This is a genomic window from Streptomyces sp. NBC_00503 (assembly GCF_036346895.1).
Classification (GTDB): domain Bacteria; phylum Actinomycetota; class Actinomycetes; order Streptomycetales; family Streptomycetaceae; genus Streptomyces.
Genome location: NZ_CP107855.1, coordinates 6,923,701 through 6,981,223, shown reverse-complemented (window position 1 = coordinate 6,981,223; position 57,523 = coordinate 6,923,701). Strand labels below are relative to the sequence as shown.

Below are 57,523 nucleotides of genomic sequence, written 5' to 3'. Positions count from 1 at the left end.
CGGGGCGTGGAAGCCCTCCTCGGCGAGGCGGAGCTTGTCGAAGTGCGGGCGCTCGTCGGTGATCCAGCCCGTGTCGACCGAGGTCATCAGGATCCGGTCCGTCTGGAACATCTCCTGGCCGCTGGTCCGCGTCACCATGTTCATCGCCGCCTTGGCCGCGTTGGTGTTCGGGTGTCCCGCGCCCTTGTAGCCGCGACTGAAAACGCCCTCCATCGCCGAGACGTTCACGATGTAGGCCCGGCCGCCGTCGGTCTTGCGGGCCGCCTCGGCCATGGCCGGCCGGAGCGCACTGATCAGGATGAACGGCGAGGTGTAGTTGCACAGCTGGGTCTCGAGCAGCTCCACCGGGGAAATCTGGTCGATGGTCTGCACCCAGGTGTTGCTGTCGACTACGTCGGGCAGCAGGCCGCCCGCGTCGATGGCGGTTCCGGCGAGGTGCCGCTCCAGGCTGGCGTTGCCCGCGACCAGCGCGAGGTCCGCGACCTTCTGCGCCTCGAGCCCGCTCACGCCGATGGGCAGGGCCGCCAGGCCGTCGACCGCACCGGAGTTGAAGGCTCCGATGACGTGGTGGGCGGGGAGCTCACCGGCCGGCAGCGGGGCGCCCTCCCCGTCGACCAGCGCCGCGTACGCGGACGGCAGGCGGCGTACGGTCTGCGTCGCGTTGTTGATCAGGATGTCCAGCGGACCGGCCTCGGCCACCTGCTCGGCGAGCGCCACCGCCTGGGCCGGGTCGCGCAGGTCGATGCCCACGACCTCCAACCGGTGCATCCAGTCCGCCGAATCCTCCATCGCCTTGAAGCGGCGGATGGCGTCCTTGGGGAAACGGGTGGTGATCGTGGTGTGGGCGCCGTCCCGCAGGAGCCGCAGCGCGATGTACATGCCGATCTTGGCGCGGCCGCCGGTGAGCAGGGCACGCTTGCCGGTGAGGTCGGCGCGGGCCTCCCGCTTGTTGCGGTTCTCGGTGGCACAGGCCGGACAGAGCTGGTGGTAGAAGTAGTCGACCTCGACGTAGCGCGTCTTGCAGATGTAGCAGGAGCGCGGGCGCTGGAGTATTCCGGCGATCCGTCCGGCTTCCGTGACCGAAGTGGGCAGCAGACCCTCGGTCTCGTCGTCGATGCGCTCGGCGGAACCGGTCGCGGTCGATTCGGTGACGGCCCTGTCGTTGGCGGTCTTGGCGGCGCGGCGGTCCTGGCGGCGGCGCTGCTTGACCGTGCGGTAGAGGCCGGCGGTGGCGCGGCGCACGGTGATGGCGTCCGGGTGGTCGACATCGAGCTTGTCCAGCTCGTCGAGCACGCTGAGGCAGAGGGCCAGGCGGTCCGGGTCGATGCCGGGCCCGAAGGCGTGGCCCTGCTCCTGGCTGTCTTCGGTCACCGTCATACCCGCTGCCGTTCCTTGATCACTCGTCCGCGTCCGCCTGCTGCGGAAGTCCCCAAAAGGGCTAGTGTACGGATCCGCCCCGGCGGAGGACAAACTCATGCTCCGCCCCAGGTCACGCCCGGTACGACGGACCGGCCGCACCCCCTGCGGGGTACGGCCGGTCCGGCTTCGCTCAGGACTCCGGTTGCCTGCGCCCAGGACTCCGGTTGTCCGCGCTCAGATGTCGACCCCGTGGCCGCGCAGATACTTCAGCGGGTCGATGTCGGTCCCGTAGCCGGGGCCCGTGCGGATCTCGAAGTGCAGGTGCGGTCCGGTCGTATTGCCGGTGGAGCCGGAGCGGCCGATGCGCTGCCCGCCGGTGACCTGCTGCCCGGCTGTGACGCCGAGCGCCGAGAGGTGCGCGTACTGGGAGTACCGGCCGTCGGTGTGCCGGATGACCACCTGGTAGCCGTACGCACCCGCCCAGCCGGCCGAGACCACCTCGCCGGGGCCGGCGGCCTTGATGGAGGTGCCGGTCGCCACCGGGAAGTCGACCCCGGTGTGGTAGCCGCTGGACCAGGAGGATCCCGCCACGTGGTAGGCGGTGCCGAGGCCCGCGTCCACGGGAGCGGAGAAGCCGCCGGAGGGTGCCTGGGGCTTCTTCGCGACGGGTTCGGCCGCCGGCTTCTCGGCCGGCTTCTCCGCGGGCTTCTCGGCGGGTTTCTCGGCGGGTTTCTCGGCCGGCTTCTCGGCGGGCTTCTCGGCCGCCGGTTCCACGGGCTTGACCGGATCGGCCGTGCGCGGCGGCTTCTCCGGGTTCTGGGCCGGGGGCGCGGCCGGAGCGGCCGTGATCCGCAGGGTGAGCCGCTGCCCGGGGAAGATGAGGTCCGGATTGCCGCCCACGGTGGCCCGGTTGGTCTCGTACAGTGCCTGCCAGCCGCCCTCGACGTGCTGGTCGGTGGCGATCGCCGAGAGCGAGTCCCCGGGCGCGACGACGTACGGGTTGGGCAGGACCGAAGTCCCGGTCGGGCGGGGCGCGGTGCCCTGCGGAGCAGCTGCCTTGGTCTCCTGGAGCTGGACCTTCACCTGCTGGGTCTGGATCGCCGGGACCGCGGCCTTGGACTGCGTCCCCAGGGCGGGCGCCGGGCCGCTGCGGCTGAGTCCGGCCTGTTTTCCGCAGACCGGCCAGGCCTGCGGGCCCTGCCCCTTGAGGACCTTCTCCGCGACCGCGATCTGCTGGTCCTTGGTCGCGAGGTCGGCGCGGGCCGCGTAGGCGGTGCCCCCGAAGTCCCGCCAGGTGCTCTGGCTGAACTGGAGCCCGCCGTAGTAGCCGTTGCCGGTGTTGATGTGCCAGTTGCTGGTGGATTCGCAGGCGGCGACCTTGCTCCAGGTGTCCACGGAGGCGGCGTGTGCGGCTCCGGCGCCGATGAGAGGGAGCGCGATCCCGGCGCCACCGGCGGTGACGACGAGCGAGGCCCGGTTGATGCTGCTCGGCTGATACCGGCGGTGCCGGCCCCGTACACCCATGGGAGCCCCCATCGAAGACAGCAGGAACCGCACACCGTAACGCTACGACCGGAGCATGACAAGGTCGACAACCGGACACGTTCGAGGGGAAGTTGAGCGTGCCCCAGAAGTAGGGGGTCGATAAGGATCTCTCCCGATGTAGCGTCGGTGTTCCCGCATTCCTCCGCATATCGAATGCACTGTCGAAGCACTCAGGAGCGCACCCCATGAGCAGCAGCACGGCGCAGATCGGCGTCACCGGCCTCGCGGTGATGGGCAGCAACCTCGCCCGCAACTTCGCGCGCAACGGGTTCACCGTGGCCGTCCACAACCGCACCGCCGCCAAGACCACGGCGCTGGTACAGGAGTTCGGACACGAGGGCACCTTCGTGGCCGCCGAGTCCGCCAAGGAGTTCGTCGACGCGCTGGAGCGCCCGCGCCGTCTGATCATCATGGTGAAGGCCGGCGAGCCCACCGATGCCGTGATCCGCGAGTTCGCTCCGCTGCTGGAGCCCGGCGACGTCATCATCGACGGCGGCAACGCCCACTTCGAGGACACCCGGCGCCGGGAGAAGGAACTGCGCGAGCAGGGCCTGCACTTCGTGGGCGTCGGCATCTCGGGCGGCGAGGAGGGCGCGCTGCTCGGCCCGAGCATCATGCCCGGCGGCTCGGAGGAGTCGTACGCCTCCCTCGGCCCGCTGCTGGAGAAGATCTCCGCCAAGGCCGCCGACGGCACCCCCTGCACCTCGCACGTGGGCCCCGACGGCGCCGGCCACTTCGTCAAGATGGTGCACAACGGCATCGAGTACGCCGACATGCAGCTCATCGCCGAGGCCTACCACCTGCTCCGCGAGGTGGCCGGCTACTCCCCCGCGAAGATCGCCGAGACCTTCCGCTCCTGGAACAAGGGCCGGCTGGACTCCTACCTGATCGAGATCACCGCCGAGGTGCTCGCGCACACGGACGCCGCGACCGGTCTCCCGTACGTGGACGTGGTCGCCGACGCCGCCGAGCAGAAGGGCACCGGCCGCTGGACCGTGCAGATCGCCCTCGACCTGGGCGTTCCCGTGTCGGGCATCGCCGAGGCGGTCTTCGCCCGCGCGGTTTCGGGCCACGCGGACCTGCGCAGCGCCGCCCGCGGCCTGGCCGGCCCGAAGGCCGCGCCGCTCTCCGCGGAGGCCGCGGACGCCTTCGCCGCCCAGGTGGAGCAGGCCCTGTACGCATCGAAGATCGTCTCGTACACGCAGGGGTTCCACCAGATCCAGGCCGGCAGCGAGGAGTACGGCTGGGGCATCGACCTCGGCGCCGTGGCCTCGCTGTGGCGCGGCGGCTGCATCATCCGGGCCGCGTTCCTGGACCGGATCCGCGCCGCCTACGACGCCCGGCCGGAGCTGCCGAGCCTCCTGGCCGACGCCGGGTTCGCCGAGGAGATCGGGGCCGCGCAGGAGGACTGGCGCGAGGCGCTGGTCGCCGCGGTCCGCCAGGGCATCCCCGTACCGGCCTTCGCCGCCTCGCTCGCCTACTACGACGCCCTGCGCGCGGAGCGGCTTCCGGCGGCCCTGACCCAGGGCCAGCGCGACTTCTTCGGAGCCCACACCTACCGGCGCACCGACCGCGAAGGCTCGTACCACACCCTGTGGAGCGGCGACCGCTCCGAGGTCCGTACGGCCTGACTCCCGTCGAATCGGCTCAGCTCGGCTCGGCTCAGCTCAGCGGCTCCGGCATCGGCGCGGGCTCGGGCGGCGGCGGACCCGGATCGGGGGGCGGTACGGGTCGCGGCGGGATCGGCTCGGGGTCCGGGAACGGGCCGGGCCCCGGCAGGGGCGGCGGATCGGGAACGGGCGGCTGCGTCATGTTTCCCAGCTTCCGCCGTTCCGGCCGGGCCCGCACGACGAGAAGGGGCGCCCCTCGCGGGGGCGCCCGTTTCAGACGGCCGGCGCCCCGAGCGCGGCGGCCAGCCCGGTCCTCGGGCTGGAGAAGACCGGGGTGGTGGTCGTGGTGAGGTCCTCGGCGCCCGCCATCGACGCCTGGGCCAGGACGATGACGTCCGCGTCCGCGACCGCATCGGCCGCTGCCGCGACCAGGGCCCGGCAGCCCGCCGCGTCGCCCGCCGCGAAGCGGTCCCAGGCCCCGGCGACCACCTGGGTACGGATGGCCACGGGCCCGGTGGCCTCCTCCTCCAGCATCCCCACCGTGGGGGCCAGGGTGGATTCCACGGTGGCCAGTACGAGGATCCGCGGCCCGGTACGCACCGCCGCGGCCGCCATCGGCCGGTCGACCCGGAGCACCGCGACGCCCAGGTCCGGGGCCAGCGACTCCCCGATCGCCCCGATGGACGAGCAGGTCACCAGGACCGGCCCGGCGACGCCCTCCAGCAGCTCCCGGACGTCCGGAGCCACCGACTCGGGCCCGTGGGCTCGGGCCCGCTCCAGCAGCTCCGGGACCACGAGGTGCCGTAGGACGGCGTCCGGGTGGTGCCGGTCGCGCAGGGCGTCGAAGACCGGGACGTGCGCGGCGGAGGTGTGCAGCAGGGTCAGGGGCGCGGCCGGGGCCTTCGGGGGCGCCGTCACCACAGGTCGGAGTCCGAGTCGAGCTGCACCTTGGCCGCCGCCACGACCGCGGCCGGGGCCTCGGGGGCCTGGTCCGGGTGTTTGGCGGCCCAGCTCGCGGCGTACGGGCACAGCGGGACCACGGGAACGCCCTCGTCGGCGGCGATCCCGTAGAAGGTCCTGACCAGGTTCCCGGCGATCCCGCGCCCCTCGTGGCCCGGTTCGACGACGGTGTGGACCGCCACGAGGGCGTGGGGCGCCTGGGCGAGCACGAAGTAGGCGATGAACCCCACCACCGCCTCGCCCTCGACGGCCAGCAGCCTCCCGGACTTGCGGTCGTCCACGAACTCGATCGGCACGGCCTGCGACATGATCCCCGACTTCCCTCAGACAGCCACCGCGTGGGGGCTGCGCGCCTGATCCGTTCCCGGAACCGGTGCGGACGGATCCGCGCCCAGTTCGACGATGCGATTGTCCGCGTCCACGTGCACGACGCGCGGCTTCAACACCCGCGCCTCGGCGTCCTCCACCTGCGCGTAGCTGATGAGGATCACGAGATCGCCGGGGTGCACGAGATGCGCGGCGGCCCCGTTGATCCCGATCACCCCGGAGCCCCGCTCCCCCTCGATGACGTAGGTCTCGAGCCGGGCCCCATTGGTGATGTCCACGATGTGCACCAGTTCTCCGGGCAGCAGGTCCGCCGCGTCCAGGAGATCGGCGTCGATGGTCACGGACCCGACGTAGTGCAGGTCGGCCTGGGTGACGGTGGCCCGGTGGATCTTGGACTTGAACATGGTACGAAGCATGCGAATACTCCCGATATCTCTGCTCCCTGCCCGCTTCGCGCAGGTCAAGGGCGGTCTTCGGAGCCTACAACGATTCACTTGTCCGGTCAGCTGTCCCAGGACAAACGACCGGGGGCGGCCGCCGTGCTGGAACGGACGACCAGGCGCGGTTCGACCGAGCGCGGCTCGGGGACGGCGCCGGGGGCATCGATCTGGCGCAGCAGATGGGTCACCGCGAGGGCGCCCATGTGCTGGAAGGGCTGGGCGATGGTGGTGAGGGAGGGCGAGCAGTACTCGGCGAGCTCGATGTCGTCGAATCCGACGACGGAGATCTCGTCCGGGACGCGCCGCCCCACCTCGTGCAGGGCCCTGATCACCCCGAAGGCCATCTCGTCGCTCGCGACGAAGATGGCGGTGACGTCCGGGATCCGCGCGAGCACCAGGCCGTTGCGGTAGCCGGAGGCCGGCGACCAGTCCCCTTCCAGCGGCGGCGGGACGGCACGGCCCGCGCCTTCCAGGGCGGATCGCCAGCCTTCGCGGCGGTGGGCCGACTCGAGCCACTCCGCCGGGCCCGCGATGTGCCACACCGTGTCGTGTCCGAGGTCGAGCAGGTGCCGGGTCGCGATGCGGGCGGCTTGGACCTGGTCGATGGCGAGGACCTCGGTCGCGTCGGTGCGCGAGCCGTCGATGGTGACGGTCGGGGTGGACCGGGTGAGCTGCTCGATCCTGCTGCTGGTGTGGATGAGGGGGACCGAGAGGATGATCCCCTCGACACCCTGGTCGGCGAGCCGGGAGAGCGCGTTCTCGATGGCGGAGGTGTCCAGCGAGGCGGTGGTGGCGGCGCTGACGGCGTACCCGGCTTCGTGGGCGGCCTTCTCGATGCCCGAGGTGACGGCGGCCCTGGAGTAGAAGCTCGTCCGGAGGGTCACGACGCCGATGGTCCGGCTCCGGCCCGAAGAGAGCATCCGGGCGGCGTTGTTGCGGCGGTAGCCGAGCTGGTCGACCGCGGCCAGGACCTTCGCGCGCGTCTTCTCCTGCACGTTGGGGTGCCCGGCCAGCGCGCGCGAGACCGTCTGCGCGGACACGCCGGCCACTCGGGCGACGTCCAGCATGCCCGGGGGGCGCGCTCCGCCGCCGGTGTCACCGCTCTTCGCCATGGGATCCCTTTCTCCGGTCCGACCCCCTCGATGATATCGCTCACACAGCCGCTCACGTGCAGTTTCACCCGCTGGAACGCCGCCCGTTAACACCTATTGGCATCGATAACATTCTCTGCCATAGTTTCGGCCATCAGGACGCCTGGCGGACGACCCCGCCGGCATGCCCGCCGGACACGCGGCCCCCGTGCAGGACACCTTCACTGCCTGCAGCGGCACTCAGGAGGAGCTGTGAAGCCTAGTTTCATCCGTCCCGCGGGAGCGGCGGAGGCATCGATAACATCCCGGGGATGGGCTCCGGGTCGCGAGGCGCTTCCGATCGGGCACCTCCCGCTCCTCCCGCTCCAGCGCTTCCGGCGCGCGGGCATGGCCGCCGGAGCCGTCGAATGACCGCTCCCGCCCTCACCACCGAGTCCGTTTCCGCCCTCACCGCCGAGTCCGCCGGCACCACGCGGACCCCGCGCGCCGCCCGTGTCGCCCCCGCCCCGGTCGCCCCCGCCCCGGCAGCCCCTGCTCCGGTGGCCCCCGCTCTGGTCACGCAGCCCGTGCTGAGCTGGGCCGAGGGCGCCTTCCTGCGCCACGGGCGGCCCCACCGGATCCTGTCCGGGTCCCTGCACTACTTCCGCGTGCACCCGGAGCAGTGGGCCGACCGCCTCCGGCGGGTCGCCGCACTCGGCCTGAACACCGTGGACACCTACGTGCCGTGGAACTTCCACGAGCGCAGACGCGGTGACATCCGCTTCGACGGCTGGCGCGACCTGCCGCGGTTCCTGCGGACCGCCGAGGAGGCCGGCCTGGACGTCATCGTCCGCCCGGGCCCGTACATCTGCGCCGAATGGGACAACGGCGGTCTGCCCGCCTGGCTGACCGGACGGCCCGGCATGCGGCCCAGGAGCAGCCACCGCGAGTACCTCGACGAGGTCGGGCGCTGGTTCGACGTACTGATCCCGCTCATCGCCGACCACCAGGCGGCGCAGGACGGTCCGGTCGTGGCCGTGCAGATCGAGAACGAGTACGGCAGCTACGGCGACGACCACACCTACATGCGCTGGCTGCGCGACGCCCTGGCGGCGCGCGGAATCTCCGAGCTGCTGTTCACCGCGGACGGGCCCACGCCGCTGATGCTCGACGGCGGCAGCCTTCCCGGCGAACTGGCGGCCGCCACCTTCGGCTCGCGCCCCGACCAGGCCGCGGAGCTGCTGCGCTCGCGCCGTTCCGGCGAGCCCTTCCTCTGTGCCGAGTTCTGGAACGGCTGGTTCGACCACTGGGGCGAGAGCCACCACGTCCGGTCCTCCACGAGCGCCGCCGAGGACGTCGAGGGCATCCTGGCCCAAGACGGTTCGCTGAGCCTGTACATGGCCCACGGCGGCACCAACTTCGGTCTGTGGGCAGGCGCGAACCACGACGGCACGGCCCTCCAGCCGACCGTCACCAGCTACGACTCCGACGCCCCCGTGGCCGAACACGGCGCGCTCACGCCCAAGTTCCACGCGCTGCGCGAAAGGCTCGTCCCCCACAGCACCCGGCCCGTCCCCGAGCCGCCGGAGGACCCGCCCCTGCTGGAGCCCGCCACCCTCTCCGTGCACCGCGGATCCGCGCTGGTGGAGGCGCTGAGGTCGGTGTCCACGCCCGTGCACGCCGCCAACCCGCTGAGTTTCGAGGAACTCGGCCAGGCCTCAGGCCTCGTGCTCTACACCGCGCACCCGGTCGTCCCGCCCGGTCCCCACGAGGTGACGGTCACCGGCCTCCACGACCGCGCGCAGGTCTTCGTCGACGGCGCCCTCGTCACCGTCCTGGACCGGCCGACGGCTTCCTTCGGCGTCACCGGCACGGGCGCGGCGATCCGGCTCGAACTGCTGGTGGAGAACCAGGGACGCATCAACTACGGCCCGCTGCTCGGCCAGGGCAAGGGCATCCTGGGCGGAGTCCGCGTGGAGCGGCGGCTCGTCCACGGGTGGTCCATGCACCCGCTGCCGCTGGACGAGTGGACCGCCGAGGACCTCGCCCGCGCCGGTGCGGCCGCCGGGGCCGCCGACAGCCGGGGCATCGCCACCGCACGTCTGCACCTCGAGGAACCGGCCGACACCTTCCTGAGGCTGCCCGGCTTCGGCAAGGGGTTCGTCTGGGTCAACGACACCCTGCTCGGCCGCTATTGGGAGGTGGGCCCGCAGGCGACCCTGTACGTTCCCCGTCCGCTGCTGCGCACCGGGGACAACCTCCTGACGATCCTCGAACTCGACCGCTTCGGCCACCGCGTCGACCTCGTGGACGCGCCCGCCCTCGGGACCTGCGAGGAGTACGTGGAGACGTTCGACTGACCCTCCGGCGCCCTCCCGTGCCCCGTCCCGCACCCCAAAGACCGCGAAGGGATCCAGCACCGATGTCCACTCCCCCGGGCTCCGCGTACACCCCCCACTCCTCGCTCACCTCCCACACCTCACGCGAGATCGCCTCCCAACCGGAGTGCTGGCGCAGGGCGGCCGCCTCGGCCGGCGACCACCGAGGCCTCCTGCCGCGACCCGGTGAGCGCGTCGCCGTCATCGGCTGCGGAACGTCCTGGTTCATGGCCCTGGCCTACGCCGAACTGCGCGAGCGGGCCGGCCTGGGCGAGACGGACGCCTTCGCCGCCTCGCAGTTCCCCGTGGGCCGCCGCTACGACCGGATCCTGGCGCTGACCCGCTCGGGCACCACCACCGAGGTACTGGACCTGCTGGCCCGGCTGCACGGGCAGGCGGCGATCACCGCCGTCACCGCCGACGGGGGCACCCCGGTGGTCGATGTCGCCGACGGCATCGTCGAACTCGCCTACGCCGACGAGGAGTCAGTCGTACAGACCAGGTTCGCCACGACGGCACTCGCCCTTCTGCGGGCCCACCTGGAGAGCCAGGGCCCGCTGCCCCGGGGGGTGCGCACGATCGCGCGGGCCGCCTCGGACGCCGAGCGGGCCGTCGCCGAACCACTGCCCGAGGAGATGTGCGCGGCGGAGCAGATCACCTTCCTGGGCGACGGCTGGGCCTACGGCCTCGCGCTGGAGGCGGGGCTCAAGATGCGGGAGGCGGCCGGCGCCTGGACGGAGGCGTACCCGGCGATGGAGTACCGCCACGGACCCATCAGCATCGCGGGCCCCGGCCGCGGCACCTGGGTCTTCGGCCCGGCACCGTACGGCCTCGCCGCCGATGTCGCCCGTACCGGCGTCGCCTACCTCGCCGAATCCGGCGGTGCGGCGGGCGACCTGGACCCGCTGTCCGACCTCGTACGGGTTCAGCGTCTGGCCGTCCACTTCGCCGCCGCACGGGGCCTGGACCCGGACCGCCCCCGCGCCCTGAGCCGCTCCGTGGTGCTGGCCGGCGAGCATGGCTGAGCCTGCCGCCGGGGCCTGCGAACAGTTCCGTACCGCCGCCAGCGTGGAGACCAGCGCATGCCTCTGACCGCCACCGACGACATCATCGGCCGCGCCGCGCCGGCCCTGGCCGAGCAGGCGACGGTGCCGGTGGCCGTCCATCTGGACCACGCGGAGTCGCAGGAGCTGGTGCACGAGGCCGTCCGGCTCGGTTTCACCTCGGTGATGTTCGACGCCTCCAAGCTGCCGTACGGGCAGAACGTCGCGGCCACCCGCGACGCCGTACTGGACTTCGACCTGATCGCGCGCCTGCGCGACGCCACCGGCGTGCCCCTGGTCCTCCACGGTTCGTCGGGCGTCTCGGACGGGGACCTCGCCAAGGCCGTGGCGGCGGGGATGACGAAGGTCAACATCTCCACCCACCTCAACGGCATCTCCTCCGCGTCCGTCCGGCGGGAACTCCACCGCCTGCCCGGGGTCAGCGACTCCCGCAAGTACCTCGGCCCGGCCCGTGAGGAGGTCGCGGCCGAAGTCGCGCGCCTCCTGGGCGTCCTGGCGGGCGCCTGAGGGCCGGCTCCCCCCACACTGCTCCCGCGGCAGCGGGTCGTCCCGCCGGGCGAGGGAGCACCGGACTCGGGCCGCGTCACAGCGGCCCGGGCACAACCGCCGTCCCCAAGGACGACGGACCGTCAAAGGAGCCGCCCCGCAGGGCTCCACCGATCAGGGAGTACCCGTGATCGCTCCTCGCAGCAGACTGGTCCGCGCACTCGCCGCCGCCGCGCTGCTCATATCCGGCGGCAGCACGCTGCTGATGCCCACGGCATCCGCGGCGTCGGCCGCAGCCCCGGCCGCCCCCGCCTACACCGTCACCGTCGGTGCCAAGGGCTCCTGGACGAACCCCGACGACACCCCTGCCGGTCCCTATGTCGACAAGGACGGCACGTTCTACTTCCAGCAGGCCCACGCGCTCTACGGCGCCACCGACCCGCGCAAGTGGACGTTCTTCACCGGGACGAACCTCGACACGGCCACCCGGTCCGCCGCCATCAGCGACGCGGTCAACCCGGCCAACTCCAACGACCGCAACAACGACACCAGTTGGCGCTGCGACAACAGCCCGACCGGCCTCGAATCGACATCCGCCCCGGCCGGGTCGAGCTACGCGCACCGCAACTACTGCGACCTCGCCGGCGTCTGGGTCGACCCGGACACCGGCGACTGGTACGGGCTCGTGCACAACGAGTTCACCCCGCAGCCCTTCGGCGACGGCCTGCACTACGACGGCATCGACTACGCCGTCTCCAAGGACCAGGGCCGCACGTGGACCATCAAGGACCACGTCATCACCTCGCACTACAGCACCAAGCGCAACGACACGGCCGCCTTCCCGCAGCAGACCTTCGACTACGGCACCGGTGACCAGCGGCTGTTCGTCGACACGGCGTCCGGCTACTTCTACGCCTTCTACGGCTCCCGGATCGTGAACAAGGGCGGCAGCTGGGCCGCGTTCTACGGGCACGTCGCCCGCGCTCCGATCTCGGCGAAGCTGGCGCCCGGCTCCTGGCAGAAGTGGTACGGCGGCGCCTGGTCCGAGCCCGGCCTCGGCGGCCGCGAGAGCAACATGGTCCCCGTGGACTCCGCCAGCACGACCGGATACACCCCGCCGTCCAAGGAGTACGACCCGGCCAACAGCGGCTCCGCGAGCCAGCAGATCGCCGCCGGCCTGATGCCCGCGACGTCCCCGCTGTTCGTCATGGACATCACCTACAACGCCCACCTCGGCCTGTACATCGGCGAGCCCCAGGCGGTCGACCAGAGCGGCAAGGCCTCCCAGGAGATCTACGCCACTGCCGACCTGACCACCCAGAAGTGGTTCCGCCTCGGCGACACGGGCACCTACAAGAACGCCTCCTGGTACCGCTGGTTCCTCGACAGCGGCAACAAGACCAGTTCCACGATCGTGGGGAAGAACTTCCGCTCCTACTGCTCCTTCGGCTGCTCCGGCGGATCCAGCAGCGAGTACGTCAACCTCGCCATCGACACGACCGAGCCCGCCGCTCCGGTCGACACCTCCAAGGCCTACCGCATCAGCAGCGCCGACGGCCGGGTCCTGGCCCAGGTCTCCGGCAGCTCGGCCACCACCTCGGGCGCCGCCGCCACGGGCTCCGGCCTCGAGTCGTGGACCTTCGCCTCGAACGGCGACGGCTCGTACCGCATCACCAACTCCGCCAGCGGTCAGCTCCTGGGAGTGGGCGCCACCTCCACGGCCACCCGCGCCTGGGGCACCAAGCCCACCGTCACCGCGGCCGGAACCGGCGGCCCCACCGTCGGCCAGCAGTGGTTCGTCATCCGCGGCACCTCACCCTCGGACGGCACCTCCACCGGCACGTACAAGATCGTCAACCGGTACAGCGGCCTCGTCATCGGCCTCTCCGCGGACTCCACCCGGCCCTCCGAGACCACTCCCACCCGCAGCTGGACCAACACCACCGGCAACACGGTCGGCGGCACCCGCTCGGCCGCCGAGCAGACCCTGACGCTGACCCCGATCGCCCAGGCACCCGAGACGGTGACGGTCACCAACCCGGGCAACCAGACCGGCGCCCCGAACAAGGCCGTCTCCCTCCAGCTCACGGCGACCGACTCCGTCGGCAAGCCCCTGACCTTCACGGCGACCGGCCTGCCCGCCGGAGTGGGCATCAGCGCCGGCGGCCTGATCAGCGGCACCCCCACCACCGCCGGAACCACGACGGTGACGGTCACCGCCGCTTCCGGTACCGCCACGGGCACGGCCACCTTCACCTGGGCGGTCACGGCCTCCCTCAACGGAGTCCACACCCTGACCGCCGGGGGCAAGGCACTCGACAACCCCGGCCACAGCACCACCGCCGGCACCCAGCTCATCACCTGGACACCCAACGGCGGCGCCAACCAGAGCTGGGCCTTCACCCAGCAGGCCGACGGCACGTACCAGCTGAAGAACAGCGAGTCCGGCCTGTGCGCCGACGTGGACGGAGGCTCCACCAGCGCCGGCGCGAAGATCATCCAGTGGACCTGCGGCAACGGCGCCAACCAGCACTGGACCATCACGCGGCTGGCCAACGGCGCCCACACCGTCGCCTCCGCGTCGAGCGGACTGCTCCTGACCACCGCGTCCTCCGGCAACGGCGCACTGGTCACCCAGCAGCCCGACACCGGCGCCGCGCTCCAGCAGTGGACCATCGGCTGAGTCCACCGCGGCCTTGACCGGCCTGCCGGGGTCCCGGTCCCACCCGGGACCCCGGCAGGCCTCCCCGCGGCCACACCACCGACCCTGGAGGACCGGGCCGGTGCGAAGCCGCATCCCCGCGTGGGGGCCCTCGTTGGTGGGGTGTCTGTTGATCACACCTGCCCGGAGAATTCGTGCCCCCTGTTTCCACCCCCCGCCCGCCCGCCGACCTCCTGGCGGCCCGGGTCCGGGATCCCTACCCGTACTTCGCCTGGCTGCGCCGCCACGCTCCCGCCCACGTGGACCGCAGGCCGGGCCGGCCCGCCGTGTGGCAGGTCTCCCGGTACGAGGACGTCCGCGCCCTCCTCACCGACCCCCGGCTGAGCAAGGACCCGGACCGGGTACCCGGATACGTGCCGGGACCCGCGGGGCTCAACCGGCACCTGGTCCACGCCGACCCCCCGGACCACACCCGGTTGCGGACCCTGGTCAACTCGGCCTTCGTGCCCCGCCGGATCGCCCTGCTGGAACCTTTCATCGCCCAGGTCGCGCACCGTCTGCTGGACCGGATCGAGCAGGCCGTGCACATCGACCTGATCGCCGACTTCGCGGCTCCGCTGACGTTCCGGATGATCTGCGCGATCCTCGGCGTCCCCGCGCACCTGGACACCGCGGCGACCAGGGACACCCTCATGGCCACCATCGCCCCCGACCCGTCCGGGGATGCCGGCCGCGCCGAGCGGGACCTGCACGAACTGCTGGACGCCCTGATCGCCGGGAAGCGGTCGGGGGACGCGCCCGGCGGAGTGGACCTGCTGGGCGCCCTGGTCCGGGCCGGTGACGAGAGCGGCGCCATCAGCGAGGAGGAGCTGCGCTCCACCGCGTACCTCCTGCTGCTGGTCGGCCACGACACCACCATGAACCTGATCGGCAACGGCATGCTCGCCCTGCTGCACCACCCCGCCGAAGCCGCGCGCCTGGCCGCACCCGGTGCCGGTCCCGGGCTCCTGACCACCGCGGTCGAGGAGCTCCTGCGCTACGACTCCCCGGTGCGGGACGCCACGTTCCGGTGTGCGGGCGAATCGATCCGCCTGCACGGGCGGACCATCCGCGAGGGGGAGATCGTCAGCCTCCTGATCGGTTCCGCCAACCGCGACGGGGAACGCTTCGCGGACCCCGACCGCCTCGACCTGGGCCGGACCCCCAACGACCACCTCGCCTTCGGGTACGGGCCCCACTTCTGCATCGGCGCGGCCCTCGCCCGGCTCGAAGGCACCGTGGCCTTCCCCCTGTTGCTGGAGCGCCTCGGCCCGGTGCAGCTGGCCAAGCCCGCCGAGGAACTGCCCTGGCGCCCGGCCCGCGTCATGCGCGGACTCGCCGCGCTCCCCCTCGTCCGGCGATGACCGCTGCGCCGGCCTCCCCGCCGCTTGCCCCTTGCCTTGCCCCTGCCCATGCCCTTGCCCCTTGCCCCTTGCTCCGAAGGACGACATGAGCACGCACACCACCACGCAGCCGGTGGTGCTGACCTCGCGGCGCGACGGCGTCCTGGTCATCACCCTCAACAGGCCGCACGTCCGCAACGCCGTCGACAGGGCTCTGGCCGGGGCCGTCGACCGCGCGCTGACCCTCCTGGAGGACGACCCGGAACTCGATGTCGGCATCCTCACCGGCGCGGGCGGCCACTTCTGCTCCGGCATGGACCTCAAGGCCTTCCCCGACGAAGGAGTACCGAGGGTCGCGGACCGGGGACTCGCCGGGCTGACCCGCGCCCGCCGGTCGAAGCCGGTCATCGCCGCCGTCGAGGGGGCGGCGGTCGCGGGGGGCTTCGAACTCGTCCTCGCCTGCGACCTGATCACCGCGGCCGACACCGCCTTCTTCTCCCTTCCCGAGGTCGCCCGCGGGCTCGTCGCCTCCGAGGGCGGAGCCATCCGCCTGCCGGGCCGCCTTCCCCACCACCTGGCCATGGAAATGCTCCTGACCGCCTCCCCGCTCTCCGCTCCGGACGCGGCCCGGCACGGACTCGTCAACCGGCTCACCGGCGAAGGCGGAGCCCTGGACGCCGCGCTCGCCCTCGCCGGGCGGATCCGCGCCAACTCCCCGGAAGCCGTACGGATCAGCCGACGGGTCGTCGAGGCCACCCGCGGATGCGACGACCAGGCTGCCTTCTCCGTACAGGACCCGATCACCGCGCCCGTCTTCCGCACGGACTCGGCGGCCGAGGGCGCCCTCGCGTTCTGCGAGAAGCGGCCCCCGGCCTGGACGCCCTGACACGGCACCGGCGGTGCCCCATGGCACCGCCGGTGAAGGGACGGCCCAGGCCGGAAGAGACGGCCTACATGGGATGGCCCGCGCCATGGGACTCGGACGGATCGTGCGGGGCGTGGGCGGAGCCCGATTCCAGGGTGCCGCCCAGGTGGTCGTGGAGGGGGGTCAGGGCCTCCGGGGTGGCGGCGGTGACGACCCAGAGGTCGCCGACCAGGTAGGTGCCCCCGTAGGCGCGGGATTCGGCGAGCCAGGTCTCGCGGCCGGAGCCGGTGCTGAAGGTGGCCATGCGGTAGGCCTGCGGGCCCACCTCGCAGGCGCCTTCGCGCAGTTCCTCCGCATCGACGGTGATCTCGGCCCGGCAGCCCAGGGCTTCGGCGATCGGGTCCAGCGGGGCGGGGGCCGGGCCCGCGACCCGGGCCGGGGCCGGGGCCGGGGCGGAGGGCCCCGATCCGCCGCAGCCCGCGCAGAGCAGGGAGGCCAGCAGGACGACGGCGCAGGGCAGTACGTGGCGGGCGCCGATGTGGGGCGGGTCGGGCAGCACGGCGGCCTCCTCAGGAAGCCGCCGTGATCTTCTTGCCCGCGTCGTCGACCGCGAACCAGAGCCCCTGCTTGCCCTGGCCGTTGGTCTGGCCGGGCGCGGTATCGCCCGTGAACAGGTAGACGGGCCAGCAGTCGATCGTCAATTGCTGTGTCCCGTCCGGGCGTTTGACGGATCCGACAAGTCCGGCAGGGATGTCGGACACCTTCTCCTTGTCCACGGGCGCGGCGGGTTTCCAGGTGTTCAGGCAGGCGTCGAGGCAGCCGAATTTCATCGGCCAGGCGCTGTCCTTGTTGAACCGGTAAAGGGTGCGTCCCTGGGAATCGACCAGCAGCTTTCCGAGTTTCGCGTCGGCGGTCACGGAGAGGTCGGACCCCTTCTTCTCCGGCGCCTTCTTTTCCGGTGCCTTGTTGTCGACGGCCTTCTTGCCGTTCGGGGCCAGTGCGTGCCAAGTGCCGCCCACCCCTTCGCCCTTCGCGTCCCCCGCCTGGGTGTCCTTCGCGTACCGGTACACGGGCCAGCCGGCGAGCGTGAGCTGCCGGATGCCGTCGGGCCGTTCGACCGCGCCGAGGAGGCTCACGTCGATGCCCGCGGCGGCCTTCGCGTCTTCCGCCGGGACGGGCGGCCAGGTCGTGGCGCAGGCTCCCTCGCAGGCCGAACGGGACGGCTCGGCCGTGTCCTTGTCGAAGCGGTAGAGGGTCGCTCCGGCCCCGTCGGTGACCACGCCGCTGATGCCCGCGACCTCCCGGACCGCCAGCTCGCCCGCCTGGGCCGAGGTGGCCGGAGCCGAGGCGGCCGGGGCGGCCGCGGCCGCCGGGTCGGCGCCGGAGCCGGAGCCGGAGCCGTATCCGCTCCCGTAGCCGTCGCCGATGGCCTTGTCCGCCGCGGCCGGCCGTACGGAATCCACGGTGCGCAGGGATCCCCCGCCGCTTCCGCATCCCGCCGTCAGCATGAGTACCGCCACCATCGATCCCGTCGCGGTGGCCACATGAAGCCTGTTGCCCATGATCTCTCCTCAGGATTTCGTCCGGCGTGTTTTTCCCACGGCCATTCATAGGGCCACTTGGGCCGCACCCATTCGAAATTCGGGGAATTTATCAGATCGCGCCAAAGGGTGAACTCGACCCGCCCGCGGCCGTGCACCGCCCGTTCATTCCTGAATGCGCAGCGCGAGGGCCGGGCAGCGACGCACCGCGCGCAGCGCTTTGGGACGCAGGCGTCCGGGGACCGGCATGACCCCCTGGGCGGGGTAGCCGTCGGCGTCCAGTCGGACCACGTCGGGCAGCAGGTCCACGCACAGTCCGTGGCCCTTGCACAACGTCCAGTCCACGACGAGGCGTTCGGGGTTCTCGTCGGCCGGCAGCGGCAGCGCTCCGAGCACGGGGCGCCCGCAGCCGCTGCCCAGCGCGTGGTCGCGGAACTCGTCGGGGAAGACGGCCAGCGCCGAGGCCACGAAGGCGGACGTACCGTCCGGGTGGGCGCACGCGCCGCGGCCCAGTACCCCACGCATCCGCGCCTGTACCGCGTCGAGGGCCGCTCCGCCCCCGCCGCCCACGAGTTGTTCCACCGCGTCGGCGAGCGAGGGGAGTCCTCGGACGCACGGGCCGCACTGGCCCGCCGATTCCTCCGCCATCCAGCGGGTGACCCGGGCCACCTCGCCGGCCGGACAGGTGCCCTCGGGCAGCGGCAGTACCGCGCCGGCCCCCAGTACGGCGTCGTACGCGGCCAGGGACCGCCGGGACAGGGCGGCCTCCCGCGCGGCCGCCGGGGCCAGCCAGCGGCCGTGGTAGCCGCCGACGAGGACGCCCTGGCCGGGGACGGTTCCGCACAGGTCCAGGACGTACGCCAGCGAGGTTCCGAGCGGTACCTCGACGACGGTCGAGCCGGCGACGGTGAGCAGGGTGGTTCCGGGTTCCGCGGGCAGGCCTGCCGTGCGGTATTCCTGGGCGCCGATCCGTGCGGCTACGGCGAGGTGTGCGTAGGTCTCGGCGTTGGACAGCAGGGTGGGGAGGCCGCCGAGCCCCCGTTCGCTGGTGCGCACCTTCTGTCCGGACGGCAGGGCGGGCCCGCCGTCGAGCCCCTTGACCAGGGCGGTCCCCTCGCCGGTGACGAAGCGTTCGGGCAGTCGGACGACGCGGACCCGGCGGCCGACGGGACCGCGTTCGGCCACGGCCGCGCCGAGGGACTGTTCCACGTCCTCCCGGGTCACGCCGACGACCACGTCCTCGGCTCCGAGGGCCGCGGCGGCCAGCAGGGCCCCGTCGAGCACCAGGTGCGGTACGTGCAGCAGCAGGGCGGCGTCCTTGAGGCAACTCGGTTCCCCCTCGGAGGCGTTGACCACGACGGCGGTGCGTCCTTCGCGTCCGCGCGCGGACCGCATGACGGCCCGGAGCTTGCGGGCGAACGGGAAGCCCGCTCCTCCGCGCCCGCCCAGGCCGATGTCCTCGGCGAGCGCGACGAGGCCGTCCGGCGGGTAGGGGGGCAGTGCGCCGTGCACGCTCAGGTGGCCGACGCGGTCGAGCCGGTCCGCGGCGTCGAGTCCGGCGAGCAGCCTGGGCTGTCCTACGCAGCCGAGTACGGGGCGTGTCACCGGGCTCATCGCCGCCCCCGCACGCCGTCGACCGGTTCACCGGGGCGGTCGGGGGCGGGGCCGGGGCGTCGCGGTCCGGGCCCGCCGGAGACGAACACCTTGGGGCGCGACTGCCGGGACAGGCGCGCGGTCAGCAGCTCCGCGGCCCATTCCGCGGGCTTGCGCACGAACGGCACGGGGCCCCGCGCCGGAGCCTGCCCCGGCACCCGGGGCGCACCGGGCGCCGGGGCGGGCGGTCGGACGGGCGACGCGCGTAGCTGCGTACGGGACTGGGTACGCAGCTTCGTGCGCAGGCGGATCACCAGGACCCCCGCGACGGCGACCAGGCACAGGGCGTACGCGGCCGTCACCCAACCGCTGGCGGGGCGGCCGGACTTGAGCCCGTGGACGAGCGAGGCGCCCCAGGCCGGGTAGGCGCCCACGTGCAGGGCCCGCCACCACAGCGAGCGGCCCCGGGTGGCGAAGGCGCTGCGGACGGCTCCGGAGACGGCCACCGCCACGAAGAGGTATCCGGCCAGGGTGCCGAGGCCGATGAGCAGCGGCCGGTTCCCGTCCGCGAAGGGCAGGACCACGGCCGCGGCGTCGGCCCGGGACCGGGCGACCTTGATCCATACGTGCAGGCCGAGGAAGGCGAGTCCGGCGACGGCGAGGCCGCGGTGCGCGCCTTGGGCCGCCAGGCGGTGGGCGGAGGCGAGGAGTTTGCGGTCGGTGGCCGCCAGTCCCCACAGGACGGCGCCGGTGAGCGAGACGAGCGAGAGGACTCCCGCCCCGTAGTCGAGGAAGTCCCACAGGTGGGTCAGGGCTCCCGCGCGCGCGGACACGACCAGCGCGGACAGGGCGGCCAGGGCGGCGGCGCCCAGGGCGGCGGGGTGCGACCCCCCGGGGGCGGACAGCAGGGGCGGCCGCCGGACCGCCCGGCGGCCGGTGGCCGATGCCGCGCCCGGTTGGCGTCTGGCGCGGCGGGCCCGGTGCGAGCGTGGTGTTCGAGTCTGGAGCAGGGGCATGTGGTCTCCCAAACGGGGCCCGAGCACTTCCGCCGCACGCTCGGCGCCCGGGGTGGACGTCGCAACCGCTCCTCGGCGGACGGGAGATGGGCGCTTCGCCCACCGGGCCGGCCGGGAGCGGGGGCCGGAGTGCAGAAGCATCCTGGAGCTTCGCAAGGTCTCCACGGGATTTATCGAAACGTGATAATTTCTGGCCCTCGCACAGCCATCGCATCGAACATCCCCGGAAGATTCCCTTCCAGTGGTGCGGTTGCGACGGGGTTGACGCCTGGTTCGCCGCCGCACCTCCCCGACGGCGCTTGGGCCGAGGCCGCGGGACTGCAAGCGGTTGGCATGGTCCTGGAGGGAGTACGGGGCGCTCGACTCCCCCGCCGGCATGGCGTCGGCGGGGCGGGAAGGAGACCCCGGCAGGTTTGCCACCCTCCCACGGGGCACGCCACACCCCGGCTTGAACGAGGTAACAATGTGCGAACTTCTGAACCGCATCTGGTCCCGACCACGGGGCGAGTGGACCCGGGTCCTGCGCAGGGAACTGCCCACGCTGGCCGCGGGGATGGTGGAGGAGCTGCGGGAGACCCTCCCGGGATTCTCGGCGCTCGTCGACGACGTCGACGACGAACTGGTCAGACAGCGGCTGGAGGCGGCCCTGCTCACCGCCCTCGGTTACCGCGAGGCCTCCGCGGAGGAGCCGGGTGACCGGCACCCTGCGGACCACGGACATCCGGACCAGGGGCATCCGGACCCGGAGCAAGGGGGCCGACAGGAGGGGGACCTGGTACGGGAGCGGTCCGCGCGCAGGCGCGGCCGCGGCCCGGACACCGGGGCCGCCGCCGCTCCGGCCCCCGAGCCCTGCCCCTCCGTGCCGTTGCCGCCCTTGAAGGCCGTGCCCTCGCAGCGGACGGGCTCGGTCCGCGAACTGGCCCGGCGGGAGCTGTTCACCGTGCTCACGGGTGACATGCCCCTGTCGGATCTGGCGCTCGCCGACCTGGCGAGCGCGGCCGGCTGGCCGCTCCCCGCGGCCGTACGGGCCGTCGTGCCCGCCTCTCCCGGCGAGACCCAGCAGCTCGCCGCCCTCCTCGACGACTGCCTCGGCGGCATGGCCGGCGGGCAGCCCTGCCTGCTCGTCCCGACCGAGGACCCGGAGGCGCGCACCGCGCTGGACTGCGCGCTGCGCGGCCGGTTCGCCGCCGTGGGCCACCCCGTCGCACCCCGCGACAGCGCCTCCTCCCTGCGCTGGGCGGTACGGCTGCTGTCGCTGACCCCGACGCGGGCCGGTCTGGACGTCCGGGCCGTCTACGTGGACGACCACCTCTCCACCCTGCTGCTGCTCCAGGACGAGCCGCTGGCACACGCTCTCGCCGCACGCTGGCTGCGACCGCTGGCGGAACTGACCCCGCGCCAGAGCGAGCGCCTCGAAGTGACCCTGCTGGCCTGGCTGGAGGGCGGCGGAGCGCCCGAGGCGGCCAAGGCGCTGAGCGTTCACCCCCAGACGGTCCGGTACCGCATGCGCCAGCTGGAGAAGCTCTTCGGTCCCGGCCTGCGGGACCCGCGCACCCGTTTCGAACTGGAGCTGGCCCTGCGCAGCCGCCGTCTGATGGCCCAGGTGCGGCTGCGGCCCTCCCGCGGCAGCCGCCGGGCCCGGGTGGTCACCGCGGACTTCCGGCCGCCGCTGGGCGCCGGGCGCATCGCCCGCGTCAACGGCCTCTGACCCCGACCCCGACCCGCACAAGGCGGTGCCGGTCCGAAGCGGGCTTCGGACCGGCACCTTTTTTCCCGGGGCGGCCGGGGGCCTGGGGGAGGCGGACCGCCCCGGGGGCTCCTACCGGCAGGCACGCCCGCCGTTGATGCAGCGCACCGCGTTGGCCATCAGGGCGTCCGACATCACGTTGATGAAGTCCCCGTGGTCGGTCACCGGCTTGTGCAGCTGCTCGGGGAAGCTGTCCACGGCGAAGCGCGCGCCCGGGGGGACCGCGTAGACGATGCGCTGCACCAGCTGCGGGATCGCCTTGAAGCCCGACCCGCAGGAGCCGTCGGCGGCCGCGAAGGCCACGTGGGTGCGGTGGTTGGCGCTGTCGATGTTCTTGCCGTCCCAGCAGCTCTGGAAGGTGAACGTGCGCACCACGTCGCTGCCCTTGGGACAGATCGGGTACTTGTCCTTCAGCTGCCGGTCCTCGAAGCCGGTGCAGCTCCACGAGGCGTTGGCGTTGGCGGGGCCGTTGGTGAAGGCCTTCGCGTCACCGGTGATGATCCGCAGGAAGCGGGGCATGGCGGTGACCCGGGAGGCGGGGCTCCCCTTGAAGTCGGTCGTCACCTGCTTGGGCCGCAGGATCGTGCCCACGTTGGCGTCCTGACCGCCGCCGGGGGCGGCCGCGTCCTGTTCCGCCTTGCCGTCGCGCAGCCGCAGCACGGGCCAGTAGTACGTGGACTGGTCGCCGTTGGTGCACGTGGTCCCGGAAGCGGCCAGGCTCTTGTTGGTGGAGAAAGCGTCCGTGGTCTTGTTGCCGACGTAATCGTGCATGTGGTGGGCGCCGTTGCCCACCCCGGGGGCGACGATCACGTTGTCGGGGTTGAGGTGCCGGTTCTCGTTGCGGCCGCACTGGACGGCGAACGATCCCGTGGAGGCGGTGGATTTGGGCTTCGGGGCGCGCACGTTCGGCTTGACGGAGCCGATGGCGACGAAGTCGCCGCGCGCCGGACCGCCCTTCGCCGGGGCTCCCGAGCCCGAGCGGGCCGCCGGGCCCGCGAGCGCGTTCGTACCGTCCAGGCCCTCGTCGTCGTTGCCGGTCGGCGCCTCCCGCATCGCGCAGGCGCTCAGTTGCGCCAGCCCGTCGGGGCGGGCGGTGGTGCGTCCGATGGCGTCGGACATCCGGCCGATCGCGGCGTCCCGCTGGCCCTTCAGCTCTCCGAGCAGCGCCCCGCCCTGCGCCTTGCCGGTGGCGAGCCGCTGGTAGGCGTCGGCGATCTGGGTGTCGAGCCCCGCGAGCTCCCGGTCCACCTCGGGCCGGGCCTGATCGGGCACCTCGCTCAGCTGCTCGCCCACGTCGGGGCAGTCGATGGTGGCCGTGACCGGCGCCGGGCGCCGCTTGTCCTGGCCGGCGGAGGCGCCTTGGGCGGCGATCACCACCGCGCCGCCGCCCAGGGCGAGGGCGCTGACGAGGGCGAGGGCCTTGTACGAGGGCCGCAGGCGGCGTTTGTGTCCGGTGCGGTTCATTCGGTTCATCGGCTTCATGCGATCACTTCACTTCCTCGAACGGGAGTCGGCGGAGGAGGCGGGAGCGGAGGTGGGGGCGGGGGCCGGGGCGGCGGGCACGGCGTCCCCGAGGCCGTCGAAGTCGACCAGCCCGCTGGCCTCCAGGATCGAGATGTGGTCCAGGACCGTGGTGTTGGCGTCCGTGGCCAGCTCGCGGACCATGGAGTTCCGTGTCTGCGCCCGCACTTGGGCGACGAGCGTGAACACCTTGCCGTGCGCCCGGCGCAGCAGCTGGATGAACAACCGCTCGTACGCCGCCCCCTGGGCCCGGTCCAACTGGCCGAGCCAGGCCTGCTGCTGATCGGAGGGCCGGTCGGGCAGGTCCAGGCCCAGCGCCTGACCGACCTCCCGGACCCGCCGGTCCAGCTCGGTGTGCCCCTCCACGAGGTGCTCCCCGGCCATGCGCACCGCCGGGCTGGTGCCCCGCTGCTGCGCCTGCCGCCCCGCGGGCAGCTCCCACAGCCCTGCGAGGCGGACCTTGCGGACGAAGTCGCGGTCCTGGGGGGTGAGCGGCCCGAAGGCCGTGCTCGTGATCCCGGCGCCGTCGTCGTCGGGGGCGGCCACGGGAGCGGCGGCGGCCTCGGCGATCCTGCCGCCGAAGCTCCGCACCGGGATCAACAGCGCGATCAGGGTGAGGGCCAGGGCTCCGATGACGATGCCCGTACCCATCACGTGTCGCGAAGCGACCGACATGCTGCCGACGGCCGACCGGCGGATTGACGGCACTGTGCCTCCTTGCTGCGCGGACCGGGAGCGGTCCCGGTCCCTGGTCTCCCGGGACGCTAGCGCCCGTTGCGGCACCCCTTTCCAAGCCCCATCACGAATGGACAAACATCCGGGCAACGCCCCGAAGGGCTGCTATGGGGCCGGCCGCGTCACCGCAGCCCGCGTGTCGGCCAGTTGTCCGGATTTCAGCTCGTTCGTGAGGCCCATGGAGGCTGGCACCACGGGATGATTCGGACGGGCGGCGGGTGCAGGAGGGTGGAGCCCGGGACCAACCTCCTTGAAGGGAAAGGCTCTTCGTGCGAAAGAAACGACTGGCATCCTTACTGGCCGCCGCCGGGCTCCTCGCGAGTTCCGTGTCCCTGACGGCGGCCGCCCAGGCCTTCGCCGCTCCGGTTGCCGACGGGGCTCCCGCCGCCGACACCGCTCCCCTTGCCGGCGAAGCTCCCCTTGCCGACACCTACCTGCGCCAGCAGCCCGCGTGGCACCGCTGCAGCCCCGATCAGCCCGCCTCGTACGAGTGCGCCACCATCAAGGTGCCGCTCGACTACCAGCGGCCCCGTGGGAAGACGCTCGACCTCGCGATGTCCCGGGTCAGGAGCGAGAACCCGGCGAAGCGGCACGGAGTGATGCTGCTCAACCCGGGCGGGCCGGGCGGCAGCGGGCTCGATCTCCCCCTGTACATCGGGGAGTCGATGCCCAAGGAGGTCCGCGAGCAGTACGACATGATCGGCTTCGATCCGCGCGGGGTCGGGGCCAGCTCTCCGGTGAGCTGCGGACTGACCGACGCCGAGCAGCAGTTCGACCGGGCCTACCGGCCCGAGACCTTCCCCTCCGATGTCGCGTGGGCCCGTACGGTCGCCGACAAGTGCCGGGAGAAGGCCGGTTCCGTGCTCCCGTACCTCACCACCCGCAACACCGCGCGCGACATGGACACCATCCGTGCGGTGCTGGGCGAGCGGAAGATCTCGTACCTGGGGTACTCGTACGGGACCTACCTCGGCGCGGTGTACACGCAGATGTTCCCCCACCGCACCGACCGCTTCGTGCTGGACAGCGGGGTCGACCCGGACCGGATCTGGCGGGGCATGATCCAGGTCTGGGCGACGGAGGCCGAGCCCGCCTTCGCGCGCTGGACGCGCTGGGCCGCGGAGCGCTCGGGCGAGTACCACCTCGGCGACAGCCCGGCCGCGGTGTCCCAGACCTTCTGGCAGCTGGTGGCGCGGGCCGACCGGGATCCGATCGTCTTCGAGGGGCAGAAGATCAGCGGCGACGACATCCGTCGCGCACGCGGGATGTTCTTCTACCCGGCGCAGATCACTCCGCTGGTGGTGGCGCTGAAGGACGCCGCCGACGGGAAGCCCGGCGGGCCCGCGGCCTTCGACATGAAGAAGGCCCTCGCGGGCGGATCCGGGAACGGTTCGGCGGCCGAACCCGCTTCGGACAACGGGACCGCCGTCTTCTGGAGCGTGGTGTGCGGGGACACCGCCGACTGGCCGCGCGATCCCGAGCGGTACCGGCGCGACGCGGTCAGGGACAAGGCCGCGTACCCGCTCTACGGGGACTTCGCCTCGAACATCAAGCCCTGCGCCTTCTGGCAGCGGCCCCTGGAGGCGGCGACCCCGATGAAGACGAGGGCCGCCGTGGTGACCGTGCAGAACGAGTGGGATTCGCAGACCCCGCTGGCGAGCGGTCTGGGCATGCACCGGGCGCTGAAGGGCTCGCGGATGGTCCTGGCCCTGGGCGGTGAGGGCCACGGCGCCTACCTGGCCGATCCGGCCTCGTGCGTCAACGCCCCGGTCAGCGAGTACCTCGTCACGGGCCGGCTCCCGGCCACGGATCTGACCTGCCGGGCCACGGGGGGCCGGGCGGAACTCGGGGCCGGATCGGGATCGGGTCCCGGATCGGCTCCGGCCGGGCCGCTGCCGTTCCCGTCGGGCGGGCCGGGCCGCTTCTGACACGGCCCCATCATCGCGACCGCACCCGCCGACGGCACCCTCGTGCCGTCGGCGGGTGTCGTCGCAGGTCCGCGCGGTTTCAGGACACGTGCGGGGACGCCTCGACCGCCGCCTTGATGCGGCGGCCGAAGTCGGGGGCGTCCTTGCGTGCCGCGCTCAGGGCCAGGCCGACCAGCAGCCTGCCGAAGCCGTGCCCGGTGAGCGTGTTGAAGATCCGGACCCGGGTGCGGCCTCCGGGGAGTTCCTCCAGGTCGTAGCCGCCGTCCGCGGTGACCATGTTCTCGCTCAGCTCCGACCAGCGGATCTGCCGCGGCGCGTCGAGCGCGGTGATCTGGAAGGCGCGGGCGGTCTTCATCCCCGCGTCCTTCACGGTGCTGCGGAACATCGTGCCGACGGCCGTCGGGCCGTCCGGGGTCCGAGTGATCTTCTGGACACGCGGGCTGAATTCGGGGTCGTGGCGCCCGTCGGCGAGGTACGCGAAGACCTCGCCGACGGGGCGGTCGATCTCGACGCTCGCCTCGAACTGTCCGGACATGACCGCTCCTCGCGCGCCGGGCCGAAGGCTCTCCTGCTCTCCTGCTCTCCTGCCTCCACGATCGCAGAGCCGTTTCCTCCGCGCGCGCCGACGGCCCCCACAGCAGGGCCTCCGGCGTTTCGCGGAGCGTGTCGCCGCGCGGTCCGTTCACCCGAGCAGGGCGTAGACCGTGGAGGCCTTCGCGGCCGGCTCCAGCGCGCCCTCGGGGGTCATGGTGATGTCGGCGAAGGCCATCCGCTTGCCGAGTTTGGTGATCCGAACGTCGATCAGCACGTCGGCGCCGACCACCGGCCGCTGGAAGCTGGTGGACTGCTGGACCGTGGTCATCGGGCCGTACGCCCCGCGGGCGGCGGAGATCGCGATGACGGTGGCGGTGTCGGCGGCAGCCATCAGCGCCTGGCCGGACAGCCCCCCGCCGTCCCGGGCGAGGGCGTCGGACCAGGGCAGCCGGAGCACGGCGTGCCGCTCGCCCGTCTCCTGGACGGTGAGCCCGAGGGCCAGCACCCAGGGGGCGAAGTTGTCGGTGAGGATCTTGTCCGCGTCTGCCGGTGTCAACGTCACCGGCTGATTGTGGCGGCCCGGTCCGGGCCGCCACAACACCCCGTCGATCAGAGGGAGGCGGCCAGTTCCGTGCCCTGCCGGATGGCGCGCTTGGCGTCGAGCTCGGCGGCCACGTCGGCGCCGCCGATCAGGTGCGCCTCGATCCCGGCCGCGCGCAGGGCCTCGTACAGGTCGCGGCGCGGCTCCTGGCCGGTGCACAGGACCACCGTGTCGGCGGGTACCAGCTGCTGCTCGCCCTCGACCGTGATGTGCAGGCCCTCGGCGTCGATCCGGTCGTACGTCGCCCCCGCGACCGAGACGACACCGCGGTGCTTGAGCTCCGCGCGGTGGATCCAGCCGGTGGTGGTGCCGAGGCCCGCGCCGACCTTGGTGGTCTTGCGCTGGAGCAGGTGGACCCGGCGCGGCGGGGCCGGGCGTTCGGGGGCGGTGAGGCCGCCGGGGCCGGTGTACGCGGTGTCCACGCCCCAGTGGCGGAAGTAGACCTCGGGGTCCTGGGAGGCGCCTTCGCCGCTGTCGGTGAGGTACTCGGCCACGTCGAAGCCGATGCCGCCGGCGCCGAGGACCGCGACGCGCTCGCCGACGGGGGCTCCGTCGCGCAGGACGTCGAGGTAGGTCACGACGGTGGGGCCGTCCACGCCCTCGATGTCGGGGATGCGGGGGGTGACTCCGGTGGCGACGACGACCTCGTCGTAGCCGCGCAGGGTCTCCACGTCGGCGCGGGTGTTCAGCTTGACCTCGACCGCGTGCTCGGCGAGCTGGGTGCCGAAGTAGCGGATGGTCTCCTCGAACTCCTCCTTGCCCGGGACGCGTCGGGCGATGTCGAGCTGGCCGCCGATGTGGCCGGAGGCCTCGTACAGGGTGACGGCGTGGCCGCGCTCGGCGGCGGAGACGGCGCAGGCCAGACCGGCCGGGCCGGCTCCGACGACGGCGACGCGCTTCTTCAACTGCGTGGCGGAGAGCGTGAGTTCGGTCTCGTGGCAGGCGCGCGGGTTGACCAGGCAGCTGGTGATCTTGCCGCTGAAGGTGTGGTCGAGGCAGGCCTGGTTGCAGCCGATGCAGGTGTTGATGGTCTCGGAGCGGCCCGCGGCGGCCTTGGCGACGAAATCGGCGTCGGCGAGGAAGGGGCGGGCCAGCGAGACCAGGTCCGCGCGCCCGTCGGCGAGCAACTCCTCGGCGATCTCCGGGGTGTTGATGCGGTTGCTCGTGACGAGGGGGACGGACACCGCGCCCATCAGCCGCTTGGTGACCCAGGTGTAGGCGCCGCGCGGGACGGAGGTGGCGATGGTGGGGATGCGGGCCTCGTGCCAGCCGATGCCCGTGTTGATGATGGTGGCGCCCGCGGCCTCGATCTCCTTGGCGAGGTGCACCACCTCGTCGAGGGTGGAGCCGCCGGGGATCAGGTCCAGCATGGAGAGCCGGTAGATGAGGATGAAGTCCTCGCCCACGGCCGCGCGGGTGCGCCGCACGATCTCCAGGGGGAAGCGGACGCGGTTCTCGTACGCACCGCCCCAGCGGTCGGTGCGCTTGTTGGTGGCGGCGGCGATGAACTCGTTGACCAGGTAGCCCTCGGAGCCCATGATCTCGACGCCGTCGTAGCCGGCGAGCTTGGCGAGGCGGGCGGCGCGGACGAAGTCCTCCACGGTGCGCTCGACTTCGGCGTCGCTGAGGGCGTTCGGGACGAACGGGCTGATCGGGGCCTGGAGCGCGCTGGGGGCGACCAGGTCCTTGTGGTAGGCGTAGCGGCCGAAGTGCAGGATCTGCATCGCGATCCTGCCGCCCTCGGCGTGCACGGCCTCGGTGATCACCCGGTGCTCGGCGGCCTCTTCCTCGGTGGTGAGGCGGGCACCGCCCTCGAAGGGGCGGCCGGCGTCGTTCGGGGCTATGCCGCCGGTGACGATCAGGCCGGCTCCCCCGCGGGCGCGCTCGGCGTAGAAGGCGGCGAGGCGCTCGAAGCCGCGCTCGTGCTCTTCGAGGCCGGTGTGCATGGAGCCCATGATCACGCGGTTCGGCAGGGTGGTGAAGCCGAGGTCCAGGGGGCTCAGCAGGTGCGGGTACCGGCTCTGGGAACTCATGAGGGGGCGCCTCCTCGCGCGGGGGTGTTGAAGCTGTTCTAGCTGAGCGGGCGCTTATTTTGCAACTAGGTGCAAAACCAGACGGGTGTGGTCCGGCCCTGATTCCCGGGGCCCGGAGGCCCGGCCCCGCGAACTCTGTGGCGGAGTTCACGCCGTCGCCCGTACTGTCGGCCGGATGACAGAGCACCACGCCCTTGGGGTGAACGGCGTCCGGCTGGCGTACCAGGTATCCGGGCCCGCCGGCGGCGCCCCGCTGGTGCTGCTTCCGGCACTGGGCGAGGGTGCGGACCACTGGTCCCCCGTGCGGGAGGCGCTCGCTCGTGATCGCCGGGTCTACGCCCTGGACCTCCGGGGCCACGGCCGCAGTGAGCGGACGGCCGCCTACTCGCTGGAACTGATGCGCGATGACGTGCTCGGTCTCCTGGACGCCCTCTGCCTGGACCGGGTGGACCTGGTCGGCCATTCGATGGGCGGCGTGGTCGCCCACCTGGTCGCCCAGCACAGCCCGTGGCGAGTGGCGCGTCTGGTCCTCGAGGACGTTCCGGCGCCGCTGCCCCGCGAGCCGGTCGCCCCCGTCCAACCCGAGGGCGAGCTGGACTTCGACTGGACGATGGTGCTCGCGGTCAGGCCACAGCTCGACCGGCCCGACCCGTCCTGGCTGTCCGGCCTGGACCGGATCACGGCCCGCACTCTGGTGATCGCGGGCGGCCCCGCCAGCCACATCCCCCAGGACGGCGTCGCCGAGCTGGCCCGCCGCATACCCGACGCCCTGCTGACCACGATCCCGGTGGGCCACCTGGTGCACGCCGCCGCCCCCGCCGAGTTCACGGCGGCCGTCTCGGCCTTCCTCGACGAACTGCCCGACATCGAGCTCGCCCGGCGCTGGCTCGCCGAGGACGGCATCACGCAGATCGGCGAGGGAGTCTGGGCTGACGCCGACTCCCCTGGTGAGCTGCTCGACCGGGACGACATCGCCAATGGACTCGGCTCGATGGCCTTCACCGACGAACGGCTCTACCTGGCGGGCCGACTGCGGGTGGCACTCGGGCTGATGGATCTGCTCGGAGGTCATGTCCTGGTGACCGGGCAGGTCCACTCGGCCCATCTCGGGCCCGAAGGCCCGCTGCCGACGGACCTGCTCTGGGACGGCTACCGCCGACGGCTCGAAGCCGTCCGGGAGTACCCGGCGATCACCGACTCGCTCTGGTTCGACTGGTTCGAGGTCGCGCAGACCGCCGACGAGGCCTTCACCGAGGTCCTCGGCAACGACCGCGAACAGCTGCTGCCCGGCGCCCCGGAGGCACTGCTGCGCCGAGCGCGGCGGGTGCTGGAGCACTCGGGGCCGGTGTCGTGGCCCGGTAAGGCCGACACCTACCGAGCTGCCGCCCGCACTCCCGCCCTGCACCACGCGGTGTTCCGGGCCGTGCTGCGCAGCTACCACGACGTCTACGGACGCCTCGACCCGGCCGAGGCGCTCTGCATCCTGGGCGGACTCGACGTACCGCCGGAGACCGAGCACCTGGCCGGGCTGCGACGGGCACTCGCCGCCGGACACCGGGATCCGCGCCCCGCGCTGCGCGCCCCGCAGGACGCCCCCGGCCCGGACGCACGGGCCGGGGGCCACTGATCCCCGGTCAGGCCCGGTGGAGGCGGATCGTGACGATCTGGAACGGGCGCAGGGTGAGGGGGACGGTGCCGTCCGGGGCGGGGGCGGAGACGGCCGTGCCTTCCAGGGGGCGCTCCAGGAGGTCGCTCTCGACGGCCGCCGACAGCGGGAAGCCCGCCGCGAGGGTGGCGCGTGCGCGGCCGCCGCGGGATTCGTAGAGGCGGACGATGACGTCGCCGCTGCGGTCCTCGGCGAGCTTGAGCGACTCCACGACCACCGCGTCGTTGTCCACCGCGACCAGCGGGGCGACGGGCGCGGCGCCGGCGACCACCCGCTCGGGCAGGTTCAGCCCGTGGCCCTCGCGGACCGCGTCGCCGATGGCCGCGCCCGGGGCGAGCGAGAAGCGCAGGGTGTGCGCGCCCTGGTCGGTCTCCGGGTCGGGGTATCGGGGGGCCCGCAGGAGCGAGAGGCGGATCGTCGTGGTCTGGCCGCCGTCATCGCGCATGTCGCGGGTCACGTCGTGCCCGTAGGTGGAGTCGTTGAGGACGGCGACGCCCCAGCCCGGCTCCTCCGCGTGGATCCAGCGGTGGGCGCAGATCTCGAACTTGGCCGCCTCCCAAGAGGTGTTGGTGTGGGTGGCGCGGTAGACGTGCCCGAACTGCGTTTCGGAGGCGGAGCGTTCGGCCTTGACGTCGAGGGGGAAGGCGGCCTTGAGGAACTTCTCCGTCTCGCGCCAGTCCACGTCCGTGACGATGTCCACGGTCTTGGCGTCCGCCCGCAGGGTGATCGACTGGACCACCGTGGAGGAGCCGAACGAGCGGGTGACCCGCACGGTCGCACGGTCGGAGGTGGTTTCGGCGACCTCGAGCGCGTCCAGGTCCACCAGGTCGGTGACCTTGTTGCGGTAGAACTCGTCGATGTCCCACGCGTCCCACATGTTCGGGAAGTCGGGGTGGATCTGGAGCAGGTTGGCCGTACGGCCCGGTGCGACCGACTCCCGGCCGGCCTCCAGGTCGTACGCCGACACGATAAGGCCGCGGCCGTCGATCTCCACGAGGAGGTGCCCGTTGGCCAGGACGTGTCCGCCGCCCTGCCGCTCCTCGATCGTGACGGGCTGCCCGGTGGAGGCGGGCAGGCCCGCGCCGCCGGCCGGGATCCCGCGCCGGGTGTGCGGGGCGCAGTTGAAGACCAGCCGCTCCTCGCCCCGCCCCGCCAGTGCGGTCTGCGCGGCGAGGGTGATCCCGAGGAGCTCTTCGCGCACCTTGGCGTACGTTTCGCGCGCCTCGCGGTGCACCCAGGCGATGGAGGAACCGGGGAGGATGTCGTGGAACTGGTGGAGCAGGACGACCTTCCAGATCCGTTCCAGGTCCTCGTACGGGTACGCGTACCCGGGAACCTTCACCGCGGCCGTGGCGGCCCACAACTCGGCCTCGCGCAGCAGTGATTCGCTGTGCCGGTTGCCCTGCTTGGTCTTGGCCTGGGAGGTGTAGGTGCCGCGGTGCAGCTCCAGGTAGAGCTCTCCGGCCCAGACGGGCGCGTCCTCGTACTCGGCGTGCGCCTTCTCGAAGAACGCGTCGGGCCGCTCGATCTCCACCCGCGGGGAGCCTTCGAGGTTCTTCTGCCGCTTGGCGCGGGCCAGTTGCTCGCGGGTGGGGCCGCCACCGCCGTCGCCCCAGCCGAAGGGGGCCAGGGAGCGCGAACCGCGGCCCTTTTCCTGGTAGTTGCGGGCGGCGTGCGCCAGCTGGGTGCCGCCGAGGTCGGAGTTGTAGGTGTCGACGGGCGGGAAGTGCGTGAAGACGCGGGTGCCGTCGATGCCCTCCCACCAGAAGGTGTGGTGGGGGAACTTGTTGACCTGGGACCAGGAGATCTTCTGGGTCAGGAACCACTTGGAGCCGGAGAGCTTGACGATCTGCGGCATCGCGGCGGTGTAGCCGAAGGAGTCGGGCAGCCAGACGTTGTTCGTCTCGATGCCGAATTCGTCCATGAAGAACTTCTTGCCGTACAGGAACTGGCGGGCCATGGCCTCGCCGCCGACCATGTTGGTGTCGGACTCCACCCACATGCCGCCGACCGGCACGAACTGCCCGTCCGCGATCTTCTTCTTGACCCGCTCGAAGAGCTCGGGACGGTAGGTCTTGATCCAGTCGAGCTGCTGCGCCTGCGACATGGCGAAGACGAACTCGGGGTGCTCGTCCATCAGGCCCAGCATGTTGGACGCGGTGCGCGAGACCTTGCGGACGGTCTCCCGCAGCGGCCACAGCCACGCGGAGTCGATGTGGGCGTGGCCGATCGCGCTGATCCTGTGCGCGGAGGCGTTGGCGGGGGCGGCGAGCGCCCCGGCCAGTTCGGCGCGGGCGGCGGCGGCCGTGCCGGGGACGTCGCACAGGTCCACCGCGTCGAGGGCGGAGTCGATGGCGCGCAGGATCTCGTAGCGCCGGGCGCTGCCCGTGTCGAGCTGCATCATCAGGTCGTAGAGGACTTCGAGGTCCTGTACGAGGTTCCAGACCTCGGTCTCGAAGACGGTGAGGTCCATCCGGGCGAGCCGGTAGAGGGGCTGGTCGCCGCTGGTCCGCTGGTCGCCCTCGTAGGTGACGGAGTGGTCGACCAGGATCGGGTTGGAGGCGCCCTCGACGTACCACTCGACGCGCTCGCCGCCGGCCGCGGAGTCCGCGACGCGCACCCAGTCGTTGTACGGGTTGAGCGCCTTGATCTCCCCGCCGTCGGCGCGGTGGACCAGGCCCTCGCACTGGAAGCCGGGCATCATCCGGTCGAAGCCGAGGTCGAGGACGGCCTCGACGGTGCTTCCGGCCCAGTCGGCGGGCACGGCGCCGGTGATCTTGAACCAGGTGGTGCCCCAGGCCCGGCCCCACGGGTCGCCGACGGCGCAGGGCTCGTAGGCGGCCGCGAGGCCCTCGGCCACGGGGACCGGTTCGCCGGGGGCCTCCCAGCGCTCGACGGTCAGCGGGACCGAGCGGGAGTGGACGGCGGGCTTGATGCGCTCCTTGAGGACACGGCGGAGGCGGTGTTCGGTGATGCTGCGGTCGTCGTGCATGACGGCTGCTCCAGGAGAGGTGGTGGTGGGCGTGCATCGAGCGGGGGCGGTGGGCGTGCACCGCGGGGGAACCGGCTCAGGTTTTGACGGCTCCCTCGCCGACGCCCTTGAAGAAGAAACGCTGGAGGGCGAAGAAGAGGAGCATCATCGGGATCAGGGCCGCCATCGCCCCGGCGGCGATGATCCGCTGGTCGCTGACGGTGGTGGCTCCGGCCAGGGTCTTCAGGCCGAGCTGGAGGGTGTAGTTGTCGCTGTTGGTCAGGACCAGCAGGGGCCAGAGGAAGTCGTCCCAGGCGCCCATGAAGCTGGTGATGCAGACGACGGCCAGGGCGCCCTTCGCGGCGGGGAGGAAGACCCGGGTGAAGCGGGTCCACTCGTTCGCGCCGTCGAGGACCGCGGCCTCCTCTACCTCCGTGGGTACGGAGAGGAAGGCGGAGCGCATGATCATGATGTTGAGGACCGAGACCGCGCCGGGCAGCCAGACTCCGATGAGGGTGTCGACCAGGCCCATCTCGCGGACCGTGAGGAACATGGAGATCATCACGGACTCGAAGGGGAACATCAGCGTCGCCACCAGCACGGTGAAGACGATCTTGCGGCCCTTCCAGGCGGCCCGGGAGAGGGCGTACCCGCCCATGGCCGCGAACAGCATGTTCGAGGTGATGGCGAGGAGGGCCACGGTCAGGGTGTTGCCGACGTACTGGAAGAGCGGGAACGATTCCGCGACCCGGAAGTAGTTGTCGAGGGTGGGCTGCGAGGGCAGCACGCCGTCGTACACGTTCTCGGTGCGGCCGCGGATCGAGGTCAGGAACTGCCAGACGATCGGTCCGAGCATGATCACGAGCATCAGGAGGAGCGTGGCGTACCGGCCGGCGAGGCCGATCCAGTACCGCCGGGCGTCGGCTCCGACGCGCTTGTGCGCCTTGTTTCCGAGGGAGGAGAGGGTGCTCAACTTGTCTCTCCCTTCGAGAGACGGCGGCCCAGCAGGCTGAAGACCAGCGTCAGGAGGAACAACAGGATGGAGATGGCGGCCGCGTAACCGGTCTCGCCGGAGAATCCGAGGCCGACCTGCCGGATGAGGAAGGGCAGCGTGCGGGCTCCGCCGCCGGGACCGCCGCTCTCGCCGCCGAGGATGTAGATCTCGGTGAAGACGCGGAGCGCGGAGATGGCGGACAGGGTGCCGACCAGCAGCATCATCGGCTTCACCTGGGGGACGGTGATGCTGAAGAAGCGGCGGACCGGGCCCGCGCCGTCGATCGCCGCAGCCTCGTAGAGCGAGGTGGAGACGTTCCCGAGGGCCGCCAGGTAGAAGACCATGTAGTAGCCGAGGCCCTTCCACACGGTCACGATCATCGCGGAGACCAGCAGCATGGTGCTGTCGGTCAGGAACGGGATCGGCTCGGAGATGATGCTGAGCTTCTGGAACAGCGTGTTGACCAGGCCGTCGCTGCGCAGCACCCACTGCCAGATGAGGCCGACGACCACGGCCGAGGCGATGACCGGGGTGTAGAACGCCGAGCGGAAGAAGCCGATGCCGGGGACCTCTCTCTGGACGAGGACGGCGAGGGCCAGCGGCAGGAAGACCAGACACGGGACGACGACCACCAGGTACAGCACGCTGTTGCCGGTGGCGACCCAGAAGTCGGAATCGGCGAACGCGCGGGTGTAGTTGTCGAAGCCGACGAACCCGCCGCCGCGCAGGATCTGCGCGTCGGTGAAGGACAGGATCACGGTGTTGACGAACGGCCAGAGGCTGAACATCGTCACCATCACCAGGCCCGGGGCGAGGAAGAGGTACGGGGTCCACCACTTGCGGTGGCGCAGTCCCGTCTCGGCTTCCATGGCCTGCTTGGCCCGCTTCGCCCGCTTGGCGCTGCTGCGACGATCCTTCGGTCCGGTGGGGGCGGCGGCCTTTGCGGTGGTGGCGGCAACGGTGGCGGCGGGGTCGGGAGCGGTGTCCGACGGGCGGCCGGTCCCGCGCGCTCGCATCCCTGCGGATGGGGTCATGGCGTCCGACTCTCCTCTCTCCGGCGCCCCCCTCACTTCTGAGCCGTCTTCGCGAGCAGCTTGTTGGCCTCCTCCTGGGCCTTCTTCACCGCGGTCCTGGCGTCCTGCTCGCCCTTGATGGCCTTCTGCATCTCGCGCACGACCGCGTCTCCGACCTGGTTGGTCCACTGGACGGGGGTGTTGGCGTCGAGCGCGGCGCCCTTGAGCTGTTCGGCACCGACCGCGCGGGCCAGCGTCTCCGCGTCCTTGCCGTCGCCCTTGTCGGAGAAGTGCGGGTCGGCCAGGCCGATGGCGTTCGACGGGTAGATGGTGGCCTTCTTGGAGAACTCCACCTGGTTGGGCCCGTTGGTGACCCACTTGGCGAACTCGGTCGCCGCGTCCATGTGCTTGGTGTCCTTCTTGATGCCGAGGGACTGGGCGTAGATGCCGATGTGGCCGAGCTTCCCGGTGACTGCGTTCGCGACCAGGGTGTCGGCGTAGATCTGCGGGGCGTTCTGCTTGATGTCCTTGACGAAACCCGGGGAACCGGGGCCGAAGACGAGCTTGCCGCCGCCGTAGAGCTGACTGATGTCGTCCTGCTTGAGCAGGGACTCCTTGGGCATGGCGCCCTTGTCGTACAGGTCCTTCATCCGCTCGACCCACGCGACAGCCGTGTCGGTGTCGAAGGTGAACCGGTCCTGCTTCTCGTTGAGGATCGGCACGCCCATCTTCTGCCAGTCCCCGGGGAGCCGGCCCTTGGGGTCGGCCATGAAGGCGGAGTACTTGCCACCGGACTTGGCGGCGATCTGCTCGGCACAGTCGAAGAACTGCTCGACGCTCGTCGGCGGCTTCGCCGGATCGAGACCGGCCTTCTCGAAGAGGTCCTTGTTGTACGTGAGGATCTCCGGGGTCACGTACCAGGGGTACGCGAACACGCTGTCGCCCTTGCCGGGCAGCTTGAACTGCTCCCAGGCGCCCGGGACGTAGTCCTTGGCGACCTCGGGGTCGAGTTTGGCGACGTCGGCCAGCATTCCGCGGTCGCCGAGGAGTTGGAAGGAGTCGGTGGAGAGGTTGACCACGTCGGGCAGGGCCCCGGCCTGCGCGTCGGCGACGATCTTCTCGTTGTAGCCGTCCCCCGGCACGTCCTCCCACTTGACCTTCGCGTCCGGGTACTGCTTCTCGAACGCGTCGATGACGCCCTGGACGTACGAGGTGAACACGGGCTTCAGCTGGAGGGTGCGGAACGTGATCTGACCGGCCACTTTGCCGGTCTTCTCCCCCTCCTTCACGTCCCCGGCGCCACCACTCATGCCGCATGCGGAGGTCGCGAAGAAAGTACCGGCCACGAGCGTGGTGAGGGCAATACGGGTCACGTTCCTACGGGTCATCGTCGCCGCCTTCAGGGGGAGTTCCGGCCTCGTCGCCGGAGCGCTGGGCCCAAACTCACCCGAAATGAAGATTCCGTCAATGTGACCAAAGTCCCGGGAGGCGGGTACCCGTACGTCCTGAATTACGACAGGCGGGGGGCTAACAGTCCGAAAGTCACTCCGTCAAGACGGCATTGACCTGCACTGATGCGCTTTAGTCCCAAACGGATCCGGCATGATCTCGATTCGATAACGAACATGCCGCGCCGTCAGAGGTTGACTTCTTATCGCTGGTTCACGAAAACTTGCACTAATGCGCTTTATCCCGCCCGCAGCGAGCGAAAGCGGATTACCCCTCCTCACCCCTCCTGCCAACCCCGCCCACACGGATCGCCCGGCACGTACCGCCGGTGAAAGGGATTGACAGTCATGGCTGAGATCAGGTTCCGGCAGACGAGCCTCACCTACCCCGGCGCCGACCGACCCACGGTCAAGTCGCTGGACCTCGACATCGCGGACGGGGAGTTCCTCGTCCTCGTCGGCCCGTCGGGCTGCGGAAAGTCCACCACCCTGCGGATGCTGGCCGGGCTCGAAGAGGTCACGTCCGGCTCCATCTCCATCGGCGGCCGCGATGTCACGCACCTGCCGCCCAAGGACCGGGACATCTCGATGGTGTTCCAGAACTACGCGCTCTACCCCCACATGTCGGTCGCTCAGAACATGGGCTTCGCCCTGAAGATCGCCAAGGTGGACAAGGACACGATCCGCAAGAAGGTCGAGGAGGCGGCGAAGATCCTCGGCCTCACCGAGTACCTCGACCGCAAGCCCAAGGCCCTCTCCGGCGGCCAGCGCCAGCGCGTCGCCATGGGCCGCGCGATCGTCCGCGAGCCGCAGGCCTTCCTGATGGACGAGCCGCTCTCCAACCTGGACGCCAAGCTCCGCGTACAGACCCGTGCCGAGATCGCCAACCTCCAGCGGCGACTGGGCACCACCACCGTCTACGTCACCCACGACCAGGTCGAGGCCATGACGATGGGCGACCGCGTCGCGGTCCTCGCGGACGGCATCCTCCAGCAGTGCGACTCCCCGCGCACGATGTACGACCGCCCGGCGAACAAGTTCGTGGCCGGGTTCATCGGCTCCCCCGCGATGAACCTGCTGTCCGTGCCGCTGCACGAGGAGGGCATCCGCTTCGGCGGCTCCACCGTCAAGATCAGCCGGGCGGCCCGCGAGGCGGCCGGCGGGAACAGTGTCACCCTGGGCATCCGCCCCGAGCACCTGGACTTCCACGCCGCACACAGCGACAAGGGCCTGCCGGTCACCTTCTACTCGGTGGAGGAACTCGGCGCGGACGGCTTCGCGTACGGCAACCTCGACCTGGGCAACGGCGGCACCCAGCCCCTGACCGTACGGACGTACGGTCGCGAAGAGGGCCTGCGCGGCAAGACCATCCGCGTCATCCCCCGCCAGGACGACCTGCACCTCTTCCACGAAACCACGGGCGAGCGCCTCCCGGACTGAAGACCGGCGGCCCGCCCCCGCGGGCAACGGCCAGGGGCGGCGGGGCCACGGCCCCGAAAGGCCTTGGCCCCGCCGCCCCTGGCCGGTTAGGTTCCTCGCACGGCGTGTAGCTCAGCAGCCAGAGCACCGACTTGCAAAGTCGGAGGGCGCAGGGGCAGGACCTGCCACGCCGGCTATGAACGAGGACACGACGCAGCGAACCGAGTGGGCCGACTACCGCCATTACCGCCCCGTGCTCCAGCCCCACGAGCGCGAGGCCGCGCGGCTGGCCGGCGTACCGGAGAACCGGCGCGCCCTCTTCGCGTACAGCCTGACCGGACCCGGTATCGCCCGGCTCTGGTCGCTCCTGGACAGCGGCCGGTACGAGCTGCACGCGCCCGAAGAGGCCGCACTGCTGTGCGTGGCCTGGCTGGTGCGGGAGGGGGAGCTCGACGCGGCCGCCGAACTGGTCGCCCTCCTGGAGCCGTTCGCCGACCGCATCCCCTTCGCCCCGCACCCCACCGACCGCCCTGCCGCCGGAACCGGCTCGGCGCACGTCCGGACCACCGGCGAGGCGGCCCGGCTGCTCGCACAGCGTCGGCCGAACGCCGCCGTCGCGGCGCAGCACGAGGCGCTGACCGTGTGGCGGCCCTTCGAGGACGAACTGCTCGCGTACTGGCTCCGCCAGGCGGACACCAGCTCCGCTTCCTCGGGTCCCGCCCCGGCCGACCTCGCGCGCACGCAGGGCGCGGCCCTGCTGGAGCGGTACGAGGCCCTCACCGCGGCGCACCCGCTGACGGGACGCCACCGCGACCCCAAGTCCAACACCGCCGTCCTGCTGCGCGCCCTGTCGGAATCCGCCGCGGGCCGTGAACTTCCGCCCCACCTCACCGGGTTGCTACGCAGCTGCGTGGCCTCGATGGTCGCCAGGCGCGGCCGCCCCGGTTCCCCCGAGCACACCCGGCTGCGGCTGGCCCAGGCCCGGCAGGCGGCGCAGCCCGCGCACAGCGAACTGGCGGCGCTGGTACGGGACCGACTGGCCCCGCTGGACCCGGACTCCGGGCTGGCCGACCCGGACGCGGTGCTCGGCCCGGTGACCGTCGAGGAGGCAGGGCAGACCGGGCTCACGAGCGGGACCGCGGTGCCGCCCGCCGTGCGCGCGGTCGTCACCGCCGCGCTCAGCGCTCCCCCGGAGACGCTCCTGGCGTGCGGAGTCGTCACCTCGGCGGAGCCGCTCGCCGAGCTGGCACCCCAGTACCTCGGCGCCGACCTGGCCCTCGCCTGGCACCCCGAGGTTCTCGACGGACCGCTGCGCACGCTGCTGACGGAGCTGTACCAGGGCAGCCGCCGGTTCAATCCCTACCTTCGCCGGTTCGCCCGGTACCCGGACCTGCCCTGGATCCGCGCCGTCTCACCGACGCACGTACGGGAACCGGCGCACGCGGCGCTGCGAAGGCTCGCCTTCCTCGCGCTGGAGGCCTTCCCGGGCTCCGACCCGAGCTCGCGGCTGATCCAGCAGCTGGTCGAACTGGCCCAAGAGGCAGGCATCCAGGCCTCGTTCTTCCTGGAGCCCTTCGCCGACAACTACACCCGGACCGTGACCGGGAAGTTGATGCCCGCCGCCCGGGTGGCCGCCGACCTGCTGCGCGGGACCCCGTACGAGCGCTACTACGGGATCGACTACGCGGCCGTACGGGACATGGCCGAGGCCGACGACCGGGAGGGCTTCGGGCGGCTGTGCGTCGAGCGGGCGGGACCGCCGGGGCCGGGACGGCCGCAGGCCCTCAAGCCGACCTTCATGCCGCTGGTCTCCGACCCGGTCGTGATCGAGCAGGCCATGACCCTGACCACCTTCAACCTCGCCCCGCTCGTCCACGAGGTCGGAGTCACCCCGCGGGCCGGGTGGGACGCCCTCGCCCGTGGGGCGTTCACGGCCGCGCGCCGGCGGTCGGCCACGCCGAAGAAGGCGGCCCGCGCGTGGCGGCACCTGATGTTCCACCTGTCGCTGTGCGACACGGCCCGGCAGGCGGCCGTACTCGACTGGATCGACGCCGAGTCCGCCCGCCTCCCGGCGAGCACCGCCGCCCGGCTCGCGCCGATGGTGGCGGGGGCCCGGCGGGCTACAAGAGGCTAGGCCAGCGGGTCGGCGGTGAGCTCGATGACCTCGGCCGGGCCGGCGCGGAACGCCGGGCTCGCGGCATCGGCCTCGATCATGTGCGGGGTGGCGTCGTGGGCGGCGAGTGCCTCCTTCGAGGACCACCGCTCGATGAGGACGAACCGGTCGGGGTCACCGCTCACCTGGTGCATGTCGTAACGCAGGCACCCCTCTTCGGCCCGCACGACCGGCGCGAGCCTCTCGAAAGCGGCGACCTGTTCCCGGCCCCGGCCCGGAAGGGTGCTGATCAGGATGACGAGTTGTATGGGCTGCGACATGCGACCGAGGCTATCCGGCGCCCTGGTCCCGCTCGCCCCCCGGGGGTGGGGACCGACGGGTCCTCAGCACCTACGGGGACCACCGCCACCGGGCACAGGGCGTGCAGCAGAACGGCGTTGGACACCGAGCCCATCAGGAGGGAGCCCGCCCGCAGACGGCGCCGGTGGCGGCCCACCACGATCAGGTCCGCCCGCTGGGAGGCGGTGACCAGACGGCCCGCGGGATCGCCCGGGGCGACCACCGCTTCGACGGTGACGCCGGGGTAGTGCCGAGTGAGGAACGGCTGGAGCCGGGTGCGCTGGTTCTCGCCGAGTTCCGGGCCGCTTCGGTGGCCTCGCCCCCGGCGATGCCCGGCGGACAGCCGCCGCCGAGTCCGCGCGATCCCATGACCAGCAGCTGCGCCCCGCCCGTACCAGCGCCAGTACCGGATCGGTGTCCCACACGGGTGGCCGCACGAGGGCCTCGCCCGGGGCCGCCGGGCAGGGACCGAAGGCCCTACTTGAGGCGGTAGTCGGCCTTCTCGGCGAGCTTGCCGTCCTTGAAGCAGAACCGGAACACGGTGTCGCTGTCACCGGCGGTCGACAGGTACCAGGAGCACTCGGCTCCCGCGGGCACGGCGGGGCCGCCGTCCTTGAGGGCCTCCTTGACGAAGGTCTCGCCGGAGGGCAGCTTCGCCCGGACCTCGCTCGCGGGGTCGCCGGCCTTCACGGCCTCGTACACCTTGGGGTCGACCAGGGTCTTGTCCGCCACGTCGACGGCCTTGCCGATGCCGAAGAGCAGCAGGACGAGCAGTCCTATCCCCAGGACCACCGCCACCAGGCAGCCGATCAGGCATCCATTGCGTCGCGCCACGTCCTGGTCCTCCGTATGTCCACGATCCACCGCACTGTTGCGAACTGTCCCCACGACTCTCGCAAAGCGGGGCGGCGGGCGCTGTCCTCCAAAGTCTCGGGTTCGCGCAACGATCGTCGTTCGAGGTCAGCGGGGGTGAGGCGTGTATACAGGATAGGAACGATCATTCGGACGAACTGTGAGGAACCACCGTGAGCCAGAACACCGAGCCCCTGATCGTCGTCGGCGTGGACGGTTCGAACCACTCCAAGCAGGCCCTGCGCTGGGCCGTCGGCCAGGCCAAGGCCATCAGCGGCCGGGTGCACGCCGTCATGAGCTGGGAGTGGAACACGAACCCCTTCGGCGTCAGCACCACCGAGCAGGACGAGCTGGTGCACGCCGAGGACGCCGCCCGGCAGAAGCTCGCCGACACGGTGGCGGAAGCGGTCGGCACGTCCCCGGGTGTTCCGGTCTTCCGCCGGGTGGAGCAGGGCTCGCCCGCGCAGGTGCTGGTCGAGGCCTCGAAGGAGGCGGCGCTGACGGTCGTCGGGACCCGCGGCTACGGCGGTATCAAGGGCGCGCTGCTCGGTTCGGTGAGCCAGCAGGTGGTCCAGTACGCGGCGAGCACGGTCGTCGTGGTCCGCGAGGACGCCTCCGCCTGAGCGCCGCGGGCGCAAGCGGGGCTACGCGTGCCCACTCGGGCCTACACGGCCCCGCGACGGTCCGGACCCGGCCCCGGACCCGGCCCCGGACCGTCGCCTCGGCCTCGGCCTCAGGAAGCCGCGCGCCCCAGATCTCCCGGATCGGTGTTCGCGCCGCACAGCACCACCGCTACCCGCTCCCCCGGCGGCCGCGGAGCCACGCGCAGCGCCGCCAGGGCGGTGGCGGCGGCCGCCTCGACCACGATGCGGTGCTCCTCCCACAGCGCACGTCGGGCTTCGACGATCGCCGAGTCCGGGACCAGGACGGACTCCGCGTTCTCCCGCTGTGCGGCGGCCAGCGCGTCGGCGGAGACCCGGGTGGCCCCCAGCGAGTCGGCGGCCACCGAGTCGACGGGGACGTCGACGAGCCGGCCCGCTTCGAGTGCCGCGTTCAGGGCTCGGCAGTTCTCGGGCTCGGCCGCGATCACCCGTACGCCGTGTTCCCGCGCGGCGGTGGCGATCCCGGCGAACAGTCCGCCGCCGCCGACCGCGACCACGACCGTGTCCAGGCCGGGCAGGGCGGCGAGGATCTCGTCGAGCAGGGTTCCGGCGCCCGCCGCGATGAGCGGGTGGTCGTACGCGTGGCTGGACAGCGCCCCGCTCGCGGCGGCGAACTCCCGGCAGGCGTCGAGGGCTTCGGCGTACCGGTCGCCCACGAGCCGTACGTCGGCCCCGTAGCCCCGCAGCCGCTCCACCTTCACGCGCGGGGCGGTGGCCGGCAGGAACACGGTGGCGGGCACGGATTCGGCGCGGGCCGCCCAGGCGCAGGCGAGGCCGGCGTTGCCGCCGGAGGCGATGGTGACCCCGGCGGCGGGGAGGGTCCCGGCGGTGCGGTGGGCGGCGAGGAAGTTGCGGGCACCGCGGGCCTTGAAGGAGCCGGTGTGCTGGAGGTGCTCCAGGGCGTACGAGATCCCCCCGCCCGCCGGTATCACCGCGACGGGCCGTACCGCTCCGGCGATCCGCTCGGCGGCCGCGCGTACGGCGGCGTAGTCGAGCGGCATCGCGTCGAGCGGCATCGCGGCGGGCGGCCTCGCGGCGGGCGCCACTGCGTCGAGCTGCTGTTCCATGAACTCACTCCTCTATCGGATGGGCCGGGCCGCCTCGATCAGCTGGCGCAGGGCGCCGTAGTACACCTCGTGGTCGGTGAGGGCGGGCAGTACGTCGGCCAGGCCGCCCGAGAGCACGGGGAACTCCGCGGGGTCCAGGGCGGCCAGCGCCCCCCGCGAGGCGGCGGTGGCCCCCGCCGGATCCCGGTGGTCGACGAAGGCGGCGCTGCCGAGGGTCAGCAGGTACATCCGGCGGTAGACGGTCATCGCTTCGCCGGGGCTCATCCCGGCGGCGACGCTGTCGGCGAGCGCGGGCTCGACGAGCCGCGCCAGCAGCTGCCGCCCGAGCCAGGGCCGGCCGCCGCGCAGGATCAGCAGCCCGGGGTGGGCCGCGAGCAGCCGGTAGAGGGCGCTGAACCGCTGCTCGGTGGCCTCCGCCCAGCCGGTGCCCGCGGGAATCTCGGGCAGCTGGGCGGCCAGGTGCTCGGTGCAGAGGTCGAGCAGCCCGGCGAGGTCGGTGCAGCGGCGCTGAACGGTGGCGTGCGAGACGTCCAGCCGGTCGGCGAGGGCGCGGAAACTGAGCGCGGCGGGGCCCTGCTCATCGAGGATGCGCAGGGCGGCGGCGGCGATCGTCCCAGGGGTCGCGCGGTCCAGGGCGGCTGATCTTCTCGGCATGAGATACATCGTATCAGCCATCGACACATACAGCGTCAGGTACATGGACACGTACGACGTCACGTACGACGTCACGTACTGCGTCACGTACGAGGTCACGTACGGCGTCACGTACGGCGCATCAACCCCTTCGTGTGACGCCTACTACACCCATATTGCTGGTCATCCATCGACAACCCTCGACTTATGTTGACAGCGGGTAGTCACACCGCTGCACTGAGCGCGCCACAGCCCCACGTCCCCCACGTCAAGGAGACTCCGTGCCGCCTCGTCTGCGTGCGTCGATCCCCTGCCTGACCGCGGCCGCCCTGCTCGCCCTCGCGCTCTCCCCCGCTCCGGCGACGGCCGAGCCGACCGCGACCTCGGACACCCCGCTCGCACTCACCCCGCCCATGGGTTGGAACAACTGGGCCCACTACATGTGCGACATCGACGAGGCCAAGGTCGTGGCGAACGCGAACGCGCTCGTCTCCACCGGCCTCGCCGCCAAGGGCTACGACACGGTCACCGTCGACGACTGCTGGATGACCAGGAACCGGGACGCAAACGGCGATCTCGTCGTCGACACGGAGAAGTTCCCGCACGGCATGGCCTGGCTGGGCGAGTACCTGCACGCCAGGAAGCTGAAGTTCGGCATCTACCAGGACGTCGGCCACCTCACCTGCGAGCGCTACCCCGGCAGCGGCTCCCCGGACGGCGGCGGGCCGGACCACTACGCCCGCGACGTCCGGCAGTTCGCCTCCTGGGAGGTCGACTACGTCAAGATGGACGGCTGCAACCTGTGGGTGCCCCCGGGCCGGACCAAGGAGCAGGCCTACCGGGACGCCTACAACTCCGTCGCCGGGGCGCTGCGCGACAGCGGCCGGAACATGGTGCTCTCCGCGTCCGCGCCCGCCTACTTCCAGCAGGGCGAATGGGGCGGCTCCGACTGGCACAAGGTGATCGACTGGGTCGGCGAGACCGGTCAGCTGTGGCGTGAGGGCAAGGACATCAAGGTGTTCAAGCCCGCCGCGCCGGACACCTCCCGGTGGAGCTCGGTCATGGGCAACTACGGGTACAACCGCTGGCTCGGCCGGTACGCGGGCCCCGGCAACTGGAACGACCCCGACTTCCTGATCGCCGGCGCCCCCGGGCTCACGGCGGCGGAGAGCCGCAGCCAGGTCGGCCTGTGGGCCATGATGGCCGCGCCGTTCATCCTCTCCTCGCAGGTATCCGAGATCGGCGCGGACGGGCTCGCCGCCCTCGGCAACACCGATGTGATCGCGCTGGACCAGGACCCGATGGGCCGTCAGGGCGCGGTGGTCTCCTCGAACTCCACCTTCGACATCCTGGTGCGCCCGCTCGCCGGCGGGGACCGCGCCGTGGCCGTCCTCAACCGGTCCGCCGGCGCCCGCGACATCCGAGTCCCGCTCGAAGAGATCGGGCTGGGCTCCTGCACCGCCACCGCGAAGAACCTGTGGAGCGGGGAACTCCACGAGGTCTCCGACGCGTTGACCGGCAAGCTGGCCGCGCACGACACCGCCGTCTGGCGACTGACCCCGCGGGCCGGCTGCGCCCCGGCCGTGCCCACCGGGCAGATCGCCGGGCAGGGTTCGCGCCAGGGAGCCGCCTGCGCCGACGGGGCGAACACCACCGGCGTCGGCGCCGTGGTGATGGGCGCCTGCACCGGCGCTCCCGACCAGCGCTGGACCGTGGGCCGGGACGGCAGCCTGCGCCTGGCGGGCGAGTGCCTGTCCGCGAGCGCCGACGGCCTCGTGGAGCTGGCCCGCTGCGCCTCCACCGACCGGCGGCGCGAGCCGGGGCAGAGCTGGACGCCCCGCCGCGACGGAGCCCTGCTCCAGGACGCGAGCGGGCTCTGCCTGACCGCTCCCGTCCCCGCGGCCGCCCCGGCCGACCCCGACGCCCCCGCCGAGCGGCTGCGGCTGGCCGACTGCGGTGACCACCGGGTCGACCAGGCCTGGGCCCTGCCGGTCTGAGGGCCGCGCCCATGAGCGAGCAGACCGCAGCCCCCGTACCTCCCCGCACCACCATCCAGACGAGGACGACGCCTATGTCCGGCCCGATCCCCCGACCCGGCGGAGCCGGGCGGGCACGCCGCCGGGTCACCCTGGCCGCGCTGCCCGCAGCCCTGCTCACCCTCGCGGTCGCCGGGGCCGCCCCCGGAGCGACGGCCCCGGAGGGCCCCGTACCGGCAGCAGCACCGGCGGCTCTGGCCGCGGCACAGGCGGCCGCACCGCATGCCGTACGGGGCCGCGCGCCGGGGACGTCCCGGCCGGGGGCCTTCGACGCCGCCCCGGCACGGGCCGCCCTGGAGCGGCTGCTGCCGCACCACGCCCGGCAGTTCACCCTGGTGCCCGACCCCGGAACCGGCGCCGGGGCCGACACCTTCACGGTGTCCGGGACCGCCGGCGCGATCACCGTCCGGGGTTCCACCGGCGCCACCCTGCTGACCGGGGTCGGCTGGTACCTCCAGCACATCGCCGGCGCGGACATCGGCTGGCCCGGCGACAGCATCGGCATGCTGCCCGCCCAACTGCCCGCGGTGCCCGAACCCGTCACCCGCAGCGCGCAGGTACCGCACCGGTACGCGCTCAACGACACCGACGACGGGTACTCGGGCCCCTACCGCACCTTCGAACAGCACCAGCGGCAGATCGACCTGCTCGCCCTGCACGGCGTCAACGAGGTGTTCGTCCAGGCCGGGGCCGAGTACCCGTACTACCGGGCGCTCCAGCGCTTCGGCTACACCGCCGAAGAGCTGCGGCAGTGGATTCCGGGCCCCGGCCACCAGAGCTGGTGGCTGCTGCAGAACCTGAGCGGCTTCGGCGGCCCGGTCACCGAGCAGCTGATGCGCGGGCGGGCCGAGCTGGGGGGCCGGATCGCCGAGCAGCTGCGCGGCCTGGGCATGACGCCGGTGCTGCCCGGCTACTTCGGAACCGTGCCGCCGGGCTTCGCCGCGCGCAACGCGGGCGCGGTGACGGTGCCGCAGGGCGACTGGGCGGGCTTCGACCGGCCGGACTGGCTGGACCCGTCCTCCCCGGTCTTCGCGAAGCTGGCCGCCGACTACTACGCCGAGCAGCGTGCGGTGTTCGGGGACAGCGCGATGTACCGGATGAGCCCGCTGCACGAGGGCGGGCAGACCGGCTCGGTCGATGTGAAGGCGGCCGCCGGGGCGGTGCAGCAGGCCCTGTGGGCGGCGCATCCGGGTGCGTTGTGGGCGGTGCTGGGCTGGCAGGACGATCCGACCAAGGAACTCCTCGCCGGGGTGGACACCTCGAAGCTGCTGATCCTGGACGGGTTGTCCGACCGGTACAACCGCCTGGACCGGGAGGCCCGTTGGGGTGGAGCCCCGTACGCGATGGGCACGATCTACAACTTCGGCGGGCATACGACGACGGGTGCGAACACCTCGGTCTGGATCGACCGGTTCAAGGCCTGGCGTGCGAAGAGCGACAGTGCGCTGGCCGGCACCGCCTACCTCCCGGAGGCCACCGGAACCAACCCGGCGGCCTTCGACCTCTTCACGGACCTGGCGTGGGAGCCGGGCCCGGTCGACCAGCGCAAATGGTTCGCCGAGTTCGCCGGCCGGCGCTACGGCCGCCCGGACGCGCAGGCCTCGGCGGCGTGGGAGGAGCTGCGCAAGGGCCCGTACAGCACCTCTTCGGGGCTGTGGTCGGAGTCCCAGGACAGCCTGTTCTCGGCCCGGCCGAGCCTGACGGCGACCGGGTCGGCCTACTGGAGCCCCAAGTCCATGCGCTATCCGGCCGGTTCGGTGCGCCGGGCCCTGGACCACCTGCTCAAGGTGGATCCGCGGCTGCGCGGCTCCAGCGCCTACCGCTTCGACCTGGTCGACACCGCCCGGCAGGCCCTCGCCAACCACTCCCGGGTGCTGCTGCCGCGCATCAAGGCGGCCTACGAGGCCCGGGACCTGGCCCTGTTCCGCGAGCTGACCGGCGAATGGGCGCACCGGGAGCAGCAGTTGGACGAGCTGGTCGGCTCCGATCCGAACTTCCTGCTCGGCCCCTGGCTGTCGGCGGCCCGCGCGCACGGGTCGGACCGGGCCGAGCAGGACCGGTACGAGTACGACGCCCGCTCGATCCTGAGCGTGTGGGGACGGCAGAGCACCAGCGAGGGCGGCTTCCTGCACGATTACGCGAACCGCGAATGGAGCGGCCTGGTATCGGAGTTGTACGCGCGCCGGTGGTCCTCCTACTTCGCTTCGCTGGAGGACGCCCTGGTGCGGCGGGCGGCGCCGAGGGCCATCGACTGGCATTCCTTCGAGGAGCGGTGGGCGCGGCTCACCACCCGCCATCCGGACCGGCCCAGCGGCGATCCGTACGTCCTGGCCGCCGGGATCGCGGCCTCCCTGCCCGCCGTGAAGTGACTTGACGGAAGTGATCTGCCGTCCACCCGCCTCCGGATGACCCGGCCAGCACATGACCTATCTGACGACGCCCGGCGGTGAACCACGAACACGGTGAACCTCACCCTCCCGTGGGAACCTTTCCACCCTCGCGGGGGAAAGTTCCCCCGACGGCCCGCCGGGTCGGCCGGGTACTGGATTGACTGGCGGGGAAGTTGATCAGGGGCGGCTCCCGGAGCGATCCGGGGGCCGCCCCTTCCGATGCCGCCCCCGCCGGAAGGACGCCAGCCTTGTCCGAGACCGACCCGGACCGGCCCTCCGCGACTCTGGAGCTGCTGACGCTCCTCGCCGCCGGAGCCGCCGATCTCGCCATCGACCAGTTACGCCAGTCCGCGGACCGGGCGCAGGACGCCCTGCGCCGCTCCGACCTGCGGGAGCTGATCACCGACGGGGTGGTGGAGCTGCGCAAGCGCGGGGAGATCGCCACCCGCCGGGCGGGCGCACCGGGCATGGACAACTACCTCGAAACCATGGCCCGCCGGGCCGCCGAGAGGGCCGGCCATCCCCGCGCCTGACCACGCCGCCCCCGGCCGCACCGCCCACGACCATGCGGGGTTCAAGGCCCGCGTGGACGAGGTGCTGACCGGCCTGGTGGACGAGGAGGAGCGGGCCCTGCTCGACCTCCACACCGAACTCTCGCCGCTGTCCGAGCAGTTGCGCCGTTCACTGGCGCGCGGGAAGCGGCTGCGCGCCGCGTTCCTGTACTGGGGCTGGCGGGCGGCGGGCCAGCCCGACTGCGAGGGGGTGGTGCGGGCCGCCGCCGCGATGGAGCTGGTGCACGCGGCGGCCTGCACCCACGACGACATCATCGACGACAGCCGGATGCGGCACGGGCAGCTCACCGCGCACGCCGCGTTCGCCGCCGCGGGGCAGCGCCCCACCGCGCTCGCGCTGATCCTGGGCGACCTGCTGATGGGCTACGCCGGGCACGTCTTCGCCTCCTGTGGCCTCCCCGGGGCCTACCTCGCGCGCACCGCCGGGCTCTGGACCACCCTGTTGCGCGAGACGATGGCGGGAGAGTTCCTGGAGGTGCTGCGCACCGCCGGTCCCGTGAGGGAGCCCCGGGTCGCCGAATCCCTGGAGATCTGCCGCTTCAAGACGGCCAAGTACACGGTGGAGCGGCCGCTCCAGCTCGGCGCCACCCTCGGCGGCGCGCCCCGTGCGCTCTTCGACGCCTTCTCCTCCTACGGGCTCCCGCTAGGCGAGGCCTTCCAGCTCCGCGACGACCTGCTCGGGACCTTCGGCGACCCGGCCAGGACCGGCAAGTCCAACTCCGACGACCTGCGGGACGCAAAACCCACCGCGCTCCTCGCGCTGACCCTGGAAGCCTCGGGACCGCAGGCGCGGGCACTGCTCGCCAAACTGGTCGGCAACCCGGACCTGCGGCCGGAAGAGGCGGAGTCCCTCAGGGAGTTGATGGAGTCCTGCGGGGCCCGGGAACGGGTCGAGTCCATGATCCGGGAGCGGATCGACCGGGCCTGCGCCGCGCTGGACACCGTACCGATGCCGGCCGAGGCCCGCTCCGCCCTGCGCGAGCTGGCCGACACGGCCGCCGAACGGTCGCGCTAGCGGGACGACACGAGGACGAAGCAAAGACGACGCCGTAGCCCACGACCACCGCGACACGAAGAAGGACGACCTGTACGTGAACACGGCCGACACCACCGTTTCGCGCGCCCGTTACGACGAGGCCGCGCTCGACGCCCTGAGCACCCAGGGCGACCCGCTCGCCGACGAGACCGTCGCGACCCTGCTGCGCCGGGGCGAGGTGGGCGACGTGAACACCCTGATGCGGTTCTTCGGTACCGCCGGGGACGAACTCCCCGACCGGCTCCCGGCCAGCGCCCGCGACTACTTCGAGGCCACCGCCCTGCCGCCGGGCTGGGTCGACTGGGAGGTCATGGAGCGGGCCCGGCTGTTCTTCATGGACAACGCGGCCCACATCAACACCGGCCTGTCCTTCGCGGCCATGCCCGTGACCTACGCCGTACCCCGGATGGCACGGCTGCTCTCCTCGACGCACTCGCTCGCGTACCCCTCGCGCCGGATGGCCAACACGGGCCAGTTCGTGACGTACTTGATGCGCAGCGACTCCTTCGCGCAGGGCAGCAGGTTCATCCCGGCCGCCCAGAAGGTGCGCCTGCTGCACGCGGCGGTCCGCCACCACCTGCGCGAGGGCGGCCACTGGGACGTGGAGCGGCACGGACTGCCCATCTGCCAGGAGGACATGATCGCCGGGTTCGGCATGTTCTCGCTCCTGGTGCTGGACGCCATGCACCGGCTCGGCGTGCACATGAGCGAGGAGGGCGCCGAGGCGTACTTCTACGCGTGGCGGGTCGTGGCCGCCGTCCTGGGCTGCGACATGTCCTCGGTCCCCGCGACCCTCACCGAATGCCGCGCCTACCTCGACCTCTACCTCGCCCGCCACCTCGGCCCCTCCGCCGAGGGCGTCCGCCTCAACGCCCAGTTGATGCGGCTCTACGAGGACGTGGTCCCCGGCACCCTCTTCGACCCGCTGGTGCCCGCGACGATCCGCTACCTCGTCGGCGACACCCTCGCCGGCTGGCTGGAGGTCCCGCGCGGCCCCTGGGACACGGCGGCGCGGGCGGTCCCGGTGTTCATCGGGCTGCTGGAGACCATCGAGGACAGCGGTCCGCTCGCCGAGTGGGCCCTGGACAAGGCGGGCTCGCTGCTCGCGGGGTTCGAGCTGTCCTCGCTGACCCGCGGTCGGGTGATGCACCACGCGATCCCCGAGGAGCTCAAGCCCGACTTCGGGGTGAAGCCGCCGCGACCGGGCCGGTGGGTGCCGCCGCCGCCCGTCCATTGACACGGACTTCGGCCGATCCGGTGGCACGACGGCCACGAATCGCCGAAGGGGCGTGCTGCTACGGAGGAACTCCGGTGGATCGCGGAGGATCGGTGTCGTGGACGACCTGACGCGGGCCGAGCAGAGCGAGCGCCTGTCCGTCCTTCTCGGCCGGGTCGCCGAGGGGGACGAGGCTGCGTTCGTCTGCGTGTACGAGGCGGTGAGCGGGTCCGTGCTGGGGGTGGCGCACGCCGTGCTGCGCGACCGTGCCCAGGCCGAGGAGGTGGCCCAGGAGGTGCTGGTCGAGGTGTGGCGCACCGCCGGGCGCTACCGGGCCGACCGGGGCACGGTGCGCACCTGGGTGCTGACGATGGCCCACCGCCGTGCGGTGGACCGGGTCCGGTCCGTCCAGGCCTCGACCGACCGGGAGCGCCGGGCGGCCCGGCTGGAGGCGGCGCTGCCGGAGTTCGACGAGGTGAGCGAGGCGGCGATGGACCACGAGGAGCGCGAACGGGTCCGGCGCTGCCTGTCCTCGCTGACCGAAATCCAGCGCCAGTCGGTGACCCTGGCCTACTACCGGGGTCTGACCTGCAGCGAGGTGGCGCAGACGTTGTCGGTGCCGCTGGGTACCGTGAAGACAAGGCTCCGGGACGGCCTACTGCGGCTGCGCACCTGTCTCGGCGTTTCGACATGAGGCCGGCAGGGGTTCGGGAAGCGGAGAGCGGGGTGAGCGGGGGATGAGCGTGCACGAGGAGACCGGGGCGTACGTCCTGGACGCGCTGACCCCGGCCGAGCGGACCGCCTTCGAGGCGCATCTGGAGTCCTGTCCGGAGTGTGCCCGGGAGGTACGGGACTTCGCGGCCACCGCGGCCCTGCTGGCCCGGGCCGTCGCCGTGGAGCCGCCGCCGGAGCTCCGCGAGGCGGTGCTGGGCCGCATCCGCGCGGAAGGCGCCCCCGACCCCGGGACCGCACAGTCCGGGACCCCTTCTCAGCTGTCACCCCCCGCCCGCCGCCCCTGGCTGCGCTGGGCCCTGGCCGCCTGCCTCGCGGCCGCGGCCGGGCTCGGCGGGGTCGCGGCCTGGCAGTACCAGCGGGCCGACGACGCCCGGCAGTCCGCACACCGGGCGCAGGCCGGAGCCGAGGCGCTGACCGCGGTGCTGACCGCCCCCGACGCCCGGCTGGTCAGCGGCCGCGCGGCCGATGGGGCGACGGGCACGGTGATCCTCTCCCGGGACCGGGACCGGGCGGTGTTCGTGGCCTCCGGGATGCCTTCGCCGCCGGCCGGGCGGGTCTACCAGATGTGGTTCGCCGACCCGGCGGGTTCCATGCGCCCGGCGGGGCTGCTGGATCCGGTCCGGCCTGGCGCTCCGACGCTGCTGGCCGGTCCCGTGGGCGCGGCCACCGGGGTCGGGGTCACCCTGGAACCGGCGGGCGGATCGGCGGCGCCGACGACGCGGCCGCTGATGCTGTTGGCGTTCCCGGCGCGCGGAGCCTCGTAGAACCGGCCCGCACCTCGGCCTCGACGACCCCAACCTCACAGGAGGAATCAGACCAAACCGGTCAGGCGGTGATTCCGAATGATTCATGTGACTCGTGCGATGCATGTGAAGACCGACCCGAAGCGTCCGAGGCGGTACCTGCTCGGCGCCCTCGGCGGACTGCTCGCCGCGGGCGCCGGACTGGCTCTGGCCGAGCTGGCCGCGGCCGCCGTCCGGCCCGAGGCCTCCCCGGTCACCGCGGTCGGCGGGGCCGTGGTGGACCGGACCCCCGCCGCCCTCAAGGAGTGGGCGATCCGCCAGTTCGGGCCCGACGACAAACTGGTCCTGACCCTCGGGATCGTCGCCGCGCTGGCCGCGGTCGCGATGGCGGCCGGGCTGCTCGCCGTCCGGCACCTGCCCGCGGGCATCGCGCTCGCGGCCGCCTTCGGGGTGGTCGGGGCAGCGGCCGCGCTCAGCCGTCCGGAGGCGACGTGGAAGGACGCGCTGCCCTCCCTGGCGGGCGGGGCCGCCGCTGCCGGAGTGCTGTACCTGCTGGTCACGGCCTTGCGGCGGCCGGCTCCCGGTCCCGCTGCGGGCGGCCTGGACCGGCGGGGATTCGGCCGCCTCGTGGTCGCCACCGTGGCGCTCTCGACCGCGGCCGGCTACGCCGGGCGCCGGCTCGGCGCCTACGGCTCGGCCGGAGCCACGGCCTCCCGGGCCGACTTCGTCCTGCCCCCGCCCGCCGTCCCGGCGCCGCCGGTACCGGCGGGGGCGGAGCTGCGGATCCCCGGGATCTCCCGCTTCGTGACCCCGGACAAGGACTTCTACCGCGTGGACACCGCCCTGGTGGTCCCGCGCGTGGACGCGGACACCTGGCGGCTGCGCATCCACGGGGACGGAGTCGCCAGGCCCCTCACCCTCGGTCTCCGGGAGCTGCTCGCCCGTCCGCTGGTCGAGCACGACATCACCCTCACGTGCGTGTCCAACGAGGTCGGCGGCCCGTACGCGGGCAACGCCCGCTGGCTCGGCGTGCGCCTCGCCGATCTGTTGCGCGAGGCCGGGGTCCGGCCGCCCTCCCAGGGCGGTCCGGCCGACCAGCTGGTGGCGCGTTCGGTGGACGGGATGACTCTCGGCACCCCTGTCGAGGCCGTGATGGACGGCCGGGACGCGCTGCTGGCCGTCGGGATGAACGGGGAGCCGCTCCCCTTCCAGCACGGTTTCCCCGTACGCATGGTCGTGCCGGGCCTGTACGGGTACGTCTCCGGGTGCAAGTGGCTGCGCGAGCTGCGGCTGACCACCTTCTCCGCGTACGACGCGTACTGGGTGCGCCGGTCGTGGGCCGCGCGGGCCCCGGTCAAGACCCAGTCGCGCATCGACACCCCGCGCTCCTCCGCCGAGCTCGCCGCGGGCCGCGTCGCGGTCGCCGGGGTGGCGTGGGCGCAGCACCGGGGCATCGCGCGGGTGGAGGTACGGGTGGACGCGGGCCCCTGGCACCAGGCCCGGCTCGGGGAAGCGGACGGGGACGACACGTGGCGCCAGTGGGTGTGGCCGTGGGAGGCGTCGCCCGGCCGGCACACCCTGGAGGTCCGGGCCACGGACCGTACGGGCGCCGTGCAGACGGGGGAACGCACGGGAGCCGTCCCCGACGGGGCCACCGGATGGCACTCGGTGTCCGTATCGGTGTCGGGGCGGTAGCGGTCAGTGCGCCGGGTCGTCCTGCGCGGGGCAGACCATGGCGGCCGGGCCCGCCAGTGCGCGGGCGGGCCGGAGCAGGCCGGCGGGCGTGGCGGCGCTGAGGGTCCAGACGACGGCCCCGCCGGGGGGCGGCTCCGGGACGGCCGCGAACCGGGCCAGCAGGTCGGCCTCGAGGGTCCGCGGGTCCGGGTCCGGATCCGGGAAGTGCAGGGTCTCGTAGCGCACCGGCGCGGTGTCGACCTGCCGGATCTCGACGCGGGGTGCGCCCGCGGAGTCCTCGGCCCCGATCAGCAGCTCGGTGAACCCGCGGCCGCCCGCCTCGCCGGGGCCCCGGGCGTGGGAGTTGCCCGGGTACACCGCGAAGGCGGCCGTGTCCGGGATCACCCGGTGGTGGACGTGGCCGAGCGCCCAGTAGTCGTAGCCGGCCCGCTCCAAGGTCCGCGGCGTCGTCGGCGCGCAGATCCGGCGGCTCCAGGACCCATCCAGGCTGGTGTGGAGCAGCCCTATGTTCACGGTGCCGGGGACTCTGCGCGGGTATCCGGCGGCGAGGTCGCGCCGCTCGTCGGGGTCCGCCACCGACTGGCCGTGGACGGTGATGCCCAGGCCGGTCCAGGACACGGACTCGGGGGCTTCGGAGCCGAGCCAGCGCACGGAGGGCGGGAGGTTCAGCTTGTGCGGCAGCGGGGTCTCCGCGTCGTGGTTGCCCGAGACCACCACCGTGCGCAGGCCCGCCTCGTGGAAGGCGCCGAGCGCGTCCTGGCAGGCGGCCAGCGCCCGGGCGTCGGTGTGGCGCCGGTCGAAGACGTCCCCGGCGACGAGGACCCCGTGGTAGCCGCCGCCGGTGATCCGGAGCACGGCCGCGCGCAGGGCCTCGTACGGGGCCTCGTGCGGGTCTATCGCGGGGGCCCCGGGGTAGTCCGCCAGGCCGCGCAGGGCGGACCCTATGTGCAGGTCGGCCAGGTGGGCCACGCGTATCGGGCCGGGCGCGGACACCTTCACCGGCCCAGGATGAGGTCGGTCTTGAAGGCGTCCCGCTCCAGGAGCCAGCCCTCGGCCCGGAGCTTGCCCATCATCTCGGAGCGCAGCTCGACGGCTTCCCGCAGGGTGCGCGCCTTGGCCGTGATCTCGGTGAACCAGGTCAGCTCACCGGATGCGCTCCGCAGTCGGCTGACTTGTGTCTCCATCGCATGATCGAGCATGCGGCCAGGATAGTTGGCCTGCCTTACCGGACCGTGGAGACGGGATGAAGCGGCGACGGACTCTGCCCAACCGACCGGTTTCGCACCCCACTTGGCGAGTTTTCCGGGGAGCCGGTCCAGAACCAGGGCGCGGGAGGCCTCGAGGCCGGGGAGTTCGCCGGGGGCCAGGCCCGGGACCGGACGGCACTTCTTGTTGGTGAAGTCGACGGTGGCGCGGGTGTGGCTGAGATTCACCTGGACGCCGTAACTGCAGTCGCCGACACCGAGGTTGTAGCCGCCCGCCCGTTCCATCACCTGCCGTACGGCGGCCGGCTCGGTGCCGTCGCCGTCGATGTCGAACCGGGCCTTGTAGGCGAGGCGGATCCGGTTCTCGTCGTCGTGGCGCCGGATGCGGACGATCCAGCCCTGGCCGTTGAGGCTCTGCCCGGCGTCGTCCATGTACTGGGCCACCTCGACCCGGCCGGGCGCGCCGAGGCAGAGCGCGGCCGTGGCGGCCTCCGTGGGCAGGCCGTCGGCGTCCAGCACCCGCTCCGGGTCCAGCAGGAGCTTGACCTGGTAGACGGCGCGCGCCGAGGACAGGGACGACACCCTGGCCCGCGGTCCGGAGTGAATCCGGCGATTCGTTGTTTTCGGCGTTTTCCGCATATCCCCGTCGATCATGCCTTATACGACACCAGCGCGTACGAAACCTCCGGAACCGCGTCGGTGAACAGGCGGTGAATCTACCGCAGGCCCGTCGGCCGAATGGCGCTCGTCCGCCGCTCGACACGGTGTGCGCCGCCCCTTCCCCGGGCGGCGCACACCCTACATTTCACGTATTGTCTGGAATTCTCTGTCCAGTCGTCCCGTACGTCAGGAGCCGGCGCAGTGGAGCTGACCAGTACGTCGTTCCTCGTCACGCTGATCGTCGTCACCGTGCTGGCCATGCTCGCCGCGCTGCTCCTGTGGAACCGGATCCCCGGGCCGGGCTTCGTCCGCTGGCCGGCCCGGCTGGTGATGATCGCCGTGTGCCAGTTCACCGCCATCTGCGTCGTGGCCACCTGGATCAACGGCAGCTACGGGCTCTACTCCTCCTGGGACGACCTGCTGGGCACCGACACCGGGCAGGACTCCTCCGTCATGACCGGGCCGCCACTGGGCCGGGCCAAGTTCACCCAGGGCAGCGAAGGCACCCGCACCACCTACTTCCGCGGCTCCCACTCCAAGCTCGCCGGCCAGGTGATCGTGTGGACTCCCCCGGAGTACGACGCACCGGGCGCCGAGAAGACCCGCTTCCCCGTACTGATGCTGCTGCACGGCTACCCGGGCTCGCCGCGCAGCTGGCTGG

General features: G+C 72.4%; 47 protein-coding genes, 1 tRNA gene and 1 pseudogene (2 of these 49 running past the window's edge). 23 read left to right on the top strand and 26 right to left on the bottom strand.

Annotated elements, in window-relative coordinates; translation table 11 throughout:
- Both OG490_RS31790 and OG490_RS31785 read right to left on the bottom strand, forming a co-directional pair.
- Nucleotides 1–1,377: the 5' portion of an SDR family NAD(P)-dependent oxidoreductase gene (locus OG490_RS31790; protein ID WP_330299712.1), read on the bottom strand. 111 nt of this gene lie to the left of the window's left edge; only the first 1,377 of its 1,488 coding nucleotides appear in the window; it begins with the start codon at nt 1,375–1,377; its stop codon lies off the left edge, out of view.
- Nucleotides 1,378–1,593: 216 nt separating this feature from the next.
- Nucleotides 1,594–2,883, bottom strand: coding sequence for a transglycosylase family protein (locus OG490_RS31785; RefSeq protein ID WP_330299711.1), 1,290 nt, complete (start codon nt 2,881–2,883; stop codon nt 1,594–1,596).
- A 206-nt stretch (nt 2,884–3,089) separates the two neighbouring features.
- On the opposite strand from OG490_RS31785, the gene gndA reads away from it, so the two are divergent.
- The gene (gene gndA / locus OG490_RS31780; protein ID WP_330299710.1) at nt 3,090–4,535 is read left to right on the top strand and encodes an NADP-dependent phosphogluconate dehydrogenase; all 1,446 of its coding nucleotides are present in this window, start codon (nt 3,090–3,092) and stop codon (nt 4,533–4,535) included.
- Between the two features lie 252 nt (nt 4,536–4,787).
- Here the strand turns inward: gndA and OG490_RS31775 are convergent, their stop codons facing one another.
- The 4 genes from OG490_RS31775 to OG490_RS31760 form a co-directional block, all read right to left on the bottom strand.
- On the bottom strand, nt 4,788–5,432 hold the full coding sequence (locus OG490_RS31775) for an arylsulfatase (RefSeq protein WP_330299709.1): 645 nt from the start codon (nt 5,430–5,432) through the stop codon (nt 4,788–4,790).
- Nucleotides 5,429–5,782: a GNAT family N-acetyltransferase gene (locus OG490_RS31770; protein ID WP_330299708.1), complete on the bottom strand. Its 354-nt coding sequence runs from the start codon at nt 5,780–5,782 to the stop codon at nt 5,429–5,431. Before OG490_RS31770 ends, OG490_RS31775 begins: the two co-directional genes overlap by 4 nt.
- A 15-nt stretch (nt 5,783–5,797) precedes the next feature.
- Nucleotides 5,798–6,217: an aspartate 1-decarboxylase gene (gene panD / locus OG490_RS31765; protein WP_330299707.1), complete on the bottom strand. Its 420-nt coding sequence runs from the start codon at nt 6,215–6,217 to the stop codon at nt 5,798–5,800.
- A gap of 86 nt (nt 6,218–6,303) precedes the next feature.
- Entirely contained in the window at nt 6,304–7,353 is a 1,050-nt protein-coding gene (locus tag OG490_RS31760; protein ID WP_330299706.1) for a LacI family DNA-binding transcriptional regulator, read from the bottom strand.
- Between the two features lie 386 nt (nt 7,354–7,739).
- Between OG490_RS31760 and OG490_RS31755 the strand changes: the two genes are divergently transcribed.
- The 6 genes and pseudogenes from OG490_RS31755 (at nt 7,740) to OG490_RS31730 (ending at nt 16,169) form a co-directional block, all read left to right on the top strand.
- Nucleotides 7,740–9,671: a glycoside hydrolase family 35 protein gene (locus OG490_RS31755; RefSeq protein WP_330299705.1), complete on the top strand. Its 1,932-nt coding sequence runs from the start codon at nt 7,740–7,742 to the stop codon at nt 9,669–9,671.
- A gap of 62 nt (nt 9,672–9,733) precedes the next feature.
- Nucleotides 9,734–10,714, top strand: coding sequence for an SIS domain-containing protein (locus OG490_RS31750; RefSeq protein WP_330299704.1), 981 nt, complete (start codon nt 9,734–9,736; stop codon nt 10,712–10,714).
- An 84-nt stretch (nt 10,715–10,798) separates the two neighbouring features.
- A pseudogene (locus OG490_RS31745) lies at nt 10,799–11,260 on the top strand (class II fructose-bisphosphate aldolase); the annotation flags it as partial.
- A 166-nt stretch (nt 11,261–11,426) separates the two neighbouring features.
- Nucleotides 11,427–13,922: an RICIN domain-containing protein gene (locus OG490_RS31740; RefSeq protein ID WP_330299703.1), complete on the top strand. Its 2,496-nt coding sequence runs from the start codon at nt 11,427–11,429 to the stop codon at nt 13,920–13,922.
- 173 nt (nt 13,923–14,095) lie between these two features.
- Nucleotides 14,096–15,304 carry a cytochrome P450 family protein gene (locus OG490_RS31735; RefSeq protein WP_330299702.1) on the top strand — a complete coding sequence of 403 codons (1,209 nt, stop codon included), beginning with the start codon at nt 14,096–14,098 and terminating at the stop codon, nt 15,302–15,304.
- 85 nt (nt 15,305–15,389) lie between these two features.
- Nucleotides 15,390–16,169, top strand: a complete 780-nt coding sequence (locus tag OG490_RS31730) for a crotonase/enoyl-CoA hydratase family protein (RefSeq protein WP_330299701.1) — start codon at nt 15,390–15,392, stop codon at nt 16,167–16,169.
- 64 nt (nt 16,170–16,233) lie between these two features.
- Here the strand turns inward: OG490_RS31730 and OG490_RS31725 are convergent, their stop codons facing one another.
- The 4 genes from OG490_RS31725 to OG490_RS31710 all read right to left on the bottom strand — a co-directional run bounded on the left by OG490_RS31725 (nt 16,234) and on the right by OG490_RS31710 (nt 20,298).
- Nucleotides 16,234–16,707, bottom strand: a complete 474-nt coding sequence (locus OG490_RS31725; RefSeq protein WP_330299700.1) for a hypothetical protein — start codon at nt 16,705–16,707, stop codon at nt 16,234–16,236.
- Nucleotides 16,708–16,717: 10 nt separating this feature from the next.
- Nucleotides 16,718–17,710: an SCO0930 family lipoprotein gene (locus tag OG490_RS31720; RefSeq protein ID WP_330299699.1), complete on the bottom strand. Its 993-nt coding sequence runs from the start codon at nt 17,708–17,710 to the stop codon at nt 16,718–16,720.
- Nucleotides 17,711–17,854: 144 nt separating this feature from the next.
- Nucleotides 17,855–19,303, bottom strand: coding sequence for an NADH-ubiquinone oxidoreductase-F iron-sulfur binding region domain-containing protein (locus OG490_RS31715; protein ID WP_330299698.1), 1,449 nt, complete (start codon nt 19,301–19,303; stop codon nt 17,855–17,857).
- Complete coding sequence (locus OG490_RS31710) at nt 19,300–20,298, bottom strand: hypothetical protein (protein ID WP_330299697.1); 999 nt, start codon at nt 20,296–20,298, stop codon at nt 19,300–19,302. Before OG490_RS31710 ends, OG490_RS31715 begins: the two co-directional genes overlap by 4 nt.
- Before the next feature lie 463 nt (nt 20,299–20,761).
- Here OG490_RS31710 and OG490_RS31705 point away from each other — a divergent pair, with 463 nt between their 5' ends.
- A complete protein-coding gene (locus tag OG490_RS31705) occupies nt 20,762–22,006 on the top strand; it encodes a PucR family transcriptional regulator (RefSeq protein ID WP_330299696.1) in 1,245 nt (414 codons plus the stop codon).
- A 111-nt stretch (nt 22,007–22,117) separates the two neighbouring features.
- On the opposite strand, the gene OG490_RS31700 is transcribed toward OG490_RS31705, so the two are convergent.
- Together OG490_RS31700 and OG490_RS31695 are read right to left on the bottom strand one after the other, a co-directional pair.
- Entirely contained in the window at nt 22,118–23,509 is a 1,392-nt protein-coding gene (locus OG490_RS31700) for a DUF1996 domain-containing protein (protein ID WP_330301144.1), read from the bottom strand.
- Nucleotides 23,510–23,536: 27 nt separating this feature from the next.
- Complete coding sequence (locus OG490_RS31695) at nt 23,537–24,274, bottom strand: DUF4142 domain-containing protein (protein WP_330299695.1); 738 nt, start codon at nt 24,272–24,274, stop codon at nt 23,537–23,539.
- A 296-nt stretch (nt 24,275–24,570) separates the two neighbouring features.
- Here OG490_RS31695 and OG490_RS31690 point away from each other — a divergent pair, with 296 nt between their 5' ends.
- Nucleotides 24,571–26,229 carry an alpha/beta hydrolase gene (locus OG490_RS31690; protein WP_330299694.1) on the top strand — a complete coding sequence of 553 codons (1,659 nt, stop codon included), beginning with the start codon at nt 24,571–24,573 and terminating at the stop codon, nt 26,227–26,229.
- Between the two features lie 79 nt (nt 26,230–26,308).
- On the opposite strand, the gene OG490_RS31685 is transcribed toward OG490_RS31690, so the two are convergent.
- The 3 genes from OG490_RS31685 to OG490_RS31675 form a co-directional block, all read right to left on the bottom strand.
- On the bottom strand, nt 26,309–26,764 hold the full coding sequence (locus OG490_RS31685; RefSeq protein WP_330299693.1) for an SRPBCC family protein: 456 nt from the start codon (nt 26,762–26,764) through the stop codon (nt 26,309–26,311).
- Nucleotides 26,765–26,911: 147 nt separating this feature from the next.
- A complete protein-coding gene (locus OG490_RS31680; RefSeq protein WP_330299692.1) occupies nt 26,912–27,325 on the bottom strand; it encodes a PaaI family thioesterase in 414 nt (137 codons plus the stop codon).
- A gap of 47 nt (nt 27,326–27,372) precedes the next feature.
- Nucleotides 27,373–29,397 (bottom strand): NADPH-dependent 2,4-dienoyl-CoA reductase, encoded by a 2,025-nt coding sequence (locus OG490_RS31675; RefSeq protein ID WP_330299691.1) that lies wholly within the window; start codon nt 29,395–29,397, stop codon nt 27,373–27,375.
- Between the two features lie 175 nt (nt 29,398–29,572).
- Between OG490_RS31675 and OG490_RS31670 the strand changes: the two genes are divergently transcribed.
- Nucleotides 29,573–31,024 (top strand): alpha/beta fold hydrolase, encoded by a 1,452-nt coding sequence (locus OG490_RS31670; RefSeq protein WP_330299690.1) that lies wholly within the window; start codon nt 29,573–29,575, stop codon nt 31,022–31,024.
- A 7-nt stretch (nt 31,025–31,031) separates the two neighbouring features.
- On the opposite strand, the gene OG490_RS31665 is transcribed toward OG490_RS31670, so the two are convergent.
- The 4 genes from OG490_RS31665 to OG490_RS31650 form a co-directional block, all read right to left on the bottom strand.
- Entirely contained in the window at nt 31,032–34,055 is a 3,024-nt protein-coding gene (locus tag OG490_RS31665) for an alpha-mannosidase (RefSeq protein ID WP_330299689.1), read from the bottom strand.
- 76 nt (nt 34,056–34,131) lie between these two features.
- Complete coding sequence (locus tag OG490_RS31660) at nt 34,132–35,007, bottom strand: carbohydrate ABC transporter permease (RefSeq protein WP_330299688.1); 876 nt, start codon at nt 35,005–35,007, stop codon at nt 34,132–34,134.
- Nucleotides 35,004–36,062: a carbohydrate ABC transporter permease gene (locus OG490_RS31655; protein WP_443065899.1), complete on the bottom strand. Its 1,059-nt coding sequence runs from the start codon at nt 36,060–36,062 to the stop codon at nt 35,004–35,006. The genes OG490_RS31660 and OG490_RS31655 overlap by 4 nt, the downstream gene beginning before the upstream one ends.
- A 32-nt stretch (nt 36,063–36,094) precedes the next feature.
- Complete coding sequence (locus OG490_RS31650; protein WP_330299687.1) at nt 36,095–37,429, bottom strand: ABC transporter substrate-binding protein; 1,335 nt, start codon at nt 37,427–37,429, stop codon at nt 36,095–36,097.
- Nucleotides 37,430–37,837: 408 nt separating this feature from the next.
- Between OG490_RS31650 and OG490_RS31645 the strand changes: the two genes are divergently transcribed.
- The 3 genes from OG490_RS31645 to OG490_RS31635 all read left to right on the top strand — a co-directional run bounded on the left by OG490_RS31645 (nt 37,838) and on the right by OG490_RS31635 (nt 41,042).
- Nucleotides 37,838–38,929 carry an ABC transporter ATP-binding protein gene (locus tag OG490_RS31645; protein ID WP_330299686.1) on the top strand — a complete coding sequence of 364 codons (1,092 nt, stop codon included), beginning with the start codon at nt 37,838–37,840 and terminating at the stop codon, nt 38,927–38,929.
- A gap of 100 nt (nt 38,930–39,029) precedes the next feature.
- Nucleotides 39,030–39,102 (top strand) — tRNA-Cys (locus OG490_RS31640).
- 2 nt (nt 39,103–39,104) lie between these two features.
- The gene (locus OG490_RS31635; RefSeq protein ID WP_330299685.1) at nt 39,105–41,042 is read left to right on the top strand and encodes a hypothetical protein; all 1,938 of its coding nucleotides are present in this window, start codon (nt 39,105–39,107) and stop codon (nt 41,040–41,042) included.
- On the opposite strand, the gene OG490_RS31630 is transcribed toward OG490_RS31635, so the two are convergent.
- The 3 genes from OG490_RS31630 to OG490_RS31620 all read right to left on the bottom strand — a co-directional run bounded on the left by OG490_RS31630 (nt 41,039) and on the right by OG490_RS31620 (nt 42,194).
- Nucleotides 41,039–41,341 carry a putative quinol monooxygenase gene (locus OG490_RS31630; protein WP_330299684.1) on the bottom strand — a complete coding sequence of 101 codons (303 nt, stop codon included), beginning with the start codon at nt 41,339–41,341 and terminating at the stop codon, nt 41,039–41,041. The two genes, OG490_RS31635 and OG490_RS31630, sit on opposite strands and share 4 nt — an antisense overlap.
- The gene (locus OG490_RS39250) at nt 41,311–41,703 is read right to left on the bottom strand and encodes a universal stress protein (RefSeq protein ID WP_443065997.1); all 393 of its coding nucleotides are present in this window, start codon (nt 41,701–41,703) and stop codon (nt 41,311–41,313) included. Before OG490_RS39250 ends, OG490_RS31630 begins: the two co-directional genes overlap by 31 nt.
- 134 nt (nt 41,704–41,837) lie before the next feature.
- Entirely contained in the window at nt 41,838–42,194 is a 357-nt protein-coding gene (locus OG490_RS31620; RefSeq protein ID WP_330299683.1) for a hypothetical protein, read from the bottom strand.
- A 191-nt stretch (nt 42,195–42,385) separates the two neighbouring features.
- Between OG490_RS31620 and OG490_RS31615 the strand changes: the two genes are divergently transcribed.
- Nucleotides 42,386–42,835 (top strand): universal stress protein, encoded by a 450-nt coding sequence (locus tag OG490_RS31615; protein WP_330299682.1) that lies wholly within the window; start codon nt 42,386–42,388, stop codon nt 42,833–42,835.
- Nucleotides 42,836–42,945: 110 nt separating this feature from the next.
- On the opposite strand, the gene OG490_RS31610 is transcribed toward OG490_RS31615, so the two are convergent.
- A complete protein-coding gene (locus OG490_RS31610) occupies nt 42,946–43,890 on the bottom strand; it encodes a serine/threonine dehydratase (protein ID WP_330301142.1) in 945 nt (314 codons plus the stop codon).
- Nucleotides 43,891–43,953: 63 nt separating this feature from the next.
- Nucleotides 43,954–44,595 carry a TetR/AcrR family transcriptional regulator gene (locus tag OG490_RS31605; protein WP_330299681.1) on the bottom strand — a complete coding sequence of 214 codons (642 nt, stop codon included), beginning with the start codon at nt 44,593–44,595 and terminating at the stop codon, nt 43,954–43,956.
- A 260-nt stretch (nt 44,596–44,855) separates the two neighbouring features.
- Here OG490_RS31605 and OG490_RS31600 point away from each other — a divergent pair, with 260 nt between their 5' ends.
- The 8 genes from OG490_RS31600 (at nt 44,856) to OG490_RS31565 (ending at nt 54,997) form a co-directional block, all read left to right on the top strand.
- On the top strand, nt 44,856–46,571 hold the full coding sequence (locus OG490_RS31600) for a ricin-type beta-trefoil lectin domain protein (RefSeq protein ID WP_330299680.1): 1,716 nt from the start codon (nt 44,856–44,858) through the stop codon (nt 46,569–46,571).
- Nucleotides 46,572–46,582: 11 nt separating this feature from the next.
- Nucleotides 46,583–48,979 (top strand): alpha-N-acetylglucosaminidase, encoded by a 2,397-nt coding sequence (locus tag OG490_RS31595; RefSeq protein ID WP_330299679.1) that lies wholly within the window; start codon nt 46,583–46,585, stop codon nt 48,977–48,979.
- A gap of 269 nt (nt 48,980–49,248) precedes the next feature.
- Nucleotides 49,249–49,533: a hypothetical protein gene (locus tag OG490_RS31590; protein ID WP_330299678.1), complete on the top strand. Its 285-nt coding sequence runs from the start codon at nt 49,249–49,251 to the stop codon at nt 49,531–49,533.
- A 52-nt stretch (nt 49,534–49,585) separates the two neighbouring features.
- Nucleotides 49,586–50,587, top strand: a complete 1,002-nt coding sequence (locus OG490_RS31585; RefSeq protein WP_330299677.1) for a polyprenyl synthetase family protein — start codon at nt 49,586–49,588, stop codon at nt 50,585–50,587.
- Between the two features lie 76 nt (nt 50,588–50,663).
- Nucleotides 50,664–51,845, top strand: a complete 1,182-nt coding sequence (locus OG490_RS31580) for an oxygenase MpaB family protein (protein ID WP_330299676.1) — start codon at nt 50,664–50,666, stop codon at nt 51,843–51,845.
- A gap of 97 nt (nt 51,846–51,942) precedes the next feature.
- A complete protein-coding gene (gene sigK / locus OG490_RS31575; RefSeq protein ID WP_330299675.1) occupies nt 51,943–52,518 on the top strand; it encodes an ECF RNA polymerase sigma factor SigK in 576 nt (191 codons plus the stop codon).
- A 43-nt stretch (nt 52,519–52,561) separates the two neighbouring features.
- Entirely contained in the window at nt 52,562–53,323 is a 762-nt protein-coding gene (locus OG490_RS31570) for an anti-sigma factor (RefSeq protein ID WP_330299674.1), read from the top strand.
- Nucleotides 53,324–53,422: 99 nt separating this feature from the next.
- Nucleotides 53,423–54,997 (top strand): molybdopterin-dependent oxidoreductase, encoded by a 1,575-nt coding sequence (locus OG490_RS31565; protein ID WP_330299673.1) that lies wholly within the window; start codon nt 53,423–53,425, stop codon nt 54,995–54,997.
- 3 nt (nt 54,998–55,000) lie between these two features.
- Here OG490_RS31565 and OG490_RS31560 read toward each other — a convergent pair whose 3' ends face one another.
- Both OG490_RS31560 and OG490_RS31555 read right to left on the bottom strand, forming a co-directional pair.
- A complete protein-coding gene (locus OG490_RS31560) occupies nt 55,001–55,996 on the bottom strand; it encodes a metallophosphoesterase family protein (RefSeq protein WP_330299672.1) in 996 nt (331 codons plus the stop codon).
- Nucleotides 55,993–56,784, bottom strand: a complete 792-nt coding sequence (locus OG490_RS31555; RefSeq protein WP_330299671.1) for a hypothetical protein — start codon at nt 56,782–56,784, stop codon at nt 55,993–55,995. The genes OG490_RS31560 and OG490_RS31555 overlap by 4 nt, the downstream gene beginning before the upstream one ends.
- A 279-nt stretch (nt 56,785–57,063) precedes the next feature.
- Between OG490_RS31555 and OG490_RS31550 the strand changes: the two genes are divergently transcribed.
- Nucleotides 57,064–57,523 carry the start of an alpha/beta hydrolase gene (locus OG490_RS31550; RefSeq protein ID WP_330299670.1) on the top strand. 614 nt of this gene lie beyond the right edge of the window, so 460 of the gene's 1,074 nt are visible here — the first part of the coding sequence; it begins with the start codon at nt 57,064–57,066; its stop codon lies off the right edge, out of view.

What these genes read in the sequence shown, in the direction of transcription:
- OG490_RS31670 (WP_330299690.1), top strand. Translation starts at nt 29,573, where the DNA reads ATGACAGAGCACCACGCCCTTGGGGTGAACGGCGTCCGGCTGGCGTAC.
- OG490_RS31630 (WP_330299684.1), bottom strand. Translation starts at nt 41,341, where the DNA reads ATGTCGCAGCCCATACAACTCGTCATCCTGATCAGCACCCTTCCGGGC.
- OG490_RS31570 (WP_330299674.1), top strand. Translation starts at nt 52,562, where the DNA reads ATGAGCGTGCACGAGGAGACCGGGGCGTACGTCCTGGACGCGCTGACC.
- OG490_RS31605 (WP_330299681.1), bottom strand. Translation starts at nt 44,595, where the DNA reads ATGCCGAGAAGATCAGCCGCCCTGGACCGCGCGACCCCTGGGACGATC.
- OG490_RS31595 (WP_330299679.1), top strand. Translation starts at nt 46,583, where the DNA reads ATGAGCGAGCAGACCGCAGCCCCCGTACCTCCCCGCACCACCATCCAG.
- OG490_RS31650 (WP_330299687.1), bottom strand. Translation starts at nt 37,429, where the DNA reads ATGACCCGTAGGAACGTGACCCGTATTGCCCTCACCACGCTCGTGGCC.
- OG490_RS31755 (WP_330299705.1), top strand. Translation starts at nt 7,740, where the DNA reads ATGACCGCTCCCGCCCTCACCACCGAGTCCGTTTCCGCCCTCACCGCC.
- OG490_RS31760 (WP_330299706.1), bottom strand. Translation starts at nt 7,353, where the DNA reads ATGGCGAAGAGCGGTGACACCGGCGGCGGAGCGCGCCCCCCGGGCATG.
- OG490_RS31565 (WP_330299673.1), top strand. Translation starts at nt 53,423, where the DNA reads ATGCATGTGAAGACCGACCCGAAGCGTCCGAGGCGGTACCTGCTCGGC.
- OG490_RS31665 (WP_330299689.1), bottom strand. Translation starts at nt 34,055, where the DNA reads ATGCACGACGACCGCAGCATCACCGAACACCGCCTCCGCCGTGTCCTC.
- OG490_RS31655 (WP_443065899.1), bottom strand. Translation starts at nt 36,062, where the DNA reads ATGACCCCATCCGCAGGGATGCGAGCGCGCGGGACCGGCCGCCCGTCG.
- OG490_RS31730 (WP_330299701.1), top strand. Translation starts at nt 15,390, where the DNA reads ATGAGCACGCACACCACCACGCAGCCGGTGGTGCTGACCTCGCGGCGC.
- OG490_RS31635 (WP_330299685.1), top strand. Translation starts at nt 39,105, where the DNA reads ATGAACGAGGACACGACGCAGCGAACCGAGTGGGCCGACTACCGCCAT.
- OG490_RS31645 (WP_330299686.1), top strand. Translation starts at nt 37,838, where the DNA reads ATGGCTGAGATCAGGTTCCGGCAGACGAGCCTCACCTACCCCGGCGCC.
- panD (WP_330299707.1), bottom strand. Translation starts at nt 6,217, where the DNA reads ATGCTTCGTACCATGTTCAAGTCCAAGATCCACCGGGCCACCGTCACC.
- OG490_RS31705 (WP_330299696.1), top strand. Translation starts at nt 20,762, where the DNA reads ATGTGCGAACTTCTGAACCGCATCTGGTCCCGACCACGGGGCGAGTGG.
- OG490_RS31700 (WP_330301144.1), bottom strand. Translation starts at nt 23,509, where the DNA reads ATGAACCGCACCGGACACAAACGCCGCCTGCGGCCCTCGTACAAGGCC.
- OG490_RS31785 (WP_330299711.1), bottom strand. Translation starts at nt 2,883, where the DNA reads ATGGGTGTACGGGGCCGGCACCGCCGGTATCAGCCGAGCAGCATCAAC.
- gndA (WP_330299710.1), top strand. Translation starts at nt 3,090, where the DNA reads ATGAGCAGCAGCACGGCGCAGATCGGCGTCACCGGCCTCGCGGTGATG.
- OG490_RS31685 (WP_330299693.1), bottom strand. Translation starts at nt 26,764, where the DNA reads ATGTCCGGACAGTTCGAGGCGAGCGTCGAGATCGACCGCCCCGTCGGC.
- OG490_RS31715 (WP_330299698.1), bottom strand. Translation starts at nt 19,303, where the DNA reads ATGAGCCCGGTGACACGCCCCGTACTCGGCTGCGTAGGACAGCCCAGG.
- OG490_RS31770 (WP_330299708.1), bottom strand. Translation starts at nt 5,782, where the DNA reads ATGTCGCAGGCCGTGCCGATCGAGTTCGTGGACGACCGCAAGTCCGGG.
- OG490_RS31710 (WP_330299697.1), bottom strand. Translation starts at nt 20,298, where the DNA reads ATGCCCCTGCTCCAGACTCGAACACCACGCTCGCACCGGGCCCGCCGC.
- OG490_RS31675 (WP_330299691.1), bottom strand. Translation starts at nt 29,397, where the DNA reads ATGAGTTCCCAGAGCCGGTACCCGCACCTGCTGAGCCCCCTGGACCTC.
- OG490_RS31610 (WP_330301142.1), bottom strand. Translation starts at nt 43,890, where the DNA reads ATGCCGCTCGACGCGATGCCGCTCGACTACGCCGCCGTACGCGCGGCC.
- OG490_RS31720 (WP_330299699.1), bottom strand. Translation starts at nt 17,710, where the DNA reads ATGGGCAACAGGCTTCATGTGGCCACCGCGACGGGATCGATGGTGGCG.
- OG490_RS31750 (WP_330299704.1), top strand. Translation starts at nt 9,734, where the DNA reads ATGTCCACTCCCCCGGGCTCCGCGTACACCCCCCACTCCTCGCTCACC.